We start from the raw sequence: 57,671 nt of genomic DNA, 5'->3' as shown, positions 1-57,671 counted from the left end.
AATCGTTTCCCATAATATCCAAGCAAATTTACGGTTCTCTCCCCTCCCCGGACCACTATGGATTCCCGATGTGATGGAGATATCAGAAAAATTCTGTTCGGTGGCAAAGACTGGAATTAATATCTCTGGAATCCAGCTGGCAAAACCCAACTTGGACAATCCCTTTAATATCCCCGTACCATCTCAACCAACCTCCCCTGGTGTTCCAAAACTCACAACCAATCTCGTCCTCTCCATTATAGTGCATTGACAAACGTTATGGAATAATCGATTTTGGAAAAAGATTATTCCATAACGTGCACGCAAATCGCACTTCATTGTATTAAGCAAACTTTCTGAATTATTTCAGAAAGTTTCGCATTATACTATAATCTGAAAAAATACAAATTCCGATATGATGAAAAACTCAGACCGAATAATATCCAGTAGTTAATATCGAAATCTTATTCCTCCGAATTCTGTTGGTTTTATTTCCAATGCCACAGAAGAGGAAGACAAAATCACTTTATATTGTTAAATAACCTTATTTTCCGGTATAAGAGAAAATATATTTTTATTTTAAATTTTTAAAAATCAAAACAAAACATTTAATATCCTAAAAAATTAAGAAGCAAAAATGGGAAAAACATTAACTAATTTTTTATGTTGTTTAAAAAAAAATCAAATAGAGGCAAAATTATATTTTGGTGTCATCATTTTATCTTTCCTAGGAATTTATTTTATATTTATCTCTTTTTATTTTCAAAATGACAATGATTTATTATTTTTTGTTATCAATCATATCGGTATAGCTTTAATTGTGGGTGCCATTGTTGCACTCTTAATAGAAAAAGTAATTCACGCTAGGTATATGGAAATTTATGAGAAAAATACTGACTCTCTTTTTTCCCATGTTGATGTATTACAAGGAGCTATCAATAATGGTGTTGTGGATATTTTTTCAAGACGAGGAGAGAAGGGAACTCGAGGAAAGCAAAAAATATTCAATATTGTTGCAAAACAACTTTCGAAGAATGAAATTGGAGAAATTAAAATCATGGGAATATCAGGTTCAGACTTTTTTAAATCTAAACAAGATTATAGTGAAAGAAATTATTTAGAATTATTCGATGATTATCTAAATAATTCTAATCCTCAAGTAACAATTAAAGTTTTATTATTAAATCCTGATAGTAAAGCTGGAAAATTATGGACTAGTTTAGAACATTTGAGTCCATCACGAGAAAATATCGAAAAAGCTACAGGTATAATTCAAAAATTAACTGAAGGGTGTACTGATTCTCAAAATATTATTCAATATAGATATTATAATGAAATTCCTAGACATTTATTAATAATTACTTCAAACTACATTTTTATTGAACCTTATCCGCTATTTAGTGTAAGTATATCTGATGGTTCATTAGGAGGGAAATCTCCAATGATGGTCATTAGAAAGGGAAATGAGAGTGATAAAATTAATGAAGGATATTCTCGATGGAATAAGACATTTGATTATTATTGGGAAAACAATGGAGGATTAATTGAAAACTAAATCCAAACCGATAAAAAATGAGTCGAAACTTGATCGGCTGTAAGAAAAGATAAATAGGAATTCAATGGACAGATTAGATTCTGCTAACCTTACTTAATAATTCTCAATCTTTTATGTTGGGACTACTTTATCGGATACAATTATCTAACTAACCCAACGTTGCTACCACCAAAAAAAAAAAATGTGTTCTTTGTGATGTTTGAATCGGTAAAAATGCAAACAAAACTAAGAACCAAAGAAGCTAAGCCGAATGAAAATATCTCCTTTCCCATAAATACCATTTTCATTGGTGATAAGTAATACTCCTGAGTTTTCGCGATATTTCCAGAAAACACAAGACAAGGGGTATTCCTATCAACAATCAGTTTCGATCACTCATCAGCTACGAATTCCCGGATACCTTCAGCATGAAGTGGTCTCACGACCGGATCAACCAGCCTGAAGTACTTGCTGTTCCCTCCCTCCCTTCAGCGAAAGAACGCTTTACCATATCCTTGAAATCCTTGGTAATTATTTCAATGAAATCATCTCTGACATCCGGGATGTTCTTTTTTTGATGTATGATTTAGAGCATACCAGCATCAATATAGACCGGACCAGCCTGGTCCTTCATGGCAATGAGGCCCGGATTGGAAAGTATGGATACAGCCGGGATCACCAACCCGATAAAACAGATTACCGTTGGCGTTACAGAACTTTCCGGCCCGATACATATCCCAATTGGGATGAAATCGAACCTGGCAATCTCAATAATCAGACCCATTTCAAGAAGAGATATTAGCTGATACAACCGGCTATGAATGGATCTCTGGTGATATTCGATAAAGGAGCGAACAGGATCGCTGATACAATGTTGATCCGGGCAGATAATCTCCAATATCTTACCGGATAGAAGCTCAATAAGAGCGATGACAAGATAACCGCTGAAATTGAAGCATATACTATTCAGGTTATTGATGAGGAATAAGGTATTCTCGGAATTATTATCGAGAAGCCGAATAGTAGTAACTAATTTTTGTTCTCAAAAAGCTGGAATTCAGAGTCAGAAAGGTTGTTCATGAGAAAAGGGAACAAAGGTTATTCCGGAGAGTATTGACAAGAAATTGGCATATAAAGGATTCAGGATAAACAGTTTTCTTGTGGATGTGGACTACTTTATCCGGACGAAACTGATGGAAACCTCCGAAGATGGTGCCATCAGGCTTCTTGAAGAAAAGTTCATTATTGGGAGAGAGGGATTTTTCTGCATGAAATCGAGTAAGAATTAGAGATGTACTAAAACCCTTCTGACTTATCGGAAGAAGAGGACTCGAATGACGATAACTCTATGAGGAACGAGATTGAGATAAAATCATTGTGGGTATGGACAGATAACAGCATTTAACGAGCACTATTCATTGGGTTTATCACACAGGATTTTGTCTCACTCATCCAGTTTGAGATTCCGGAACAGAAATACATGTCACCAAAATTTATCAAAACGACGTTATTGAATTTGACATGAATTATTGATTCGTGGATGGGGAAGAAAAAGAAGTACATTTACTTTAATTTTGATACTGTCAACACGATGATTTGGGACCTTAATTGGGTGTTTCCATGATGTTTTGATACGAAAATTTTCAACAGTCAAATACAATTTCTCGATGAAATTTAGGAAAAATTTTATCTCGATAGTGGATGATCTCAATGTGTTTCTGAAGTCAAAGTGGCTATATTAGGTAAAAAAATTTATGAATAGGGGATAATTAATTTGAGATGTAATAAATCGATTTAACTCGTTAACTTACCATTAATTGCATAAATTAGGGTCAATTAATTGGTAAATTGATGGATAATTTCTAATGTTTAAATGTGTGAAATAATTGTCATTTTTAGAATAATTACAATTAAGGTCATATATGATTGTGATTCCATCAATTGTTTCTATCTCTAATGTTCCTGGTTTTCTGTTACTTTCCAAATTTTGTGGGTTTAAACGTATAGATTTTATTTCACTATTATATGGTACTTTATATTTGTCTGATGTCACTACATTTATACCTTTTTTGACGAGATGGGTGAGAAAATCATTTTTTTCTTGATTTGTACTGAGTAAATTATAATCATCATATATCGTTGAGGTAGTCCATTCTTCAAGGAAAAAATAATGAATAAGGCTTGGTGATAATTGCAGCAATAGAATTATCGGGAAAATGATTCGCCAATATTCCCATCCTTTATCGCCATAATGTGTATCAATGAAAGAAGTATTCTTTTTCATAGAATTAAGGAAATCTTTAGAACTTTCAGAAAATTTACAGTGATTTTTTTGATAGGTTAGCGATATAATTCGTTCAAGAATTTTATATTTATTTTTTATTTTGTTATCAATAACCTCATTTTCAATTTTTTCCTTTTCAATTACTAGAATTGGAAATGTAAAAAATTTACATGGTCCTGGAAATCTGTTTTCTGAATTAAATTCTATCCATTTTTTAAATTCAATTGAGTATTCTGAAAAATTTTTAAATGCTAAATTAAATTGACTAATGGCGTCTTCTGCATATTCTAGTTCTCTTAATAATCCATTAGTTTCATGAAATAGTGCTGAATATTTATCGATAACATAATCTTCATCAGAATGAAACATTTTTTTCTTATATTGTAAACATTTATTCTGTAAAGTTTCTTTAGATTCATTTTCTGAAATAAAGGAGATACCCCACTCCTTTTCTTTTTTTAATTTTTGAAAATCTCTTTGAATTAGGATTTCTCCCTCTTTCGCTCCCCAATCATGATATGGAACGAGGCGGTGAATATTCCCACCTTTATCTTGGAGAACCCGTCTAATTGAATTAGCGTTAATCCATTCCTTCATATAATCAGAATTGAGATAGTAGGAGTGTTCCCAAGGTGAAACATGTATGAACATTAAGCGTAATATTTCGATGAATCCTTCGAATGAATTATTAAAATAATAATGTGGCGTTTCTTTTCCTTGGCGTCTTGCTTTTATTAAAATAAATTTGAGAATTCCTTTTCTCTCTAATTCTTCACATTTTTCTATTGCTGTATTCTTACAGATTTTATTTTTAACTCTTAATTCTGTCTCAAAGTCTTCTATATATTCTTGAAAGTGATTTAAGTTTTCAAGCAAATCCGATTGTAATGTATATAATTCCTCATGAATTCGGATATTATAGGATATATTGAAATAGCAATGTTTTCCTTTAAGGAAATTATTAAGTAAATTGAAGAAGTTTGGGAGAAATTCTCCCTCTAAATCCAATGGATATTCTTTTGCATTGAGAATGATATTTAAATATTTTTTATATTGATTTAATCTATTTTTGATTCGCTTATCAATATCTAACTTTTTAAAATCTCTCACCATTTGAGAAGGATATGAATAAAATGACTGTTCTGGATTTTCAGCTCCAATATTCACTCCTAACCCATTAATATCAAAACCCTTTTCTGAATAATATGTGCAACAGGCATAGTACCAAGCAACTTGCCATTCAAGATCATAATCTTGATTTTTTACGAAGAAATATGGATCCTTTGTATCTCCTACTCCATGGATGTACATTTTTGTTACGCGTTCAGTAGATATAGAATAATTAGACGCGATATTAGTATTTATTATCCTGAGAACTGAATAATATTTTGGATTGAATCTTAGGGTCTGATTCGTCCATGAGGGATATATTTGACAAAAAAAATAGATGCATCTGCGGCAAAGAGAATTCAATCTCATGCAGATAAAACTGGAACAAATCAGAAATTTAAAGCAAGAGTGATGAAGACGGTTTCAAAAAAGTGAGGTATAATATGGGTAAATTTGGAGGCAATTTAGCTAGGAGTTCAAGTGAATATAAAGCAGCAGCAGATAATCATGCAAATCAACTTAATCATGAACATCCTGAATATGAACATTCTAGAGAAGCTGGATCAGGAAACAAAGAATAAGACTTGAATATTAGATGAATGGATTATTTTTTTTCTACCCTATATAATATTATCTTTTCTCCATTCATCGAAGGCACCCCCCGATTCATCCCATTCAAACTCCCTAGCAGATCAAAAGTCTTCGTACAATTTTGGAAATCGCCTCCCCACCTTTCTAGGTAAAATCTCGGTTCTCTCCCTTACCCGTGCTTATAAGGATCTCGATGTGATGTACAAACAAACCGAATTCCTTCCGGTGGCAAAAAAAGAACCAACAATCCCGTATTTCGGCTGCCAAAAACCCGTACAACCATCCTATAGTCCAACCCCCTCTCCAACACCTCTCGTTCTCCTCCCTTCAACCCCCCGATCATCTCAATAAATCTACCACGTAATTCCCAAACTCAGTTAAACACCCGTCATTTCCCCCCCTTCCCGCATTCCTCTCCCTACAATTTCACGAACTTCCCGGTCCTCTCCCTTCACCTAGTTCTTACGATTTCCGATGTAATGTAAAAACAAACCGAACAACGTCCGGTGGTAAAAATACTGCATCTTATCCTCCATTTCTAATGGTTTCGAGGGTAGATCAACTATTTAAAGCTAAATATAAGTGATATTCAATTTTTAATGAATAAAATATGAATAGAAAAAGTGAATTCGAAATTTACCATTTATTAATTTAAATGGCGAAATATTCAAGAAGATTATCTATTTTTTGTCGAATGTTATTTTTCATAGTCTTAATTAACAATGGTGATTAAATTTAATTAAGCGATTAAAATGAATTACAAAATAAAAGATGAAATAACATGTCCAAACTGTGGAAAATCAAAAACCTTTTATGATGAAGATTGTTTAAACAATTATTATATCTGCCCCAATTGTGATAACGAAATCGAAAATTCCAAACAGCGTTCGAACACAAAAACCTTTGCTGAAAATGTTGGTGTGTTAAGAGGAACAAACTATATTATTGATGATGGTAAGATTTGGATTGATTCAAATCAATTGGAAAGTAAAATTAACTATTCACCGATACAATTAGAATTTTTAATAAAGTCTGATGTTATCGCATTTAAACATATTAAATATAGTATAGATTGGATTGAATTCAATAAATATCGGCAAATCAGCGTGAAAAAGATGTCATCTATCATTCATAAATCTGAAGATACTATTCGAAAATATATCCGAGATGGAAGAATTAAAGCTGAAAAAGTGAAAGGAAAGTGGATAATAAATCCGTAAAAGTTTAAAATACGAAAACATTTCCCTCCTTATCCTTTAATTCACCTTTCCAATCAGACGGTTCCCAACCAATTTCTTTTACGAATATTTTACACTGCTGATAAACTGCTTTTTGACCGGATAATGGTGCATAATAAATTGAGGTTTCCCCTACTTGCTCTTCTTTTTTCAGTTTATGTGACTCAAATGACAAAAAATCAGGATATTGGGTTACCAACTCTCTAAATTTATCTCCAGATTCTTTATACATGATATACAAAGTAGCTGCGTACAAACCTTTCCAAGATTTGAAATTATATTCTCTAGAATTTATTGCATATTTCCTCTTTTTAATCGTAATTGAGACTAATTGGTCTCCCTCTTGAGGAATTCTTAGCGGCGCAATTATCGGAGTTCCGCCTGGCCAAATAAGGATACAGTAATCTGATAACTGACAAGACCGTTTTTTAATGTCAGAATCTACCCAAGTTTTTACTTGATTAAAATAGGAATTTAAATTATACCCATCACACTTTGTTAAATCTACCATTTTTTGAGAAAAAATCTTTTGACCTAATTTTGAGTTAAAAGAATTGCTAGTTAATGTGAGATTCCCTAGTGTGTTGCAAGAATGAAAATGAGATTCTTTATAATATTCGCCAATATTCGATTTAAGATATGGTTCCCAATCAGTATTTTCGATTTTTTGAGGCATAATATGTTCAACTGAAATTTTACTTTCATCTGGATTAAAAGTAAACCACGAAGCCTTTTGCGAAATATGTTCTTCTATTGAACATAACATTAATTTTGCAAGATTCTTACTTCCTCGAGAATATATTGGAACAATTGGTATCTTTACTCGGAGAGCTTCATCACCCGGTAAAACATTCATGAACTTTTTCTCAATTTTGTCAAAATTTTCTGTGGATATCGGAGTATCAATTAATTTACATAATTCAGAAAAAAATGATGTGTAATTTGGCATATTCTCATCACAAAAATATCCTCGAATATAAAATGATTCTATCAGATGAAGAACATGTTCAAATTTATTATCAATTGATTTTGGTTGGTTTTTTGAATACTGACTTAATAGATTTAATAAAAATGGAAGATATTGATCCCCAGATAAGTATCTGAACTTTTTAAGCCTTAATGCAACTTTGTTTGTAAATCTTGAAGCATCATATATGTTTAAAATATCATCATAAATTTCTGCAGACTTTTTCAATTCAGATAAAAATGAACGAATATAATCCTCTCTCTCATTAATAGGAATAGGATTTATTTTTTCTGTAATGTATGAAAAAATATTCTGAATATCTTTTTCACCATTCTTCATCAGGAAATATCTTGCAAAATCTGGAAATTTTTTAAGATCGTTGCTAAATAGATATTCAATAGGTTTCCAAAATTGATGATACATCGGAATCATATTATTCTCATCGATAAAGGTCAAAATATGGATTCTAAAATGATCGATATCTTCGAGAGAAGTCCCGGTAGAATTCATTGTCCTAAAAATAGTAGGAGCATCATCTGAATTTTCAATGGTGAGCCATACTACCTGAAACCGTGTAAGTATTGAATTTATGAATTTATAAGGATCAAGAGAATCGTCTAATTTATTAGAAAATTTATTATAACAATCGATTACGTTGCTATTGGTTTCGGTTGGAATTGGTAATTCTGATATAATATCTGATAAATATTTTTCATCTTGAAGAGCCAATTCCAGTCGTTTTTTGTGTTGTACACAATCAATGCCCTCACAATTAATCTTTAACAGTTGATTTACTTTTGAAAAAATATTCTCATCATTATGAAAAAAATCTCTAATCGCTGCTAATAACAAAATTATAGTCGTTATTCGTTGTTGACCATCAATAATATCATGTTTATGAGAACCTTCTGAACTTTTAATTAGTTTTAATGCGATAGTCCCAAAAAAGCATTTTGGATATTTATTTGATGTTCCACTAATTTCATATTCATATTGTTGAATTATTGAATACCACAATGCCTCCCATTCTTTACTTTTCCATTCATATCTTCGTTGAAATATTGGTAATGAGAAATAGTTATCTGAAGCGAATAATTTTTCGAGTGGTACGACCCCGGCATGCATGCAATTCTACATTTATCTATTGCATAAATAAACTATTTGAATTGTTTTTGATTACCGCCCCTCGTATCTTTAATTGTTGGAGAGTTTTTCACATATATCAATTACAATTTAAGTTACTAATAGAATTAGTACCACTCTTCACTTAAAATTGAGGGTAATTTCTCTTGGAAATGATATTGAAAAATTAGAGACGACAGACACTAGAGTTTAAGCTTTAAAACTTTAATATAAAAATTAAAAAAATTTCTCCATCTTTATCTGATATTTAGCAATTTAAATAATTATGATTATTATTAATAAAAACATTCAATGAATTTATAAAATGCTGACAACTCGTTATCATCTTCAATGTTTTTAGTAAAATGTTCTGGAATGTGATTAGGAAGATTATACTCTTTTAGTAACTGTTTGAGGTATTCAAAAATCTCAATCCAAATTTGTTTTATTTCATTTTCATCCTCGATTATATCTGGTATAAATTCATGCAATTGAAAAGTTATTGAGGTAAAATATGGAAAATTAATACTTAAATCATTGAATAATGTTTCAAATGTTATTTTTTTTGCAATTTCTTTATCAATTTTTGCTATTAATAAAATTGCTTCTATTTTCAACCCATCATCAATTGGAAATCCATATCCTCCCCATTCACAGTAATGGATAGCGTTTAATGCGGTATCTCTTGCTCCTTCATAATCTTCAAGATCAAATAATCTTTTTGCAATAAGAATGCTCAAATCTGAATTATTATTTATTAAATTTAACAAATTATAAATTTCCTCTCTTGAATATGAATAAATTATTTTTTCTGCTATGGGTTTCCATATTGATTTATATTTTAATTCACCAATTTTTTCGATAAATAATACTGGTTCAATCGGGGTCTGTAATAATTCTAATGGGATTTTCTCATCAAGAAAAGAAGATGATTTATTTTCTAATTTTACCAATTCTTGCAATTTATTCTCATTCAATTTGAAAATTTTAGGATCTATCGATAATTTGTTTAACATTTCTGCAATCGCAAGTTTCCAATGGATTTTTCTAGAAAAGTCAGAATAATCATCAACAAATTCTAAAATATACCTAATGTACTTTTGATATGACGTTGGATTTTCTTTGATGCATCTAACTATAAAATTTTTGTAACTATTCAGTCGGCTTAGGCTAATGCAAGATTTTGAGAGAGTAACGACTCTCCACTAATATCTTTGGTTCTATTTGGTGACCATGGAAAATTATGAAATGCTGAAACAATTCCTTCAATAACATTAATTCCATTTTTTCTTATAGTTGAGATGTAACTTCTGATCAGAGCAATCGCACTGGCTGTATCGAAGCTTCTAAATCCACCTGATATTTTCATTTTTACCTTCATCATACGAATATCTCTCTCGGCCTGATTATTGTCGAATGGAACGAGAGGATCATTTATAAATCTCAACACACTCTCTCTCCACTCTTTTAGCCTTTCGAGTAAGTTTCGTACAAATCCCTTTTTCTTCCTGCCCCTTTTTACTTCATCTACAACCGGTGGAGGATTTTCATCCAGTCCTATCTGTATCAATTCATCGTATGACTCCATCAGACTGGTACGAATGATTGGAGGAATAGGAACCCCAACTCCATGAAATATCTCTTTGTTTTCTTTTGCCCCTAATAATAACTCAATAAGATCATAAGGCCATTTTTGAGAGGTTTCTTCTTCAACCCGGATGAGTTCTCGGATAATATGAGCACAACAAAAACTGTGTTCGCAGGAATAGGAAAGATAAGGACCCCAGAAATCATGAACACTAATCCCATGAAATTCAGGAAGGATTCCAATATTATCCATTCCTTCTTTACCTCTTTTTCTCTGAAGGGAATAATGAGTTAGGTTAGGAGTACAGGTCACATGAAGCCAATGAAGTTTTCCTTCTACTCTGACTCCAGTTTCATCATTATGGATTACGGGCTCATTTTGAAGAACGTTTACAATATCATCCTTAAATGATTGTAATTTCTTCGCTAGATTGTGAGTTAAATTTACGATTGTTCCAGGACTAACAGAAAAACCGAAAAGAACTGAGCAGATTTCAGTTACTCGTTCATAAGGGATTAATTGATGATGAGAAAAATAGGTCAGATAAGATTTGACTCTGGATCCATATTGAACTGGATGTGTAACATCTTCGGGAAAATCCCCTGATGTTTTTAAACCACAATGAGGACAGCAGATAGTGAAAGACTGATGTTCTGTTATCTCGATTGTGGGAGGAGGGGGAAGATCAAAAACCTGTCTTTTTTCAATGCCGAGTATTTTTCCAGAAACAAGGCTATGTCCACATTTGGAGCATTCATGAGGTTTATGATATTCGATATGATCTGGATGAGGACTCTGCCTTAAGGTTGTCCCTTTATGGCCGGGTTGACCTCCCGGATATTTCTTTCGAGAATCTGATTTATTTCGATTCTTTTTAGCATACCCATCAGAAGATGGTGGTTTTCCGCTATTTCGACTATTGAGGTTTAGCCTGGATTCGAGTTCTTTGACTCTGGATTCTAATTGATCAATTCTTTCATGTAGGTGAACAATATATGCAATTACTTCAGGAGGACATTCAAGTATTTTGGCTTTGAGTTCTTCTGGAAAGTCCATTTGATAATTTAACGTTAATAGTCATTATAAAAAGATCTTTCGGTAAAAATGAATTTTTAGAAGAAGAGGACTAATATTAGAGTAGGTTTTCAGATGGACGGGATAAGGGCGCTGAGACCGGCTGAATAGTTACAAAAAAATCTAATTTTTTCCGAAAAGTATATATGTATTTCAAATTATATTGAATCTAAGGCAGATGAGAATAAATCTGAAAATTAATGCTCTTTCATTTAAACATACTCTCTCATCGTTACATTCATTTCAAAATTCTCATCTGACGATATCTTTTTCTGGTTTTAATTTAGGAGGAATTTCATGAGTTTATCAATAAAAAACCAAGGTCTTATTCTGAAAACAGTTATTGCAGCCACAATCATTCTCATAACAGCATGTGGAATCTGCTATGCTGAGGAATCAAACGGAACAGAGTCCTCAACCGTAGAGAAAATTGAAGTCTATCATTTCCACCCTACAAATGGATGTTATACCTGTACAAATATGGGAAATAACGCTGAAGACGCTGTAAAGACATACTTCCCGGATGAACTGGAAAGCAAAAAAATCGTCTTTGGTCATATAAATTTTCAGGACCCGGCAAATGCTGAACTGGTAAAGCAGTACGAGGTAACGGGATCTTCATTGATGATTGGTGTCTATGATAAAGACGGTTTTCATAAAGAAGAGAATATTAAGGTCTGGTACCTGGCTGGCAAAAAAGATGAATCCATGACATATTTAAAAGAACTTATCGAAAAGCGCTTTGCCGGTGACTTTTCTGAATAAATAATTTTCCAGAATTGTGTTCTGTTATGTTTTCACACAACTACTCCCGGATCACACTGATATCTGTCCTTATCTTTTCCCTTCTTTCACTCATTGTTGTTTCCCCCTCTCTTGGAGCAATGTATGCAGTGAATGGAAGTGAAATCAGTCCTGACAGTTTATCTGACCTGATCCGATCAGATCCCACGTTACTATCCGGCAACCTTCCCCCAGGCCAGGTAATATTTTTCTTTAACACTCATTGCGGAGCATGTCATGATGCTATGGCATTTCTTGATGGATTTGCCCCAAATCATACTGAAATGACACTCCTCAGGTATGATCTTTTTAATAGTACTGAAAACCGGACCATTTTTGAAAGTTACAAGAAGAAATACAACCGGAATTTTCTTTCGGTCCCTTCTCTCATTATCGGAAATATTTCTGTTGAGGGAGTTCAGGACATCAGTAATCACCTGGAAGAACTGTTAGTTCTTCAGAAACAGCAGAGTGGATCCTCTAATCTCTTTTCCAATATCTTTACATCCCCGTCTCTGACTCCGGATTCACCATCCGATGAGATCCCATTGTTGCTTATCATCGGAGCCGGGCTTCTTGACGGGATTAATCCCTGTGCATTTGCGGTCCTGGTATTCCTGCTCGTTTACCTGATGGCACAAAAAAGCAGGAAAATGATGCTGACTGCCGGCCTTGTCTACACTGGAGCAGTCTTTATTTTCTATTACCTTTCAGGACTTGGTATCTTTACGATTATCCAGACTACAGGCGCTACAACCATCTTTTCATTCGTTGCCGGATGTATTGCCCTCATTGCCGGTCTGATAATGGTTAAGGACGCTCTCTTTCCAAAAGAGAAGCCGACACTCGGGATTCCTGCATCCCAGTCAGGTCTTATTAACCGGGTGATGAAACAGGCAACCATTCCGGCAGCATTTATTCTAGGTATTCTTGTCGGGATGTTTGAACTTCCCTGTACCGGAGGGATTTACCTCTCTATCATATCGATGATCTCAATGAAATCGAATATGACCCAGGCACTTGGGTACCTGTTTGTCTACAATATTGCATTCGTCCTTCCCCTGCTCATAATTCTGATACTTGTCACCTTTGGACTTCCACCAGAACGGGTGAATGAGTGGCGACTCGAACAGAGGAGATTACTCCGGGGAATTATCGGTCTGGTCCTCATTGGCTTTGCGGTCTTCATCCTGTATGAAGTCCTTGGATAATTTTTTTGATGTTATCTGAAGGAATATCCGGTTTCTTCTCTCCACTTTTTTGCCATCATCTTAAGAACGGTATGATCCATCGTTTCACTAAGCCGGTAAATCTTATGGTTTGACCGGTAATACGTCTCGATAATCCCACTGTCCCGGAGTATTTTTAGATGGTTTGAGATAGGGCTGTGAGTTTTTTCCAGGTTCCAGATCAACTCGCAGACACAATGATCACGGAGACAAAGCATAAGAAGGATCTTTAACCGTATTGGGTGACTCATGAGATGACAGAGCTTCATGAGGGTATCGGTAGCCGGATGGATAAGTGCCTCTGATTCATGGCGCAGCTCTTCTTCCCAGTCCTCACGTAAGGCACAATCAGATGGACAACACCGAGTAGATGACATATTCCTCTTCTCAATATTCTTGTGTTCAGTATGAAATAATATCGATACGATCTCAGTAAAACCTGAAATACTCCTTTTCCTTTTTCATACTACTTAAAACAACTTTAATCTGGTTCAGATGACTGAATATGAATTGGTAAAAATTTCAAAGGTTACGGGAGTCTGTGGTCTTTGTGAAGAGTATGCAGAAAAGAATTCCACCAGTCCAGCAAAGGTCGCCGTCATGTCATGCGAAGGAGCATGTGCACGGGGCGAGGTTGCCAGACGAGCGGCAAATATCCTGGCTCAGATCATTGCTCCGGAACAGACCGTCCGTATCTGTCTTGGTGGAGCCTTCACAAAGGATACCGGCCAGAGAAATCTCGTTCGGAGAGCAGGGAAAGTGATTGCTATAGAGGGATGTTTTATCGCATGTGCTTCACGGATGATGGAGGGAGTCCTTGATGATCTCAATCCAACCGTGGTTCTTGCAGATACGATATATCCTGAATCACTGCCTTTTGGGATGAATGAAGTATCAGATGAACTATTTACAACATATGCAAAGCAGGTAGCCGAAGATGTTCAAAAGAATCATCTCCGGGCCTGAAATTTTTTTGAGAAACTGAAAAATTAGTGTTTTACTCCCGTCACCAGGTAAAAGACAAGAGAGGAAAAGAACGAATGAGAATTTTCTGCATCATATAAATCAGATAACAGGGCTTCGCTCTCCTCCGGGGTTATTATTTCAGATTTCGTCACCAGTGAGATGGTATTCTCAAGATCAAATACTTTATTTGCAATATTGAGATCAGTGATGGTAAGGACGATCGGTTTCATCTCTATATGATGAAGATCTGCATTCACACATGCAGAGTATAATGATTTACCTACCCACCCCGAGGGTATGTGTCCACACCAGAAATCTATGATTTTTCGGGTTACTTTCCGGTCACCAGGCCAGATACCATAGGTATCCCAGTCTGGTTCAAACATTACTACCGTACCTGATTTTCGAAGGACCCGGGTCATCTCCCTGATTGCATCAGATGGGTTTTTGGTATGTTGTAATACCCGATCAGTCCTGACTCCATCGAACATGCCATCTGAAAACGGAAGATGCATGGCATCACTCATCACAAAGTGAGGAGATGCAGAACCTGAATATTGACCTGATTTCGCGGAAATGAGCATGGTTTTACTTACATCGATACCAACTACCCGGCCTTCAGGTCCGGAAAGTCCTGCCATTACCCATGCATCAACACCGTTTCCACATCCGACTTCAAGAATTGAGGCTCCAGGGCACACGTTTAATTCCTGATAACTCTGTTTTTTGCATTCCTGGAAAAAGGGTAGCGAATGAATGAGATTAAGGTACTGAACAAAGGATTTGCTATCTGTTGTAGTATCTACGCGAGCAAATCCTGACGAAAATGACTCCATAATATATCACGACAATGAATGAGGTTTTACATTGGATAGGAGAAAAGATGATAGTATGCATTCCCCGTATTCAGAAAATACAATGATGAACAATCAGGAAGTTATCTTCTCTGCAAACCGGGATATCTGATCAAAGGAAACTTCCCCATGAGGATCACGATTGATACCCAGATCTGTTGCAATTACCGTCTTTGAGTAGCAAACTCCGGATTTTTCAAGCACTTCACAGGCACAACAATCTTCGCTACCAACAATTGCCCAGACCGGTCGGTTAGTACCAGGGTTATGAACTGACTTTCCTTTCTCTGCTTTCATCCAGGTGTACATACCAGGAAACCGACGAATTAGGTGCATGGCTGCCTGAGTAGTCAATTGCCCGACATTACAAAACCCGGAGCAGGTTGCCAGAACAACCGGGCCGGATGAGGAGGAATGATGATGGGATGACATCATCGCTCCTGGTCCTTCATCCACCGGCAGTACCGGGAATTTCCGTTAGATTCCTTCCTCTTCCAGTCCCGACACATCGTCCGGAAACAAGTCTCTTTCTCCTGATTCTCCATTGTTTTTCTCCACTGTTGCATGTTGCAAAATCCCATCCGGGGCATACAACACATCATGATGATGCATAGGATTCCAACAATCAGAAATACTCCAATAGGGAGAAAAAACCATAGTAATGCTACCATACAATGATATCAACAGATAACTGGTTATAAGGCAAAGTCGGATCTCAGTTTTTTGTGAAATGGTTAGATCCAGGTTCCCCAGAGTTTGTTATAAAAGACCGTACCCGGAGAGAAGAAAGGATGGATGTCCTTTCAGAAAATAAATTGTTGACTTTTATCGATCAGGTGATAATCCCAACATTCGCAAGGAACTGAAATAAGAAACCGGCAAGGATTGCGACCCCGAGCACGGTAAAAACAAACGCTGCAACCAGCCTCTTTTCAAAGATAGAAGCAAGAAGCGTTACTTCGGGTATACTTGCCCCGGCGCCACCGATAATGAGAGCCATGACCGCACCGATTCCCATCCCTTTATCAAGGAGAACTGCGCTTATCGGAATTATTGTTTCCGCTCTGATATACATCGGTACTCCGATGACCGCCGCAACTGGAATTGCGAGTGGATTGTCAGGTCCGGCAACAGCTACAATCAGATCTTCCGGAATAAAACCGTAGATGAATGCTCCTATTGCTACACCAAGGATTAAGTAGGGTATGACCTGTCTGAATAGTGAAAAGGCAAAAGTGAGTGCCCGGGAAAACCTGGTTTTGTGAATTGAATTATTGGTATCTTCGCATTCACAACAACATCCCTTCTCCAATGTTACCGCTTTCACATATCTGCCATATCCGGCACGTTCAAGCAAAATACCCGATAATACGGCGATAGAAAATGTGATTGCTGCATAAATCAATGTCGGGACAACTCCAAACAGTGCCAGAAGTAGGAAAAAGATAACCGGGTTTAAGAGCGGTGATGCTATCAGAAACGAGTACGCAATGCCAAACGGGACACCTACATCAAGCAGTCCGACCAGGATCGGGATGGTTGAACAGGAACAAAAGGGAGTAAGAGCACCAAAAAAGGCTCCGAAAATATTTCCCATTCCCCGGTGTTTACTTGTGAGAACCGTTCTGATTTTTTCTTCCGGAACATACTCACGGATGAGACCTACGAGAAAACTGATTCCGATGAACAGAATGACCAGTTCTACGGTAATGATAACAAAAAACTGACCGGCAGTGACGAGATCATTAATGGCAGTCATATTCATCACCACTTGTCAAACGCGTATTCAATTTTCGATTCAATACGTTATCGGTCATTTGGGCACAGCACAGGAGCCCAATGTGGAGTTTGTAAAATGTCATGATATCTGGGGATACAGATGTGAAGATCTACTATGCAGTGCTACCGGCTAATTCCGGAATTTATGAGTGAAAAAAGGAAGGTGGATCAGCACCCCAGCCCATACACCATTGACAGAGAGCCACGATAATTACCACATGTAATTCAAATAAGAATGAAATTACTATTGACATGCTCGTTATTTATACATGCCTGTTTCATATTTGTTTGAACCACTCAGGAATTCAGCATGAACTAAAAAGGTACACAACCAGAGGTATCAACGGGTTCAGAATCTCAATCACCTAAGGTTGAGGCAATTCTTACTATTGATGCCAGGGGTCAGGTCCTCATCCCGAAAGATGTCAGAGAGCAGGCACAAATGAATGTTGGTGATAAACTCGCCCTTATCTCCAACAATCATTAAGGGAAGATCTGTTGTCTTTACCTGATTCCGGTGAATGATCTCTCCTCCAAGACAACTAAACTGATGCATCACATCCTATCTGAATAGAGAATTATCTGAACATCCATAATTCCTATCGAGGATCAGAAGGTTCAATAAAATTTTAGGTGCTCGGGGAGCAATACTATTCATGGCAGAAAAGAAAGGTTTCATGGAACGAATATTCGGTAAAAAAGATTCACCATGCTGTTGCTGTGGTCCGAAGATTGTTCCAAAAGAAGGTTCATGCTGTTCTTCCGAAGAGAAGAAAGAAGAGAAAGAATGATTCCTTTTTTTCATATTGGTTCATTCCATTTCTTATAATAGGGAAACAGGAAAGAGCAATTGAATTATCACCACCAAGATACACGTGGTAATCCCTATTACGATTTGGGGAAGCGTATAATAGGTGAATATCTTTTTTACCTCGTCACCTGTTTCCCGATGGAGCAGCCAGAAATACGGGTCGGTGACAAAACACATCACTCCGGCTCCTGCAATGATGAATAAAATAAGGATATCGGATTCATCAACGCGGGAATACTTGTTTCGGCGAGGAGTATAGCAATAGAAAAGATATGAGATATCTATATATCAGGTAGTTCTTTCAAAATGGAATTAAAAAATCCGCGCAGGCATTCCAAATTTATTTGAGATAGGTATTGTTATATAGTTCTAAGATCCACTTCAATAAATGTTGAAACACTCTGATGAGCAATCAGAGTACATTTGAGATGAACAAATCATGCCATTTATGATGCCATTCTTTGGATTTCCCATTTATTACATTATTGGGATAATGGTTGTTTTTGCAATCATTATGCTCCTGATGATGCTTATCATGCGAAGAGTGATCATGCGAGGAGGATGCTGCCCCTGTTGTTGTGGTCCTCGAAAAGATCAGAATGAACAAAAAAGAATGGAGAATCAGTGATATCGATGATCGATATTCTTACCGGAGCACTTTTTGTCGGGTGGACAATACTCCTAGCATATCTCACTGAACACGTAGTTACCTGTCTTATCCCTGCCTTTTTTATTGCCGGAGCCATTGCCGCTTTTGTAAAGAAAGATGCAATTCTAAAATACTTCAGTCCGGATGCAAAAAAGTCAGTCAGTTTTGGCATAGCCTCAGTATCCGGGACTGTCCTTGCGGTATGCAGTTGCACTATTCTCCCGATGTTTGCCGGAATTCTAAAAAAAGGGAGTGGTATTGGTCCCGCAATCACCTTCCTGTATGCCGGTCCGGCGATTAACATCCTTGCTATTGTCTACTCGGCAAAAGTCCTGGGTATTGATATCGGGATTGCCCGTGCTGTTTCTGCTATTCTTCTGTCAATTGTCATCGGTCTTATCATGACAATAATATTCAAAGAGCATGATAATGAAGTCCGTGCAAATGCCAAAAAGAATATTAGGATCTCTTCCAGCAGCGAAGAACGCCCAAAATGGATTATTCCAGCATTCTTCATCTTCCTGATTGCTATCCTGCTTGTTGGTACCTCACAACTAGACATCTTCATCCGGCTCCTTATTGTCTATTTCCTCTCCATGGCGGTTGCATTCCTGCTTATTTACTACTTTAGTCGGGATGAGGTGACGGAATGGGGGTATGAGATATGGGATCTGACAAAGAAGATCTTCCCGATCCTCGTTATCGGAACCTTCGCTCTCGGAGTACTCTCCTACTTTATCCCCCCAGAGACCTTTCAGCCATATATCGGGGACAATTCTCTCCTGGCAAACTTTACCGCTGCAGTTATCGGTGCAATTCTCTACATGCCAACCCTGCTTGAAGTGCCAGTTATCGGGACAACCCTTGGATATCTTTCCGGGAACATGGCGAAGGGACCAGCCCTTGCTCTTCTCCTGACCGGCCCATCCATCAGTCTGCCCAGTCTCATGGTTCTCACCCGGGTTATGGGAGCAAAAAAGACCGGAGTGTATGCCGTGCTTGTTGTTATCTTCTCTACATTAGCCGGATTTGTATTCGGAAACAGCGGGCTCTGATTTAAATGACTTTGTATAAACCCTGTTGTCCGGCGGATGCATTACGAAGGATAAAGATGATCCCGATTAACGGGATACCAACTGGTATCACTATGCTGAATGAGATAATCGCTGAAGTTAAGGAAATGAATCTCAATTCCGAGCAACAAATCAAAGAAACTCTGTTGAAAAGAGTAAAAGTGTACAATTACATCTCCAAAGGAGCAGAGGAGTTGTATATGAAAGCAATTATGGCAGAATATTACAAATCCTGAAGATAACTGCTGGAGTTCAACATCGTCAATCCCATGCAGGGACAAGATGTGTATCCCTCAAAACAAAAGATGATTATCTCATATAACAAAAGTATTTCAAATAAAGGTGAAATATGAAACTTGAAGTATTCGGAACCGGCTGCACAAAATGCAAACGAATGTATGACAATGTGACTGAAGCAGTGAAGAAATCCGGAATTGAGGCAGATATTGTAAAAGTTGAGGCACTTGAGGAGATTGTGAACAGAGGCGTGATGATGACTCCGTCTCTCTTCCTGGACGGCGAGGAGGTTGTTGCCGGCCGGGTTCCCACCGTCAACGAGATCATGGAAATTATTCAGGAGAGTGCATAATGGCAGAGCAGGCTCCATGCACCTGTGGAAGTAATGAGAAGAACCGACTTATATTCCCCTGCTCCGGACAGGCAAACACCGGACAGATATCAAATCAGGCTGCGATTCAGTTATCTGACGAGGGATATGGCAGTTTTGTCTGCACGGCTTTGCTTGCATCAGGATCAGAGTCTCTGGCTGAACGTGCCAAAGGGGTGCAGGAAGTCGTCGCAATCGATGGGTGCGGGATGGATTGTGCACGAAAGATCCTGGAGCAGGCAGGAGTTCCGGTTCATCAGCACCTCGTAATAACCGATCTTGGTATTGAAAAGAAGAGCGGTAACCGGTCATTTACTTCAGATGAAGTTGAGTCAATCGTCTCTGCTGCGTGGAAAGGGGAAGGAAAGCTGCAGGAGTCCAATTCCGGGGAGAAGAAATCCGATGGTTCAGGAGGCTGTGGCTGTGATTGTGGCGGAAAATGCGGTTAACCGTCCTCTTTTTTCATGATGCTCAATGATTCAGAAATTACCCTCATCACCTGTTCCGGGATCTCAAACACCGGAAAACTTACGGCAAAGGTTGGAGAGATACTCATCAGGCGATGTCCGGGTCAGATAGAAATGTGCCTTCCTGCAAGGGCACAGCCAGAGAAGATGCTGGATGCTCTTGCCCATGCTGAAAAGATCCTGGTGGTTGATGGGTGTTCTGACTGTTGCGGTAGGAAAAAACTCAAAGAACAGGGATATGATCCGGATATTCATATTATCGCAACCGAATGCGGTATTGTGAAGAACGGTATGGAAGAACCCCGATTTGATGAGATTGAACTACTAACATCCGTTGTCCGGGAAAAAATCAGGTAATATTCTCCTTGTTGTATCAATATTCATGCAAGCTCCAAGAAAGGATATCCTGATACCGCTCCTCCTTCTCGCAGTAATTACATTCATTATGATCTTTTCAGGTGGATGCGGGTGCAACCAGATTTTTACCGTAGAAAATCTCTCCCTTCAAAATTATAGCACAATTACATCAATTCCTTCTTCTGGGGTTCTTGAAGTATATCATTTTCATGAAACCAAGCAATGTTATTCCTGCCGGGTGCTTGGTGAACTGGCGAAAGAGACCATGAATACATCATTCATGCAGGAGATGGATGAAGGGAAGATCTTCTTCAGATCCGTGAATATTCAACTCCCGGAGAATGCGGAGATTGTATCCAGATTCGTGCCAACTTCATCCTCGCTCATGATTGGATACACGGATGAGGCAGGGTTTCATGCAGAGAACCAGATACAACTCTGGTATAAACTTGGAGATAAAATTGCATTTGGAGAGGAATTATCCGGTGTGATCAGAAAGAGACTGTCAACGGTTCATGCATGATATACAACTTGAAATCTTATTATCATCGCATTTTTCCCATTACCTGACCTCATAGATTTTTCCGGTTCATCGCTCATCCTCTATGGTCATCATATCATCTCTGGCCGATAGTACCATCAGGGGTTCCTCCGGCTGTTTTCCCAATCTCCGTTATCTGGCCTATGGTCGGAGCAGTGATAGTAGTACTACAGTATTCCAGATTTCCCCGGAGTAATCCGATATATTTCAGTTTTTACAATCTCGAAGGCATCAGTCTCTTATGTAGATACATCGACAGACCGGTCCCTGCAATAGTAAACAGAATAAGAACTACGAAATCAATGATGATTGGCAAGAAGTTCGAATTTGTAAATGAATATCGGACAATATCTACAATATAGGTCAGCGGAGAGAACCAGGCTAACATCTGTCCCCAGGGAGGCATCTGTTCAAGAGGAATGAATATTCCAGATATAAAAACCAGCGGGAATTTCACCAGGTTTGAAATCATCATTATGTTTGAAGGCGTATTGGTTGGCATTGCAGCAAACAACATACCAATCGCTGCAAAACACCAGGCTCCAATGATAATCACACTGAGGAGAATGAATCCATGCAGAAGTGATAGCCCAAGCACTATACCAATGATTACCGTAATAAAAGTGATGCCAATGGAAAATAGTGCTGATGCCACCATATCACCGAATATCATCGCTTCTACGGTTATCGGGGTTGATGCAAGTCGCTCAAGAGTTTTTGCCGATCCTTCCCAGGGAAATATCGCCGGAGATACTGCTGTTGCTGTAAAGAAGAGTGTCATTCCGACAAGTCCTGCAATAAGAAAAGACAAAGGGATCTGCCTGCTACCCATGAAAAAAGCAAGGAATAAAAATAATGGCATAATAATCCCAAAGATGAGGACCGGACCTTTCAAATAATAAATCCGGATATCCTTTTTTGTAATAGCCCATGCCCGTCGTATCTGTGAAGCAATCCCATAGGGATGTATCGGACTCATTTTTCTTCCTCTCTGGTAAGCCTTATGAATGCTTCATCCAGGGTTGGTGCCAGTGTATTGAGAGTGACGATTGCAGTGTTCTGCTCTATAGAATATGCTACAATCGACCGAATCGCTGCATCTTTATCTGAAACAATTATCTGCCATTTATCTCCGGTTTTTTCTGCCCTGATAATCCCGGGAAGATCTCCAGGTTCTATACTGGGAACGTCTTTTGCAAAACTCACTTCAATCCTGTGCTCTCGGTCTATTGCTGATTTAAGTTTTTCAGGTGCATCAAGCGCTATCATCTTCCCGGCCCTGATTATACCAACACGGTTACAGAGCTGGTTCGCTTCTTCCATATTATGGGTTGTTAAAAAGATGGTCATTCCGTTCCGGTTCAAATCCCGAAGCAGTGAGAGTATCATATGAGTGCTTTGCACATCCAGACCACTCGTAGGCTCATCAAGAAAGAGGAGTTCAGGCTCATGTATGAGTGACATTGCAAGGATAAGGCGCTGTTTCATCCCTTTTGAATACGCCTGTACCTTCTGGTCCTTTCGTTCAATTAATCCTACTAATGTTAATAATTCTTCTGTACGCCGTAATATTTTTGATTTTGGAAGATCATAGAGTTCTCCCATAAGGAACATATTCTGCTGTGCTGAGAGATCGATATACGCATTTGAAGTCTCCGGAACCACACCAAACCTCTGTTTTGCATAAACCGGACTTTTCATGACATCATATCCAAGAATCGTCGCAGTCCCGCTGTTAGAAGGAAGCACTCCGGTAAGCATTCGTGTGGTAGTGGTTTTTCCTGCACCGTTTTGTCCCAGAAATCCGAATATTTCTCCCTCGCTCACTTCGAAGGACACATGGTCCACTACAGTATTCTTCCCGAATTTTTTTGTAAGACAATCTGCCCGGATTACTACTGTCATAATGTCACATCATACATCTTTCCAGATCCCAAGAAGTATCATCCATCTTTATCTCTATTTCGGATCTTTCATGGAGATATTTATTTTAATTATTATGTGCTGCAGCCCAACATGCTGCACATCCTATGAACGAATCATCATCAGGTGTTGATAGAGAAATTTTTCCTCCGCTGGAATATGCATCTCCCTTTCCGGTGAGAAGATTTGGATCTAGTACCATGGTGAGATCATATGTGCCATAATCCAGATCTGAAGGAATACTATATGACAGAGTAAACGTTTTCTTTTCTCCATTCATCAATGGTGAAATCTGTGCCTCATTTGGGGTAAGCAATCTTTCTCCCAGATATGCATCTACCTGTACCGGTATAGGTGAAGTGTCATCTTCTCCCTGATTTTTTACAACAACTTCAGGTTTTATTAGCGAACCAGGAGACACCCACATATAATCTGATGAAACAATGATATCTTCTATAATATACTGGGGTTTACTTTTCGTCTCTATTGTATGGGAATTATACCATGAATCTATTTCAGCAGGCTCTTTTGAAGAAACAGCATACTCTAGAGGTTTAGGAGGAGAAATATATGGAGAACACAATGTCGGAAATTTATCATTCATATTTGTTGCTGCCTGCACGGTAATATTTTCAGAGGTTAAACCAAGGGGAATGTGTCCGTACAATGATATTCCTACATGAGAATCAGGATCAGGGATCATCTGTCCCCAACCGATCAAGGGAGCATCGGAACATGATACATCATGAACGAATAATCCGACGGTTATTGGTCTGATACTTGTCTGAACACTTTCCGGGAGAGTGATATGTGCAATTATCATGCCATCATCAAGTTTTAACCCATCAATATTCAGAACTTCTGATTGTTCTGTTTCAAACGCCAAAACAGAATGCGAACTACCAATAAGAAATATCAGAATAACTATAGTAATCCGGGAATAAGAGATAGAAATCATATATATTGAACTCCATGTCTGGTGCATGAAGCACCTCAGACTATTTTGAACATCTCACCCATAAGAAGTTGCTTCTTTCGACTAAAAAAATCAGGATGTAAGTTTCTCATATAATCCGGATAGAGTTTGATTATACATCATTCTGATGGTCTCTTCATGATCGGCAAGGGGTTTTACTGGAACAAGATCCATGACTGCTTCCGGAGATTTGTTACTCCTGATTCAATATTTTACCCAGGATTATGAGATCCACATAGATACCGTCAATAAAAAATGCTTCTTTCTTTTTCCCTTCCGGTTCAAATCCAAGATGTTCATACAACCGGATAGCACGGGGATTGGTATCAGCCACCATACATTCCATTCGTCGATATGCCTTCCTCCTGACTTCTTCCTCCAAAAATTGTATGGTTTTTGTACCGATTCCTTTCCCCCAGTATCCAGGTTCAATATAGAGGAAAAAAGTCGCCGAATGAGAAAGTCTGGTCCCTGGAGGCTGTACATAATACCCAGCTCCACCGATTATCCGGTCACCGGTATGAATCCCCCAGAGGGAGACAATCCCATTCTGGATATACTGCCACAGGGCTATTGTCGTTTCCATCGGTACCGGCGGGATCGTCTCAAAATGTTCGGCAATCTCCGGGATATTGGACAATTCATTAATTCTGCCAAGTTCTGACTCCTGAATCGGTAAGAATTGAATAGAAAGAGAAGAGGTATTGAACATGATAATTTATACGTTTTATTTGTAAAAAAACGGTTCCTATTCAAGATCCTAATACGATGAAATAATTTTTTGCTAATTGTGTCGCATTTAAACAACTGAAAGGATATATCCGAAAAAGAAAATTATTCAGAATAATTTGAATTTTCTGATAACATTAAATATTCTGAAAACCTACATTGTAGGCAGATTATATGGGAAAACTAAAAAAATCCGAAATAATTACTGCAGACGAGATGAGATGCAGTTGTGGCCCAAAGAGCAGTTGCACGGTGGAATCCATTCTTACCATCGATGATAGGGGTCAGATGGTCCTGCCAAAAGATGTCAGAGAACGAGCAGGCATCAAACCTGGTGACAAACTGGCTCTTATCAGCTGGGAAAAAGAAGGGAGCATCTGCTGTCTGGCCCTCATGAAGACAGAGAACCTGAGTGGTATGGTGAAAGAAGTTCTCAGTCCAATTCTAAACGATACCGGAGCAGAATAATGGAATCGTCTTGTTGTTGTTCCTGTTCTGTACCAATACCGCCTGTCACGAGTGAAATCACCACTGCTAACCGGATTGATCATCTCCTTGCACGATGGGGATATAATCGGTCAGGACACCGGGTAACACCCGGGCTGTACCACCTTGGCAATCCCAATGCTGACTCACCGGTCTTTGCATCTGCCAACTATACGCTCAGTTTTGATGCACTCCGCTCAAACCTCAGAGGGTTGGATGCATACATCCTTGTTCTGGATACCAAGGGAATTAATGTTTGGTGTGCAGCAGGAAAAGGGACGTTTGGTACGGATGAACTGGTCAAGAGAATTGAATTAACCGGCCTTGGACAGGTTGTATCACACCGCACGATCATCGTTCCCGAGCTCGGAGCACCTGGGATTGCTGCTCATGAAGTGAAACGAAGGAGTGGATTTTTAGTTCAATATGGTCCGGTTCGAGCTGCTGATCTCCCTGAATATCTGAAGATGGGAAAATTAACTCCTGAAATGCGTAGGGTTACCTTTCCGATGAAGGACCGTCTTGTTCTGGCACCAATGGAGCTTGTCCATATTGCTCTGCCGGCGGTAATTGTAACGTTTATTCTCTGGTTTTTAGCTGGATATATTGCTGCTCTAGCCGCAATTACTGCAGTCCTTGCCGGTACAGTCCTGTTCCCTCTTCTATTACCTTTCCTTCCGACCAGAGATTTCTCAACGAAAGGGCTGATTTTAGGAGGAATTGTTGCTATTCCTTTCTCAATCACATATGCAGGTACTTCTGGTCTTCCTGAATGGGCATTATATGCCGGTGCTACTGTCCCTCTCCTGATTATGCCCCCGGTTGTTGGATATCTGGGCCTGAATTTCACCGGATCAACTCCCTTTACGTCACGAACCGGAGTAAAAAAGGAGATATTCCAATATATCCCAATTCTAGCCACAATGACTGCTTGTGGAATAATTATTGGGATTGCTCTCGGGATATCCCGTTTGATGGAGGTGATCTGATGTTTAATTCGTATATTGAAAATACGCTAGAATTTCATGAAGAGAAATGTATCAACTGTAAACGCTGCACAGAGGTCTGTCCACACGGTGTTTTTGCTGAAGCAGGCGGCCGGGTAAAACTTTCAGAACCGAAAAGGTGTATGGAATGTGGTGCCTGTGCCCTGAACTGTCCGGTCCAGGCAATTGATGTTGAAAGCGGTGTTGGGTGTGCCTGGGCGATGATTAGTGCCGCTTTACGGGGAAAGGATATGGATAGCGGAGAGTGCAGTTGTGGTGGTGGGGCTGGATCTTGCTGTGGCGGTGAGACAGAAGGGTCCTCATGTGGATGTGGAGAGGGATGAACCTTACCCAGAACTGTGGGATGAGACCTATGCATATTTCGTGAAGAATTGAAATGCAATTACTGGAATGAAGACGTAACGGTTGATGATTTCACTTCTGTCGCATTTGAGAAATATGGAGTCTCGTTTCTTTTCAGCATATTCCTGCAATGATTTGTCCGGTGTGTAATGAAGAGTATATATTAGAGATTCAGATCAAAATAGAAATACATCAATTTTCCTTCTTTTCCGGTTACTATTCAGGTGGTCTGAGCGCTCTCCTCGAAAATTTTTATTTTATCTTTGGTGAGATCGGAAAAATGTTAGACGAAAATCCCTTTATTTTTTAATATTTTTCCGGTTTATATTTTGACTTCGAAGATCTCTTTTCCTTCACCCAGGTTGGCACTCTGGATTTTTTTTGCGGTTTTAAGGGTTTTGCCTCAGATATTTGTTGTTTTTCAGGTTTTCCTGATTCCTTTTTAGTGGATCTACCCTCCGGAGTTGTAAAAACTGGTTTTTTTTGAGAATTTTTTTTGTCAGATGCTGGAGTGGATTGAGAACGGTTCTGATCAGATGGGATTTTTTTTCTGATATCTCCTTCAGGCCTGGAACGTTCCGGGCGAATAGGACTTCGTGATTCCCCGGGACCATTACGATTTTTCCACTCCGGTTTTGGAGATCTTCTTTCTTCTCCGGGAGGTGATGAATATGTTCTCCTTCCAGAGTCAGGTGCAGGTCTGTTTTCTCGGAAATCCTGTGCTTTATCTGATTTATTATCTGACCGGCGTGTTCCTGGAACCCCATCAATGAGAAGTTTTCTCCCCTCAAATACCGATTCGCTCAAGGTTGTTTGAATTTTTTTCGCCTGCTCCTCAGATCCCATCTCAACAAATGCGTAACCCTTGCCTTCCATCACTTTAACATCAATAACAGTACCATAGGTTGCTAAAAAGGAACGTAATTTATCGGCTGTTACTGAATAGTTAAGATTTCCAATGAATAATTTTCTTTTTTTCATAATTCATCCAATTGTTTTCATGATCCGAAAAAGGAAAACCAGATCTCTCATTCCCTGCATGAGGTTGATATTCGCTATATTATCAAGAGTCGGTCTGTCGTCCTCATCGATGAGAATAACTACCTGTTTTCCGGGTTTTTTTATATTTTTTGGTATAAGCGAGAGCAGTCGATCTCCAGGATCTCCAAAGCTTTTCTCTATCGCATAGTATTCTTCCCACTTGTCAATAATGCTGGTCAATCTAATGATAAGATCAGAGATATGACTCAGTGCCCCTCCTGCAAAATCAATCCGAAGGACTGGATATGTTATTGTAAAGTCCCATTCTGCTTCAGGGGAATCGAGGTATAGCCCGGAGAAGAATTCTTTTCTTCCGGAAAATGTACAATCAAGCGAATCGATAAAGAGACTTTTTCCAAACGGTTTTGGGCGGGAAAGAAAATAATATTTCCCTTTTGCGACCATATATGAGATAAACCAGGTTTTATCGACATATGCATATCCTCCGGTTCTCATCTCTGAAAATGACTGGATTCGAATTGGAAGCTTTGGAGGGGGCATAGTAAATTTTGTTAATAGTATAAGAGGTGGGAGATTACATCTTTCTTCCGAATGTATGATTTTTCACACAATAAGATCACGATTGAAATTTTACTCCATTTCTTCCATTTCCCGCCACAATGCTGCCTTCTTCTTCGGCCAGTCACGGATCATACCTCTTACCTGTTTTGCTAACACAACCAATCTCAAACCCTGAACTACAAACCGTACTGATTTACCAGAACTGGAGAGTTTTAACCGTTCCACTGGTCCCATCCCGGCCAGAGTGAGGAGAATATCTGATTGGTGGATTCTTCCAATCTCCCCTGATCCGTCTTTCATAATACGTATCCATCCTTCTTCACCAGCAAGAAGTCTTCCAACTTTAACGTATTGACTCATACAAGCACCTCTTGTTTCTCCTGAATAACACACATAATCAACGGACCAGATATTCTCCATCCGATTCCTGTGCATCTATTGTCAAGAAAAATTCTTCTCCATCGGATCGATTAAAAAACTCATGATATTATTCTTGATTTATCTTGTTCACGTGTGTAACAAACCTGGCATATCTTTTGTTTTGTATCAGGATCAATCCATATTGCAGCACCAGTATTACACACATCACACCGGCCAAGGTCTTTGTTTGCCATTATCATATGATTGATGTTTAAGAGACCGGGAAGGGCCGTGTAGGTTCCACTTTTTCTCAACCTCGCCCGATCATAACATTTCTGACAGATTTTATGTGAAAACCGTCCTTCAGCTTTCATGTGTGGGGAGAATTTCTCGGTATAATGAACCCACTTTCCGCCACATACTGCACAGGGTCCACTCCACACTCCATTGATACGACCATAGTCATCAGGGTCGATAAACAGATGGGTGACTGCTGTGACTGGAGTGACTGGAGAAAAAACCGGCTGATCGGAGAAGACCGGAGAAATTTTTTCACCAGGACTTTTTTCTTCCAATTCACGAACGGAGTCCAGAATGGTTTTAGTATCCACCTTTTCATCTGACTGGAGAAAACTTCCAGGGGAAGAGAGAGGTCCATACAGTGGGTTATGAGGTTTCTCTGCACCCGGATTTTTTCTCCGGTCATAATAAAATCTATTATTATTCTTATTATTCTGAGAATACTCTTCATTCTGCTCTTCTTTTGGTGGAGAAAATTTTTCTCCAGTGGCCCGCTGACGTTCTCCGGTCTCTCCGGTAATCAGATCTGGTTTACCTGATTCAGTGTCAGGTTGAGCATCAACCGTATCGGTATTCTGCGAGATATTTTCAGTAAGATCTCCATCTTCATCATTATCTTCATTGTCGTTTCTATTGTCGTTTCCATTTCCATCCCTGGATAACCAGCATCCCCCACCGGCTGACCAGATCTGATAGAGTACTTCGTTCCAGATATACACGAGTTGGGACCTGTTTCCGGTATCGGTCATATCTGTCCGGTACAGGTAGGTAATGGCCGGACATTTTTCAAGTAAACCGTTATGTGAACTTTTTTCACCACTCCCTCTGATGAGTTTCCGGATAGATTCATATGACTTATTGGTCAGGTCCTGGAGTTCCTTCATGGTATACTCACCTCTTCCTGCTTTCCGAATGCTCTCAATCAGTAAGGACTCGCTCTTAGTCAGTTTTGTACTCTGACCCCCGGACACACTGTTTAATGCCTGGTAGATCTGATTTGCAAAGTAGAAATCCTCTTCAGTTGCAATTACAACATCAACATTGCTCCGTTGGACCTTCTGACGTTGATACTGATGAAGAGCTGTATGTGACTTTATCAGGTCGAGGAGCATCCCAGGATTTCTCCGATTTGTCGAAGAGGTAAATCGTATTCGTTTTGCGAATGGAATGACGACATGCACTGGTTTTACTTGTTTCCAGATCTCATGACAGACCAGGACTTCTTCGCGTGTTTCGGTAAAAATTTCCGGAAATTCTTCAGCAGCGGCGAGTTCCCGTGCAAGGACTTTCTCATCCTGTTCTGATGAATCATCTATCCAGCAGGTGAGCATCCTATTCCATACTTGATCATCACCGGTACCATTTACTTTTGCAACCCACCAGACACACCGTTCAGGAATTATACAGACTTGTCCTTTCCGATCTTTATTCACTGTCCGGTACACAAACGGTTTCTTAAATGAGGTGGTGACTCCCTTGAGTGTCTCCTGCATTGCTTCGGAGAGGGTCACATCATCAAGACAGATAGCTGTCCCGGGTTTCAGTCCTTCGGTATAATAGAGGGCTTTATCAGAGAGTCGTCCGTCAAGGCGTTCTTCAGGTGGAACATGCTGAATCATCGTGTCAAAGATGTGGCTTTTTCCTTTTCCTGATTCTCCGGTAACAAGAACATGCAGACCGTTTGAGTTGAGGACAGATCTTGATGCAAAGGACATGATAAGACAGGATGCAACCACATCATCGCCTTCATGATCTACTGCGATTGATTTTTTGAGGTACGCAACTGGATCGCCGTTTTGAATTATCTCTGTTGCTTTTTCTGGTATGTCACATGGAGAGGTATTGAATGTGGTGTTTGAGTTATGAGATTCTGGATCAGGTGCCGGTATGGATGTGGATTTTCTCTCTGAAGGGCATCGTTCTGGAATGTTTCCATAGTATTCTGCTTTTGCTTTTGCTCTCTCTCGTGCCTGTTGTTTGAGCCGGCTTTCATAGTCTTGTTTTGGCTGTGGTCCGTCAAACCGTTCCCGAAGTTCAGACCATCGCTGCTCTCCACCGCCACAGGAATTATGATGACATCCAGCAAATATGGCTCCATTATCAAATTGAATAGCGTATGCTCCGTCAGCATGGGCGGATGAGAACGGACACTGGTCAAAGAGAAAGAGTCTGCCGTTTCCGTATGGTTTTTCCCGGTAGAAGAGACCATGAATGGATAGCCAGATCCCAAGGTCCAGGATGTCACTTTGTTTTCGAGAGGGAGTCCTGACAGGTTCAGGTGGAGATGGGAGGAGAGATGCGAGCTGAACGAGTAATTCCCGCCCCACGATATCCACATTCTCTGGTGATGAGAGAATCCGGGATCGCCTATGAGGGCGGTCCAAAACTGAATCCCCCTTCTTTGCCATCGTTCCGTAGAGTTTCCAGAGTTGGGCTGCTTTTGAGACTGAGATATCTACTCCGGATTTTTCATCAGAAAAGAATGCAGAAAGGACGGTGAGAGCCTGCTTGATGAGATTGGCTGAATCAGGATCATTTGGGAGGTCTATGTGGTAGAGAAGATGAGCTCCATTGCCTGAGTCTGCAGAGATCGGATCAGGCCATCCCATTTCGCTGAGAAAGCCCCTGATCTTTTCTGCTTTCCGTAGGGCCTCATTATGTTCCTCATCAGATGAAGAAATTCCAGACGGCCGGACGGGATCGATATCGATAGGAAACCACCATCGATGCATGATATCCTCGTCACTTGTGGCTTTTTCATCCTTTGAAAGCCTCATCTCGATTCGGTTTGCTCTCCGGGAGAAGAGGACCGGGTTTATCTTGTTCAGGATGATGTACATCCCGACTAAATCTTTTGTAGAATCGAGGATTTCTGCATCATGTGCAAGTTTTGAATAATCGGTATAATATCCGGATGCCATCCCTCCGGCTTTTCGAAGAGCCCGAAGTTCTACAACCGATCCAGGCGGAAAGAGAAGAGAGAGGGTTTGGGCTATCTCCTCCCGACTCATGATGACTCCTTTTTGCTATGGAGATTCCAGACAAAGTTTCTTTTTTTGAACCGGCTGCAATTATTCCAGAGTTCATACCGGTCATTCATGATCCGGGAGATCATATTCCTTCGTGATTTTTGTGACCGTCTGGAAAGAATTGGAAAGAGGGAAGGATCTGAAAGGATGTGATCTTCGATATGTCTCTGAGAAACAAGACCTGTTTTCTCACCGATTATCTCGGTCACAACATAGATGATCTCATCCATAGCGTGGATACTCATGCAAATCTCCCGGTTATGGAAATGGCTCCTCCAGGCAGGACTGAATACCGGTGCCATTCATGAGACTGGGCAATCCATACCTGAATCTCTCCGGGAAACAGCCGTCTTCTGACTATTTCAGAGAGTTTTTGAACAAGTGACGGAAAGTGGTTTATTCCTTCGCTTCGTGTTGTCCTGACGACGATGCCAAGGATTTTTTCCTGTTTCCATGCGATGATGTCAAACCATCGGGTTTTCCCTGATATTCGTTCTGGAGTATACCCAAAAGAAGTAAGCATGGCACAGGCTGCATGGATTGAAACCCGGCAGGCCCGTGAGAGTTCAGCCACAAAACCACCTTCCGGAGAAGAAGTGAATAATCTGGGTTTTGGTGTTTTGGTATGAGAAAGTAGATGAAAGAACAGGATCTAATAACCTGTTTAACCCCGCTGCGATCCACAGTTTTCCAGACAGGTAGATTCTGCGGGGGTTTCTTTCTTTTTCGGTTAATCTTTCGTATAACTCATAGATGGTTCCTAAGACTGTTATGGTTTCACCTGCCCGGCGTACTCATGCCGAGCCTTCAAATGTCTGAAAATATCAGTAATAATTCCCACCTTTCCTATGTAGTCTGATGACCGAAATCCTTTAAACTGAGTAAGGAGATCCGGACTTGTCAGACGTTAAAGATGCGCAATTTCCGGATTCATAGGGCTGATTTAAGGTTTTATGCGTGATATATGGATTTATATGGGGAGGAAACGGTATGCATGGATCACCTCATTAGGATGATTCGAACTTGTGGATTTCTCCTTAAATACCTGGAAAGTTATATGAGAATTTTTTGCGCTGTGAGTTATATTACGAGATTTCGGATTTTCCTGCGCCATACGTGCCGCAAGGGTGGATTATATGTTCGGGAGGATTGTGAGGGGGAGAATGTGGGGACGCATACGAAGAGGGTTGATGGAGAGTGAGGGGAGATGAGGGTGATTGTGATGAACCGGGGAGGGAAGGAAAAGTGTTAGAGGAGTAATTGACGTTGAACAAGTCATCTTTTAGGTCATGACACTTGAGATTCGCAGTGAGTGAGTCATATGAACTGTTATAAGATGTAGCCTTGATTAAAACGGGTTCAAGAGCCACATCTGAAAAAGTGTTGGAAATTGTGATATTCATTCATTGGTAACTTAATAAGGACCAGTAAAAATTCGTTTTATCGCATGACAGTATCATTATTTTCTTTCAGTCCCCCGGAAAAAATCTCGATACCCACATTAAACGATCATCATCCGGACTTTGATTACCTATTCTCTCTCTCAAAAAAATATCGGGATTTTTCAGGTCACATACTTTTCACATTTGATCGTTGTTTATTTATCCGTCATAATGCTGTAGCGGTTTTGGGAGGATTGGTTACTCATATTAAAAGAAATGGTGGTCGGGTTGAGCTTAACATTCCATCAATGAAGAGAAATGTTCATACAAACCTGGCCCAAAATGGATTTTTATCGTTCTGTGGATATGATGAACCGAAATGGCAAGGAAATGCTGTTTCCATTCAAAATTTTGAAAAAACTGATCAGGATGCAATTATCTATTATTTACACGAAGAGTGGCTTTTGCGATCCTGGCTCTCCATTAGTCCCCGCTTACTGGACGAGATTGTTGGGGCAGTATGGGAAATATTCACGAATGCTTTTGAGCATAGTGAAACCCAGCATGGGATATTTACCTGTGGCCAAAAGTATCCAATTCTGAATGAACTCAATCTTACCCTGGTTGATTTTGGTGTTGGTATTCCGGTCAATGTTCGAAGATACGCTATCCAAAAGGGACGTGATATTGATAGTATCACTTCCGATAAGGCATTACAATGGGCATTTACGAAAGGGAGTTCTACGAAGAAAGGGAAGAGAAATGCCGGAGTCGGTCTTGATCTCCTGAAAGAGTTCATCCGGTTAAACAAAGGAACTCTTGAGTTTTACAGTAATGATGGCTATGTCTTTATAGGAAATGACAAAGAGATCTATGAATCAGGATTACCGGAGTTTGAAGGTACAGTTATCAACCTGATGCTCCGGTGTGATGAGAAATACTATCATTTTTCAGATGAAACAATTGATGATATCTGGGCATGAGGTGAGAATTATGAATATTAAAGTTATTACCCTTACCGGTGAACACTGTATTTCGGTGGATGATGGGCAAAAAATATTTGATCTAGTCCATCCGGTCCTTGAAAAGGGAGAAGACGTTACGCTTGACTTCACAGATATTCATATCTGTGCATCACCTTTCTTTAATACCGCAATAGGACAGTTGCTCAAAGATATTCCAATTGAGCAGTTACAGGGCCATTTGAAATTTGTCAATCTTTCACCGTATGGGAACCAGGTGGCAAAGAAAGTTATTTCGAATGCTAAGGAGTATTATTCGAATCCAAGTCTGCAAAAGGCAATTGATGACACTCTTCTAGGGATTGCGGAGAGTGCGTGAGTTCTCGAAAATATATTGTTGTGTCACAGATTGTTGACATCAACCGGTATGATCCTCACCCGGAGGACTCTTTTTTTGTCGATACGAATGTCTGGTTCTGGGTAGCATCCCAGATTGCCGGTCAGGGGCTTCCCAGGTACAGGGGAAAACAGATCAAAAACTATCCCGATTTTATTAAGAAGGTTCTGAATGTGAAGGGGACACTCTATCGTTCTGAATTATCGTTTTCTGAACTGAGCAACCTGATTGAACGAACTGAGTATGATATCTTTAAGAGGGAAACGGGAATTGATATCTCTCCGAAAGCCTATCGTCATGAGTATGCTCATCGACGTCCGGGTGTTATTGAAGAGATTGAACTAGCCTGGAGTCAGGTTGAGGCTATGTCGGTTTCGATTCCGGTTCATTTAACTTCAGATTTTACCCATAAAGTCATTGAACGAATGGGGAGTCATAAACTGGATGCATATGATGCTTGTATGGTAGAGTCGCTACATGCTGAAGGGATTCCTCTCCAGATCATTAGTGATGATGCTGATTTCTCTTCAGTCGGGGATGTTACTTTGTTTACGGCGAATAGTGGAGTTTTGGATAGTGTTAATGGTTAAATAATAAAAATATCACTCACAAACTAAATTTGTCACCCTGAAATCCTGTTTACTCCGAACTCTTCGGTTAGAGGTATCATTAGAAAGTTCGGTCTGAATCACTCTGTCCTGAGTAATTCATTTACCCCGGCCGGACTGACTGATGGTACATTAGTCCGGGGGAGATTTCCATCGTTGCCAACTTCCAATCTTTTTTAGATAACGGCCATATTCATTGAGAACAAATCGGCTACGTAGGTATGCTCCTAGCCTAATACCGTAGAGGATATTTAGGAAGTTCGGTTATATGTTCTCTATATCACATATTGCTCACGTTCCGCTCCCTTGGGTAAATCTCAATGAATTTTTGAGTTCGTCCTTTTTGTGTGACCTCACTGTATCTTTAAAATTCCTATTGAAGAAATAATTTAGGCTTTTTTAGCCAAGGGCGCGTAATGTGAATTATAATCTGAATATCCTCAATCCCAGTCCTCTATAAGTATTGAGAATTGTTCGGATATGAGTTAACTCTCCGGCTCGCTGTAGTCGCCCGGTAGGTCAACTGATGCCCGGGTACTAATTAAAATATTTAGAATGCCATGTTCCTCAATAATAGGGAATAAAATTTATGAAAATCGTTTTATCAATTCTTGGAAACTTCTGGGGATCTTTTGCCGGAACTCATCGTCTTTCACGAATAACCAATGATACGTGACATCTGTATTTTTTGAATTGACATCTTTACACCATTGATCAAGACGTTCGGTTTTCAATGGGACATCCAGATCTTCTAGGCCTTTAGTTTCAATGATATAGATCTCTGATTCATTCCTTTTCACAATGAAATCCGGATAATAATTAGAGATCTCTCCTTTGTGATTTTGGTAATCGATCTTAAAATTGACAGCGAAATAGTTCTTAACATAGGAAATGATATCATCGCAACTTTCGAGAAAGTTTGCAAACTCAAGTTCCAATTCACTATCCCCTATGATTTTATTGAAAATACTTTTCTTCGGAATTAAATATCCCTGTTCTTTTGCAACAAAAGGCCGACACTTGCTGATTTTGATACTATCCCTAATCTCCGCTTCTCCTTTATTAAGGACGGTCAATTCATTAATGGCCTTCTTAAATGTCTCGACCAGTGTTTTTGAAACATCAACTTCTGAAAGATTTCTTAAAATGTTGAGGGAATTGATGTCGATTTTCTCTTCAAATAGTCCATTAATTACAAATTCTTTTACTTTTCCATACAAGATATCATAACCACTCACCAATCGGAGGTCTTTCATAATTACCTGGGTAAAAAATCCTATGACACTCTGATAATTTGGGGCGATACTGGTGTCGAGTTTTGTAATATGGTCTACGACTTCTGTTGCAATATCACGAAAGATTATTTCCCGTTGTTCCTCTTCTGAAAATTGAATGACAGGATATTTTCTGTTGGTGAAAGTGGATACATTAAGGAGTGAGAGGTTTTTATACTCACGATATATTCTCGGTGATAGGACTGGTATTTCAATGTCCAATGCTTCGATATCCTTCTTATTGTTCTCATTATCAACTTCGATAACCAGGGGGGCTTTTGGTTCTGTACCTTGACCCATCTTTCTCCGGTCAATTTCAACACCTTCATTTCGGATAGTTTCAACAAAATCCATGAATGCGTCGGTTCCGATAACACTCACCGTTTCAATGATATCATCATCCCCCCGGTACATTCTCCGAAGGCCCCTCCCAAGAGTCTGTTCTGGAAGGATATTGCTCTTTGAACTGTATGCCCGGAGCCCTACGATAGTGGTGACATTTTTTACATCCCATCCTTCTTTTAGCATCAGAACCGAAACAATCGCCTTGTAATTATTTTCTGTCAAGTCAACTTCATTGGCGGCTTTTCGTAACCGTTCCAACTCTTCTAATGACTTTCCAGTGCTGGATTCAGAGATTTCTCCGTTATTTTTTGTGTGGATAACAAGAACTCCATCTTTTAATTTGGGGTATTTTGACTGCAAATATTCTGATACTTCATCACAGTTTTTTGTATCATCAGTCATTACGAAAAGGACGGCTTTTTTTCCTAGTTTTTCATGGACGTCAAAGACTTTCTCCCATTCCAGATATCCGAGATGTATATAATCCTCGTATTTTTCTGAGTATTTGGAACTCTTCTTCTCGATGAGTTTTGCCCTACTTGCTGAATCCGGAAGGACTGGATGCTTCACGATATTCTGATGAATCGCCTCAACGAGGGGGTAGTCTGATATCGTTTGTACAAAAATGGCTCCATTATTGTGCCGAGGGGTAGCGGTCACATCTATCTGCATGGAGAGTTTCCCATCTTTTTGTAACAACCGGTTATGGATATCCTGAATTGATTTAAACCAGGCGAGTTTTTCATCGTGGACGTGATGGGCCTCATCGTTGAGTATCATGAGTTCATCGATGTCACGAACAATATCTCCCAGGTCTAATTTTGAGTCGGTTGTTGCTCCGACTGGCTTTTTTCCAAGGAAGTAATCCATCATATCTTCATCTTCGAATGATGGTTCCCGGTTATTACTGTCATAGACCCGGTGAATGTTAGTCAGGAAGATGTTCCCGGTTTTTCTGGTGATATGGACATTGTCCTGGATATGCAGGGTAAGCTGGAAATCATCACGCCAGTTCTGGCCTTCATACCCGTTATCCGGAATGATAGGATCAGAGAAGAATATTTTAAGTCCATCAAAATCTGCCCGTATTCTATCAAGGACAATGATGTTCGGAGCAATGACAAGAAAGTTCCGTGAGAGCGTAGAGTCTTCTTCGTAGATTTTATGGTAATAACTCCAGGCTAGGAGGAGACTCAATACTTTTGTCTTCCCGCTCCCGGTTGCCATTTTAATGACATACCTGTTCCATGTTTCAGGGAACATTCCGGCAGAAATGGCTTGTGAACTATCATACCGGAGTAGATCGTATTTGTCTTTTATCTGGGCAATTTCGTATAGGTAGATGATGGTTTCGACGGCTTCCCGTTGTGCAAAATAGTATCTAAAATTAAAAAGGGTTCCATCTGATTTTGGGATCGGATGCGGTTCTTCAAACCACCACCTGATTAGTGCCCGGCTGGTTGCACTTGCTCCTTCATATCCGCTTTCCCGCCAGGCATTAACCTTTTTTCGTAATGTGGCAACCAGCGGGGGGAGGAGTTTTTCATATCCTTGTGTTCTCAGGAGTTCATCAGCTGGGAACCACCGGATGTCCGGGTTTAATATTGCGTAGGGATCACTGGGAAAGTCCGGATGAAGTGCCATTTATTTACCTCCGATTTGTTTCACGCCAGATTCTTCGGTGAGGAGTTTCATCTGATGTATGGCAATTTTGTTGAGTTTTAAGAGTCGTTCGCTCTGGGGGAGGTTATCGCTAATAAAATGAGCATTGAGGTTTTCTAGGTTTGAGAGACAGACGAGTTGAGAGATGTCAGCATAATCCCGTATGTTTCCCTTCTTATCCGGGTTCGCCTCCCGCCAGTCCTTTGCGGTTATCCCGAAGAGTGCCATGTTGAGGAGGTCTTCTTCTGAAGCATATACTTGGTTTATCTGCTTTTTCGAGAGTTCAATCGGGATAAGATTTTCCTTGATTGCATCGGTATGAATCCGGTAATTAATCTTGGCAAGGTTTCTCCGGATATCCCATCCAAGTTGTTTTTGTTCCTCTTCTTTGAGCCGTTGGAACTCTTTGATGAGATAGAGTTTGAATTCTACTGATATCCAGGAGGCAAATTCAAAGGCGATATCTTTGTGAGCATAGGTTCCCCCATATCTTCCCGCTTTGGAAATGAGTCCTATTGCTCCCGTTCTTTCAATCCATTGTTTCGATGTTAATGTGAAACTGTTGAGTCCTGCCTGTTTTCTAAACCCGTCGAATTCGACGGGATTAAAATTTGGGTTGTTCAGTTGTTCCCATATTCCAAGAAATTCTATTGTATTCCGGTTTCGAATCCAATTACGGATGATGTCATCGCTTCGTTCTGGATCCTTGTACTTGGCAATATCAGTGATGCAGATGTAATCCTCTTCATTCTGGATATAGAGAGTGATCTCTTTATCAAGGACGGTGATTTTTGCCATGTTACTTGTCTCCGATATATACGTCGATAATTTTCATGGTGTCATTCCCGAAAATATCGACCACTTTCACGGCTATTTTCCGTCTGCCTGGGAGGACTTCTTTATAGATGCTCTTTAGTTCAAGGCTCCGATCTTTTCTTGTCCTGAATGATTGCCATTCATTCTCAAAGATGTAGTCTCCGGACCAGATCTCTTCTATCTCCCCATCGGTGTTCTAGACGGTGATGATCTCTTTCTTGCTTTCAAAGTCAAAATCAACCGACCAGTAATCTATCCAGTCAGTCCAGGCCTGTGTGAGCGGCTCCCGGGTGGTGATGCCTTTCTTATCCTTGGAGATCTTGACTATCTGGCCGTTATCGACAACAATTTTATTTCCACCGGGTTTGAGGTTTTCTTCCACATTCGCTATGGTATCCTGATTATAGTGAACCGAAAAGTCCGAGAGCTCCACAGAGATTGAGTTGCCTTTGATATGGGGAGTGACTTCGATGTACGAGACATCGTGGAATACGACCTGGTTCTTTTCTATTGCCCGTTTATCAAAGACTTCACGGGGGATGTATTTCAGAGCAAGGTCTATTCCTTTTCCTTTGGCCTCCTCCTGGACACTGGGGAAGAGTCCCATTTCAAACTCGAATCCGAGGATATCGACTTTGGTGATCCTTTTCTGTCTACATTCAGAGATGATTTCTTCGACAAAGAGCCGGGTAACGGGGAGGTTGACCGGACCGACAGTGACAAGTCGGTTTTGTTTCTTTCCGTGGAAGGTAGAGAAGTTGGCGACTGGTTCTGCTTTGTAGGCGTGGAGGATGAGATCGACGAAGTCTTTCTCTTTCTGTTCGAGTTGTTTTCGTTTTTCTTCGTCCCGGAGGTTTTCGTTAATTCCGATATAATGCTGGCGTTCATATTTTCCTAGGTTGAGGATTTCGAATGCCCGGAAGTCTTTTCCGGAGTTTTTGATCTCCCGCTGGACTCCGATCATTCGTTTCCGGGTAGTATGAATGGCGAACTTTCCGAGGTCTGACCCGATCCATTTTCGACCGAGTTTTTCGGCGACTGCAAGAGTAGTACCAGAACCACAGAAGAAGTCTGCAACGAGATCGCCTTCGTTTGATGAGGCTTTGATGATTCGTTCAAGGAGGGCTTCTGGTTTTTGGGTAGGGTAATCAATTCTTTCGGCAGCCATAGGATTAACTGGGGGAATGTCAGTCCATAGACAATGTATCGCACTTCCCTCTTTTTCATCTAAATACAACTTCACAGCTGGGCGGCCTGTTTTGCTAAATGTTATTTTCCCTACAGCTATTAATTCATCAATTTTCTCTTGACTAAATCTCCAGTGAGTACCTGCAGGAGGTTCTAGGATTCTATCTCCGAATTTCCTAGCTGGGCCCTGCCCTTTTGCTAAAATGTCAGCCATTTTATATTTTCGCCCATCGGGATCTTGGTTTCTAAAATGACTTGAAATGTAAGATTCTTTAATTGGTGCAGATAATGGGTTCCAAATGAATTTATCAGAAAAAGAATAAAATAAAATTTCATCAACAACAATACCATATCGTTTAGAATCTGCATGAAAATTGAATCGTTGCCATACAATCTGATTTTTAAAATTATTTTTCCCGAATACCTCGTCTAAAACCAATCTGATAAGACTATTTACTCTCCAATCGCAATGAACATAGATACTTCCATCTTCTGCAAGCAAGTCCCTCATTAGCACTAACCGCTCATAGATCATTGAAATGAAACTATCCGCTCCCCGACCCCATGTATCCCGGTAGGCAATTTCTTCAAGGATTCCCGGTTGTTTTATGAAACTCTCATCCCCTATCTCGATACTCATTGAGAAGTCGGCCCCGACATCGAAGGGTGGATCGATATAGATGAGTTTGATTCCACCCTGTTTCTCTATCTCTTCCCGAAGAGGTCCATTCTTCAGGCTGGATAGGATGAGTTTGTTGTCTCCCCAGATCAGTTTGTTAGTCCATCCTTTGATCTGTCTGCCCCGGTCGTCCAGGTCAAAGAGGGTTTGTTGAATTTTGGTGTCTTTTTCTTTTCTGGGTTCGTCAATTTGTTCGATGATTTGGAAGGGAAGGACTGCGGTTGAGACTTCGTTGGTTTTTCCATTCCAGACGAGTTCTACTTCTCGTTTCTCATCAAAAAGGATGAACCGGTAGGAATCGGGGAGGGGTTTACCAGATTCGAGGTAGCGGTTGATGTCTCGAATTTCGTTGTCGGTGAGTTTCATAGGGGTATCTTATGAAGTTTTGGAAGGGGGATAGGAAAAAGATGTTGAAATGAGATTGATAGATACAATGTATAGATGAATATTGGCACTATTATCTAAACCCACATCATCAAATAGCAATAATTTCCAATTTCATCAGTACATGACATCAGATGACTATTCACTCTTAATTGGAATAATAACATTAGTAATTTCTGCCCTTTCATTAGTCGTTCTCATTGTTTATACAATAATAACAAATCGACTTGTAGATGAAACTGCAAAAATGAGGGAGTTGCAAACAGACCCTTCTGTCTCTATGTATCTTGCTCCCGATGATATTCACTATTCTTTAAAAAACCTCGTGATAATTAATTATGGTCTGGGTGCAGCGTATGATATTAAATTCGCATTTAATCCTGATTTTGTGTATCATAGTGAGAAAAAAATTTCAGAATTGCCTCTATTTAATAAGGGAATTTCATATCTTGGTCCGAACCAGAAAATAGTTTTTCGGTTAGTATGGCGTCCTGTAAAAAATGATACTCCTTCGATCCCACTCTTTAATGTAGATGTAAAATATTATAATTCATCTCAAAAGGAGAAATTTGAGTCTTTTATTATAGATACTGCTGCGGAATTTGATTTACTTCATCCTTCGGAAAACCCGTTAGTAAAAATAAATAAAAATCTAGAGGAAATTGTCAAGGCAATAGAAAGGAAAAAATAGAAATCGATATAAAAAATTCAACTTTTGAAAAAAATCACAACTATTTCAGTCCAATCAAACAATTATCATATTACTATGCCCATTTCATTGTTGGTATGTACTCATTAGTACCCTCTATTTTCGTATTCTCTTTGTACTGAATATAAAATGAAAGAGAGAATATAATATTTCGAATACTTCTCATGGCTTTTATTGTTAAATTAAAAAATTCATCGACATTCATGTGATATTCTGGATTTTGGATTGGAGTATTATTAGGATCATAGGGATATGCCATATCATCTAATTTAATAATATCATGCAGTATAAAATTTCTGTGTGCGATATAATTCCTAATATCAACCATTTTTTTTAATTCATTATTACTCGAGCATTTTCTCTCTAGTTCTCTTCGAATACTTTCTATAGCAACTAGATGTTTGTTCAATTGTTATTTTCTAATAAATTTTGTAACTATTCAGTCGGCTTAGGCTAATGCAAGATTTTGAGAGAGTAACGACTCTCCACTAATATCTTTGGTTCTATTTGGTGACCATGGAAAATTATGAAATGCTGAAACAATTCCTTCAATAACATTAATTCCATTTTTTCTTATAGTTGAGATGTAACTTCTGATCAGAGCAATCGCACTGGCTGTATCGAAGCTTCTAAATCCACCTGATATTTTCATTTTTACCTTCATCATACGAATATCTCTCTCGGCCTGATTATTGTCGAATGGAACGAGAGGATCATTTATAAATCTCAACACACTCTCTCTCCACTCTTTTAGCCTTTCGAGTAAGTTTCGTACAAATCCCTTTTTCTTCCTGCCCCTTTTTACTTCATCTACAACCGGTGGAGGATTTTCATCCAGTCCTATCTGTATCAATTCATCGTATGACTCCATCAGACTGGTACGAATGATTGGAGGAATAGGAACCCCAACTCCATGAAATATCTCTTTGTTTTCTTTTGCCCCTAATAATAACTCAATAAGATCATAAGGCCATTTTTGAGAGGTTTCTTCTTCAACCCGGATGAGTTCTCGGATAATATGAGCACAACAAAAACTGTGTTCGCAGGAATAGGAAAGATAAGGACCCCAGAAATCATGAACACTAATCCCATGAAATTCAGGAAGGATTCCAATATTATCCATTCCTTCTTTACCTCTTTTTCTCTGAAGGGAATAATGAGTTAGGTTAGGAGTACAGGTCACATGAAGCCAATGAAGTTTTCCTTCTACTCTGACTCCAGTTTCATCATTATGGATTACGGGCTCATTTTGAAGAACGTTTACAATATCATCCTTAAATGATTGTAATTTCTTCGCTAGATTGTGAGTTAAATTTACGATTGTTCCAGGACTAACAGAAAAACCGAAAAGAACTGAGCAGATTTCAGTTACTCGTTCATAAGGGATTAATTGATGATGAGAAAAATAGGTCAGATAAGATTTGACTCTGGATCCATATTGAACTGGATGTGTAACATCTTCGGGAAAATCCCCTGATGTTTTTAAACCACAATGAGGACAGCAGATAGTGAAAGACTGATGTTCTGTTATCTCGATTGTGGGAGGAGGGGGAAGATCAAAAACCTGTCTTTTTTCAATGCCGAGTATTTTTCCAGAAACAAGGCTATGTCCACATTTGGAGCATTCATGAGGTTTATGATATTCGATATGATCTGGATGAGGACTCTGCCTTAAGGTTGTCCCTTTATGGCCGGGTTGACCTCCCGGATATTTCTTTCGAGAATCTGATTTATTTCGATTCTTTTTAGCATACCCATCAGAAGATGGTGGTTTTCCGCTATTTCGACTATTGAGGTTTAGCCTGGATTCGAGTTCTTTGACTCTGGATTCTAATTGATCAATTCTTTCATGTAGGTGAACAATATATGCAATTACTTCAGGAGGACATTCAAGTATTTTGGCTTTGAGTTCTTCTGGAAAGTCCATTTGATAATTTAACGTTAATAGTCATTATAAAAAGATCTTTCGGTAAAAATGAATTTTTAGAAGAAGAGGACTAATATTAGAGTAGGTTTTCAGATGGACGGGATAAGGGCGCTGAGACCGGCTGAATAGTTACAAAAAAATATATTAAAATAACTTAGAAAAATTATCCGTTTTTTATTATTGTTAACCAAATATTTGATTCTTTCATTTTTCTGACATTTCAAATATAAAAGCAAATGATTCATAAATCCATAATATGAATGAAAATTATTCCTAAAATGTCAGACACTGATAATAATCGCTTATATCTATTGAAATTACACAAAAAGGACATATGGTGATTACAATATAATGTGAGATTTATATGAGTTTTGGGTCAATGGATATAATCTTTCTCTATATTATCACCAATATAAACAATAATTTTCCATGATATTTCCCTTCATGTCTGTATGGATATTTCCCATCAAATAATTCAAATAATAGAATGCATCAGACAATGAATTTCTCTATATTTAAAAAATTATACTCGAGAGAACGATTTTCTAAAATTTCAACGATATGAATTTCATAAAATAGCGTAGATATAATAATCCATTAACCAATATGATTAAATACAAAATTTACAAAAAAGATTTATTCCACTTAATTATGAAAGGCTTTAAATAAAAATAATAAAGTATAAGATTTTTTTAAATAAGATCTTCTTCTCTGCGAAATTTATAGAATAAGATAAATTCATACGTAATCCTTTTTAAAGCATTTTGTATTTCACCTAGTTTCATGATCTTTCTCATATATTATTCAGGATATATTATGTAAGACATTTATGGTAATAACAGAATCCATTCAGCAGTTAACAAATGACGATGAAATATTAGCAAAATTATTTTGGGATATTGGACTCAAAAAGAATTGTGCTCGTGTTCTCGTATTTATGCTCATGAATGCAGAACTAACTTCTCGAGATATTGAAAAGTTTACTAGCCTGCGTCAACCAGAAGTGAGTCTTGCTCTTACTGACCTTATGAAGAAAGGATGGATTGATGTTGTCCGTCATCTCATGGAGAAGAAAGGAAGACCAGTAAAAATATTTCAAATATGTAAAGACCCTGAAGAGATTTTTCAAGAAATAATACAGGAAGTTTCAGATGACTATAACAGAAAAATGAAAGAAATCGAACGAGTAAAAAAAATTATTAAAGAAAATAAACCCTATTGATTTCATGTTAAATTTTCAGTAGAAATTTCTCCTCCTTCAATTGTAAATGGAAGTATTGCTCTTCCATTTGATATAAATGATAGTTGGTGAATAAAACTTGTTTTGGGAAAGGGTTTTTCTAAAGAAAATGACAATGAAATTTCTGTTTCATCTTTATCATTAGCAAGTAATATGTGATCACCTATTTCTTTTTCAGAAAAAGAATGATATAACTCATTATTATCTTCATTTTTAACGTTTATTTTTACAAGTATAAGATCATCATACTGAAATGGAGAGGTAATAAGAGAATACGTAATAATAGACAAACCAGTACTATCTTTTGATTGTGATATATTTCTGATGCCAATTGAAATATTTCTCACATCTTTTTCTGTTGGAGGTGTTTCATGTTTCGCCGAATTTAATAGGAGTAATCCGGCGATAATCATAGCTCCGAAGATAAGTCCGATACCGAAAATCGTGAACCATTTTTTATTCATGACAAAATCCGTTCCTCCCAAATACTATATTTTCTATCCAGAAATAGGTACAACGTAACAGAAGTCTTTCATCCCTAGCTGATTTAATGCAATGAATCTCTGTAATTTAGAATATAATAAAAAAATGATAAAGGATATCAAATATTCTTTGATATCATAAAAGAAAAACCTCTGAGAAGAATTTTATTAGATTATACAATTGATTCTATGCGGTAACCGGGGATCGAACCCGGGCTAAGGGCTTGGGAAGCCCCTGTCCTGCCGCTAGACTATTACCGCAGCTGCATTATAAATATTATTTATTATATTAGATAAAGGTTACAATATATATTATCTATTTATCGTTCTTTGCGAAGTTTTCTCACTTCATGAAGAAATTCACGCTGATTTGCAAGTTGAATGTCTGATTGAATACCAAACATTATAATTTGAACTCCAACAATAATGAGCGTAACAGCCAATATTGTCAAAGGTATATGATCTATGTTTTTGAGCCAGTCAATGATTATATATATTCCAATAACTCCACCAGCGATGAGAAATGACAATCCAATAATTCCAAAATAAAAGAGAGGGTTGTTTAGTTTTGCTAACCGGTAAATTGTTCGTCCAATTTTCAAACCATCATGAATGGGATCAAGTTTAGTATCGCTTCCTACCCGCTCTCCGTATGTCACCGGAATTATGGCAACGCGATCATCGTTCCGAACCGCTTCAGCAGAAATTTCAGTTTCAATACCAAAACCTTCTTCATAAAGGCGCATTCTCTGTAACGACTCAAGAGTAAAAGCACGATATCCAGTTAATATATCGTACAAGTACCGCCCATGACTTACCTTAAATAGCCAGTTTAATATTCGGTTTCCTAATAGGTTTAACCGATGAAAAGCGGAAGTATTGGTACCACATAGACGGTTCCCAATTGTCTGATCATATCCGGATAATAGAGGACTGATTAATGCATCTGCCTGTTCAGGATCATAGGTATTGTCTCCGTCTATTAAGATAATATACGGTTTTTTGATATGCTTTATTGCTTGAATAAAAGCAGATCCTTTCCCTTTTCCTTCTTGCACGATTACTGTGGCACCAGATGCAGAGGCTATCTCTCTGGTTTTATCTATACTATTCCCATCAATTACCAGAATATCTGAATATCCGATTTCAAGAAATTTAAGGATGATTATGCCAATAGTAGGTTCTTCATTAAGAGTAGGAATCAGAACGCATACCTGTTCTCTTGGAATTTTCATCATATATTCATTAAATCAGAAACTATAAGGAGTTATCAATATATTTGGAAAAAAGAGGGAAAATTAGAAATTATTGATGTACCGTTCAACTTCCCAGGGATGAACGGTCAGACGGAACTCATCATTTTCAGCAATGGCAATCTTTGTTAAATTCTCAACAATATGTGGACCTAACGCATCACAAATTACCTTATCTTTCAAGAGTTCATCATTTGCTTCAATAAGGGAGCCTGGAAGCATCTCAATACCACGTTTCTTTCTCTCTTCATCGCTTAAATGGTAAATATTTACATCAGTTGCTGGTGGAGGGAGGATCTTATTTTTAATACCGTCAAGTCCTGCCGCGATCATTCCAGCAAAGAGAAGATACGGATTACAGGTTGGATCAGGACTTCTCAGTTCTGCACGAGTACTATTTCCACGAGCAGCAGGAACACGAATCATGGCAGATCGGTTTGCAGCACTCCAGGTAATATATACCGGAGCTTCATAGCCGGGAACTAAACGTTTGTATGAATTGATGGTTGGATTTCCAAGACGAGCAAGTGCTTTTGCATGCTTCATCAGACCGCCAATATAATAGAGCATGACATCGGATAGCTGATTCTCTGCATTCGGATCAAAGAACACGTTCTTACCGTCTTTACTCAATGATCCGTGGGTATGCATACCAGTACCATTGATTCTTCCGATTGGTTTTGCCATAAAGGTTGCATGCATCCCGTTCATGAGAGCAAGAGTTTTTGCTGCAAATTTAAAAGTAATTACTTTATCTGCAACAGAAAGTGCTTCTCCATATTTAAAGTCTATCTCATGTTGAGAATCTGCAACTTCATGGTGAGAAGCCTCAATTTCAAAGCCCATTTCGGTAAGAGCAAGAACAATTTCTCTTCTGAGGTCCTCTGCAGCATCACTTGGTGCAAGGTCAAAATACCCACCATGGTCGACAAATTCCGTAGTGGCCTGACCATTAGCATCTCTCTTAAATACAAAAAATTCGAGTTCTGGACCACAATTAAAGGTATATCCTAATTTTGCTGCCTCATCAAGATTTTTCTTTAATACTGATCGCGGATCACCTTCAAATGGTTTGTTACCATACGTGTATACATCACATATAAACCGGGCTACACGTTTATCTGCCGGTCTCCATGGAAGAATCTGGTATGTATCCATATCCGGTTTCAGAATCATATCAGATTCATCAATTCGAGCAAAACCTTCGATTGAGGAACCATCAATCCAGATGCCTTCAGTAAGGGCCTTCTCAACCTGGATGACCGGGATTGCCACATTCTTGGGGATGCCGAGGATATCATTGAACTGCAGGCGAACAAATTTTACATTATCCGCCTTTATCCGTGCGAGCATTTCGCTGACCTTTGCATCAGACATTGAAACATACTTCTACCTATTTGAATTTAAATATAGCTCTTTCAGAGAAAGCTAATAAAAAATTTTTTCTTTTGCTATTCATTGATGATCATCATAAATTATTTCTCAATATTGTAAATAAAAAGATATTTTTTGATTTTTTTAATAATTTAGAATTATTAGTCAGAAGGCGCTTCTCCTATTGCGGTCAGGTTAATAAAGATGAAAAGCTTATATGAATCGTACAAGCAGTAAGCTTCCATGCCGGATTTATCCGGATCATGTTCGTTGCCTGATAATACCTGCCAATATGGCTTATGTGATGATATGTGTGGAATTATTGGTGTAATAGATAAACAGCGTGAGCTCATGGATGGTTCTTCCATAAGAGACGCACTCTCGATAATGGACGAGCGCGGAAGTGGTGAAGGCGCCGGATATGCAGCATACGGAGTATACCCGGATTATGCAGATCTATATGCTATCCATGTTTTTTATGACAACCTGGTTGAGCCAAAAACCCAGGTAGAAGATCTCCTGGAAACATGGGGAATGATTGAACATGACGAAGAAATCCCAACATGGGAACAGAATGGTATCACTAAAATCCATACTCCCTGGAGATACTTTTTCCGTCCTAAAACGCGGCTCATGCAACGTAGTAAAACTCCGGATGATGAGATTGTAAAACATATCGTGATGGAAGTGAACAAATCTATCAAAGGTGCGCTTGTTTTCTCATCAGGAAAAAATATTGGAGTTTTTAAGGCATCAGGTTGGCCTGAAGAGGTTGCTGATTTTTATCGTGTTGAAAAATATGAAGGCTATCTTTGGCTTGCACATAATCGATATCCGACAAATACTCCCGGGTGGTGGGGAGGAGCACATCCATTTAACCTTCTGAACTGGAGTGTGGTCCATAATGGTGAAATAACTTCATACGGAACTAACAGGCGTTATATTGAAAGTTTCGGTTATGACTGTACGATGTACACCGATACTGAAGTTGTTGCATATTTGATGGACCTCCTTGTACGAAGACATGGCCTTACCCAGGAGCTTGCTGTTCGGGCTCTTGCTCCTCCTTTCTGGGAAGAAATAGAAAGAATGCCTGAAAATGAGCAAAAATTTACAACAGCACTTAGACTGACTTATGGGTCAGCAATGATGAATGGACCATTTGCAATCGCTGTGGCTTCTCCAGATTCAATTGTTGGATTTTCTGACCGGATCAAACTCAGACCTTTAGTTATTGGCGAACATGATAACCGGATATTCATATCCAGTGAAGAAGCGGCTATCAGAACAATTGATTCAGCAATCAGCCGAATATACATGCCGAAAGCGGGTCATCCAATTGTTGGGAGGACTGTAACATGATAATTGGTTCACGCCCGACAAAGTTCCAGGTTGTTGTGGATAAAAATCAGTGTATGCTCTGTGGACGGTGCGTGGAAAATTGTTCATACAATGTCTTCAGGATGGAACCTGAAGGGATTATTACCAATACCCGGAATTGTGTTGCATGTCATCGATGTATTTCGCAATGTCCCCGTGATGCAATATCCATAAAGGAACGTCCCTGTGATTACCGGTCTCATCCAGTCTGGACTGCACAAATAAAAGAAAATATCTTTAAACAAGCTGAAAGTGGCAAAATTCTCCTGGGAGGTATGGGGAATGCAGGACAATATCCCATTCTTTTCGATCACCTGGTTCTTGATGCCTGTCAGGTTACAAATCCTTCCATTGATCCCCTCCGAGAGCCGATGGAACTTCGTACATACATCGGAAAAAAGCCAAAACAATTAGAATTCATTCAGACTCCGGAGGAAGATACAAGCCTTGTTACAGAACTTGTTCCAAATCTCAAACTTGAAACTCCCATAATGATTGGTCATATGAGTTATGGTGCGATATCCCTGAATGCCCATAAAGCAATGGCAAAAGCTGTTTCAGAGATTGGAACATTTATGGGAACTGGTGAGGGTGGACTTCACGAAGCTCTGTATCCGTACCAAAATAATATGATCGTTCAGGTAGCATCAGGACGATTCGGAGTTGATGTAAATTACCTTGAACGTGGAGCGGCTATTGAAATTAAAATAGGTCAAGGAGCAAAACCAGGAATAGGCGGACATCTTCCAGGTGAAAAAGTTTGTGCCGATGTCTCTTGTACCCGAATGATTCCAGAAGGAAGTGATGCTATTAGTCCGGCTCCTCATCATGATATATATTCAATAGAGGATCTCAAGCAGTTAGTTCTTAGTTTAAAAGAAGCAACTGAATGGAAAAAACCAGTTTTTGTAAAAATCGCTGCCGTTCATAATGTTGCTGCAATTGCTGCTGGTATTGCCCGGTCTGGAGCAGATGCTGTAGTCATTGATGGATTCAGGGGAGGCACTGGAGCAGCACCATCCGTTTTCAGAGACCATGTAGGTATTCCAATCGAAGCTGCAGTAGCCGCTGTAGATGCGAAATTACGAAAACAAGGGATCAGAAATGAGGTGTCAATCATCGCTTCCGGAGGAATAAGGCAAAGTGCCGATGTTGCGAAGGCCATTTGTCTGGGTGCTGATGCTGTATATATCGGTACTGCAGCTCTTGTTGCAATGGGATGCAGAGTATGTGGAACCTGTTATCGTGGACTATGTTCATGGGGTATCGCAACCCAGCGGCCAGATCTGGTTACCCGATTGAATCCTGATGAGGCAGCAAACAATGTGAAAAATCTCATTGATGCCTGGACATTAGAACTAGCAGAACTCATGGGAGCAGCTGGTATTAACAGTATAGAATCTCTTCGAGGGAACCGGGATCGGTTACGTGGGTATATGCTTGATCAATCGATGCTCGATGTTTTAGATGTGAATGCGATAGGAGCCTGACATGACACAGATAACCATTGATGCAGCAGGGATCCATTACACACCCCTTAATAAGCAGATCAGGCAGGCAGTCCGTGACGGTGCATCAGAAATTATCCTGAATAATATTATGGGCCAGAGATTTATCGGAGACGGGTTGACTGGAAATGTAAAAATCACCGTCAACGGTGTACCAGGTGGAGATCTGGGAATGTTCATGAAGGGCCCGACCATTGAAGTATTTGGGAATGCTGATCACGCTCCAGGAAATACTATGGATGAGGGTACAATTATTATTCACGGTGCAAGCGGTGATGCCACCGGACATAGTATGAGAGGTGGAAAAGTCTTTATTCGTGATGATATCGGTTATCGTGGAGGAATCCATATGAAACAATATATGGATAAACGTCCGGTTCTTGTCATAGGTGGATCTGCGAAAGCATTCCTTGGAGAATACATGGCAGGAGGTCTGGTTATAATGTTCAGACTTTCAGATGATGAACCATATGCGGAAATGGGACTTGCATCAGGCATTCACGGTGGTGAAATATTTATCAGAGGTACGGTTGAAGACTGGACCTTAGGTATCGGAAGCAATGCGCAACCTGCAACATCAGAAGATCTAGAGAGAATCAAACCGTATATTTTAGAATTTTCGTCCTATTACAACATTGATCCAACTTCCCTATTGAATAATTCATTCACACGAATTGCTCCTGTCAGCGCCAGACCATTTGCCGGAAAATATACCTGGGAGTGAAAAAATGACAAAAAAGAAAACATACACTGCTTTACAGGAAGAAGTATGGGACAATGGTATATGTTCCGGATGTGGGGCATGCGTTGCAGTATGTCCAGCAGATGCACTGTTTTTCCCAGATGATCCTGGAATTATGAGACCCGTTTCATCAGGGTATTGCAAACAAGAAACAGATCAGGTACCTTGTGGGGCATGCTATGAGGTATGCCCAAGAACAAAACCAGACCTCGCAAATCCCCTTGGATCTTACAAAACAATTACTGGGGCACGGGCAGTTTCTGAAATTTCTCACAAACAGAGTGGTGGTGCTGTAACCGCTATTCTTGTCAATGCATTTCAATCCGGACTCATTGATGGTGTCATTACTGTTACAGAGGATCGGTGGACACATAAACCAATCTCTATTCTGATTACCAGTTCTGGAGAAATGTTGGAACATGCTGGGAGCAGATATAATTGGAGCGTACCTGTTTTAAAGGCATTAAAAACTGCAGTAATAACAAAAAAATTAAAACGTCTCGCTATTGTTGGAACTCCATGTGTTGTTCAAGCTGCACGATTAATGAAAGAATCATCTCATGATCTTGTCCATCCTTTTGGGACTGCCATTCGATTGATATTTGGACTATTCTGCACAGAGAGTTTTAATTACTATCCTTTAATGGAAGATATCATCAGACAAAAGCATTCCATTCCTGCATACCGAATAGTGAAAATGGATGTGAAAGGGAAACTTGAATTGACCCTTGATGATGGAACAGTCACTACAATTCCTTTAAAAGAAATAGAATCAGCAATCAGAAAAGGGTGCTCGAGCTGTAATGATTTCTCTGCATTACAGGCAGATATTTCAGCAGGAAGTGTTGGGACACCTGAAGGATGGACAACCCTTCTTATCAGGTCTGATGAAGGAGAACGGTTTGTCCAAAATGCTGTGAAATCAAATGCATTAGAGTTATCAGCAGAAACTGATCTTCAGGCGATGACTAATCTGGCACAGAAAAAAATTTCTAAATAACTTACTTTTTTCCGGATACTATTTATCTCTCTATAGAGAATATAGATGGAAATTATCTGATTTGCAATGGATGATAATACTTCTGAAGACCTTCCTCCTCATAGTAGGCTGTCTGCCGGGTGCAAACTCTGTTATGAAGGAGCTAAATTAGTTCTTTTCCTTACCGGGCAATGTCATCGTGATTGTTGGTATTGTCCGCTTTCGCAGGAACGTAAAAATAAAGATGTCATTTATGCGAATGAGCATAAGATATCCTCTCCTGAAGAAATGATCCAGGTAGCTAAGCGAATGTCAGCTCTTGGGACAGGTATTACCGGAGGAGAACCTTTTTACAACTTTGATCGGCTTATTGAATATACCAGTGCACTTAAAAAGGAATTTGGATCTACTCATCAAATTCATCTTTATACTGCAATGGCTCCGAATGAAAAAACAATACATTCTATTAAAAACTTGGTTGATGAAATACGATTTCATCCTCCATCAGATCAATGGAGCCATCTTGAAGACACTGCATTTCACCAAAGTATTCTAATTGCTAAAAAAGCAGGACTGGATGTAGGCATTGAAGTTCCCTCACTACCTAACCTGAATGATCTTGAGCATTATCTACCGAATATTGATTTTCTAAATATCAATGAACTAGAATGGGGTGACTATAATGCAGATGAAATGAGAAACAGGGGATATCTCCTCAGGGGTGATGTATCAAATGCCGTTCAGGGCGGTTGGGAAAATGCCAGTCATATTGTATCTCTTCCAAAGGTTCACTGGTGTTCATCTGACTTTAAAGACAGAGTTCAGCTTCGAATGCGACTACGACGTATCGCTGTAAATACTGCTCGAGAATTTGATGAAATAACAGATGACGGGACGATAATTTACGGAGTCTGGGAATGTGACGGTAAAAATGAAACCATTCCAGGAGATTCTGATGAATCCTTGTTCGAACGATTTGATGACCGGATTGAAACCGGATGGTGGATTCTTGATGAGATCTCTGATTTTATCTCCGGGCCAGCTTACTTTATCGAACGATATCCTGATGGTGGAATCATACTTGAGGTGACCCCACTATGATACGGGGATTAATAGAACATGTTTACGAATATCTGATATCAAAACAAGTTACGCATATTCCACAACATATTGCGATTATTCAGGATGGAAATCGCCGGTACGCAAAAAAGAAAGGTCTTGCCACTGCCTCAGGACATCGCGCAGGGGCTGATCGGACCGAAGAAGTATTAGAGTGGGCACAGGAACTAGGCATCAGACATATAACACTCTACACATTTTCAACTGAAAATTTTAGCCGATCAGATGAGGAAGTCCAGAACCTCTTTACATTATTTAAAGAAAAACTCAGTCGCATCAGTATTGATGAACGTGTTCATAAATATGGAATTCGTATCCAGATGATCGGTGATCGGGATATGCTTCCTGAAGATCTACGAGGTGCAGTGGAACAGGCCGAAGCAGCAACTGCCCATTACGATAATTTTTATCTCAATATGGCTTTGGCTTATGGAGGGAGAAATGAAATGCTTCGGGCAACTTCAAAAATTCTCAACGATATCAAGAATAACAAAATAAAAAAGGAAGATATCACCCCGGATCTTTTTGAAGAAAACCTGTATGGAAAAAATGTCACTCTTCCGCCTGTTGATCTGATCATAAGGACGGGTAATGAATGCCGGACATCAAATTTCTTACCCTGGCTTGCAAACGGACATGAATCAGCGGTCTATTTCTGTGCACCTTATTGGCCGATGTTTCGAAAACTGGATATGCTTCGTGCCATTAGAGTTTATTCTGAACGTCAGGACATGAAAAAGAAACGAAATTGTAGGACTTAAGCTCCAAATCTTCTGTTTCTCGCCTGAAAATCTCTAAAGGCACGTAAAAGATCTATTTTCCGAATTTTTTCCCAGTTTAAATCAAGGAAAAATAATTCTGAATATACTGATTGCCATATAAGAAAATCAACAAGATGCGCTCCCCCTGTCTTAATCACACAATCAGGTGTATGAGAAAAGGTAAGATATTTTTCCAAAACTTCATTCGTAACATGTTCAGGAAGAATATTGTCCGAAGCCATTGCTTGTATTGCATCTGCTATTTCTTCCCGCCCGGATTTTCCGATTGCAATTATTACTGGAACACCATTTCCAAATACTTCCGAATGATCTCCATAATGAAGATGAACGGTAGCAATTGTTGAAAGGTTCCTAATTTCTGACATATATGGAGGATTTTTTTCAGGTGAACCTGTATTAATGTGAATAATTATCTCTTTGATTCCGGGGCATTCCTGATTCTTCTTCTGAATATTATCAGATATCTCAAGACACCATTCGATAACCCGTCTCATCTTACTAGGATTATTCTCCATTTCTATTCCGGATATCATGAAACATATAACCTGAGGAATACTATCAATATCGCGAAGAAGGTGCCATTCATATATCTGGTAAATCATAGTATCCTCAAGAGTAACGCAGGAGTCTTTGTGAATGTACAGTAAAAATATCCTGAAAAGTGCATATCTCTTTCTGAAGATATACGTTACCCTTACCAAGGATACCCAGTTTCAGAATAACTGACCTTATAACTTCTTTATGATAAGTATAAAAGGATTCGATATAGGAGAAAGTTATAGGCAGTTGTTCTCAGACTAATATCATTGGGTTAATATGATAGCAAATCAATTTTTTAAACACGTATGTACAAATACCTGACTGGCATTGATGTGATAGATCAGAAAGGGGGTGTAAATCCCGGTACTAATATGTTAGTACTAGCTCCGGCTTTTAGCGATGGGGAACTGGTTGCATCATTTCTTGCTAAACCCAGGATTAAAGAGTACATGATTGTGCTGGCTACAGAAAACCAGTCACAGGAACTTCTGGATTTTTTTAGTGGAAATGGATTTGATACGAATTATATCGGAATTATTGATGCAATATCCAGAACATCATTTACCTCAATTGAAGATACCCAGAAGATAAAATATGTCGGTAGCCCGAGTGATCTTACTGGAATGGATATAAAATTCTCACAATTAACTGAAGAAATTATGAAAGGGGATTTTACGGATGATCCTGATCAATTATTTCCAACCCCAATACGATATTGTATTTTCTCGTTAACCTCAATGCTCATGTTTCGGAAAATTGATATCATTTATCAGTTTTTACATGTTGTTACATCCAAGCTTCGAAAAATGGGCTCTATTGGCGTCTTTCTTTTAAATAGTGAATCATTTGATCAAAAAACAATGGCTATTGTCAAACAACTTATGAATATCGTTGTCGAAATACAAATTACGGATGAAGGTAAGAGGATGAGACTACAAGGATCGATGGGTCTGTCTATGAACTGGAGACAATTCTCTTTTGATAACGGAACATTGGAATTTTCTTCCTGATTTTTCATGTTAATCTTCGTAGGGCTGGGTCTTTATGACCTGGATGATATTTCGATTAAAGGATTGCGGGCAATAGAGCAGGCAGACACGATTTTTCTTGAATCATATACTTCAATTTTAATGGGTGCAAATCCGGATCTTATGCGCGAATTATACAAAAAACCAATAACTATCCTCAAACGTCAGGATGTAGAACAATACCCTGAACCAATCCTTACCGCAGCAAAAAGCGGTAATGCTGTCTTTCTTACGGGAGGAGATCCTATGGTCTCAACAACCCATGCTGACCTTCGGATAAGAGCAAAAGAGCAGGATATTCAAACAAAAATTATCCATGGTTCATCTATTGTAAGTGCTGTTTGTGGATTGTCAGGTCTGCAGAATTACCGGTTTGGGAAATCCTGTTCCATTCCTTATCCTGCAAAAAATTGGTTTCCAAAAACTCCTCTTGATACAATTCTTTCAAACATCCAACAAAACCTTCACACGACTGTATATCTAGATATTCAAGAAAACCGATTTATGACCGTACATGAAGGAATTGATCTACTTGAAAAACTGATGGAGGGATCATCAGACACAATTCCTCTCTATGTTGGAATAGCACGGGC

The 57,671-nt window shown here is 39.1% G+C and carries 61 protein-coding genes, 1 tRNA gene and 1 pseudogene (1 of these 63 only partly in view); 32 read left to right on the top strand and 31 right to left on the bottom strand.

The features are described from left to right. The first annotated feature begins 616 nt into the window (after positions 1-616). Positions 617-1,534, top strand: coding sequence for a hypothetical protein (locus tag KSK55_RS01695; protein WP_218607929.1), 918 nt, complete (start codon positions 617-619; stop codon positions 1,532-1,534). A 407-nt stretch (positions 1,535-1,941) separates the two neighbouring features. Then, complete coding sequence (locus KSK55_RS01690) at positions 1,942-2,091, top strand: hypothetical protein (protein WP_218607928.1); 150 nt, start codon at positions 1,942-1,944, stop codon at positions 2,089-2,091. Positions 2,092-2,099: 8 nt separating this feature from the next. On the opposite strand, the gene KSK55_RS01685 is transcribed toward KSK55_RS01690, so the two are convergent. Further along, the gene (locus KSK55_RS01685; RefSeq protein WP_218607927.1) at positions 2,100-2,411 is read right to left on the bottom strand and encodes a hypothetical protein; all 312 of its coding nucleotides are present in this window, start codon (positions 2,409-2,411) and stop codon (positions 2,100-2,102) included. Between the two features lie 915 nt (positions 2,412-3,326). After that, positions 3,327-5,108: a hypothetical protein gene (locus KSK55_RS01680; RefSeq protein WP_218607926.1), complete on the bottom strand. Its 1,782-nt coding sequence runs from the start codon at positions 5,106-5,108 to the stop codon at positions 3,327-3,329. Positions 5,109-5,350: 242 nt separating this feature from the next. On the opposite strand from KSK55_RS01680, the gene KSK55_RS01675 reads away from it, so the two are divergent. Further along, complete coding sequence (locus KSK55_RS01675; protein WP_218607925.1) at positions 5,351-5,488, top strand: hypothetical protein; 138 nt, start codon at positions 5,351-5,353, stop codon at positions 5,486-5,488. A gap of 762 nt (positions 5,489-6,250) precedes the next feature. Continuing rightward, the gene (locus KSK55_RS01670) at positions 6,251-6,718 is read left to right on the top strand and encodes a hypothetical protein (protein WP_218607924.1); all 468 of its coding nucleotides are present in this window, start codon (positions 6,251-6,253) and stop codon (positions 6,716-6,718) included. Positions 6,719-6,722: 4 nt separating this feature from the next. On the opposite strand, the gene KSK55_RS01665 is transcribed toward KSK55_RS01670, so the two are convergent. From KSK55_RS01665 to tnpC (KSK55_RS01655), 3 genes are all read right to left on the bottom strand, one after another. After that, complete coding sequence (locus KSK55_RS01665) at positions 6,723-8,828, bottom strand: DUF262 domain-containing protein (RefSeq protein WP_218607923.1); 2,106 nt, start codon at positions 8,826-8,828, stop codon at positions 6,723-6,725. A gap of 293 nt (positions 8,829-9,121) precedes the next feature. Next, positions 9,122-9,802: a hypothetical protein gene (locus KSK55_RS01660; RefSeq protein WP_218607922.1), complete on the bottom strand. Its 681-nt coding sequence runs from the start codon at positions 9,800-9,802 to the stop codon at positions 9,122-9,124. Between the two features lie 188 nt (positions 9,803-9,990). Further along, positions 9,991-11,469, bottom strand: coding sequence for an IS66 family transposase (gene tnpC / locus KSK55_RS01655; protein ID WP_218607127.1), 1,479 nt, complete (start codon positions 11,467-11,469; stop codon positions 9,991-9,993). A gap of 315 nt (positions 11,470-11,784) precedes the next feature. Between tnpC (KSK55_RS01655) and KSK55_RS01650 the strand changes: the two genes are divergently transcribed. Then, positions 11,785-12,252 carry a nitrophenyl compound nitroreductase subunit ArsF family protein gene (locus KSK55_RS01650; RefSeq protein ID WP_214418631.1) on the top strand — a complete coding sequence of 156 codons (468 nt, stop codon included), beginning with the start codon at positions 11,785-11,787 and terminating at the stop codon, positions 12,250-12,252. A gap of 26 nt (positions 12,253-12,278) precedes the next feature. Further along, positions 12,279-13,481 (top strand): cytochrome c biogenesis CcdA family protein, encoded by a 1,203-nt coding sequence (locus KSK55_RS01645; protein ID WP_218607921.1) that lies wholly within the window; start codon positions 12,279-12,281, stop codon positions 13,479-13,481. 11 nt (positions 13,482-13,492) lie between these two features. Here the strand turns inward: KSK55_RS01645 and KSK55_RS01640 are convergent, their stop codons facing one another. After that, on the bottom strand, positions 13,493-13,876 hold the full coding sequence (locus KSK55_RS01640; protein WP_218607920.1) for an ArsR/SmtB family transcription factor: 384 nt from the start codon (positions 13,874-13,876) through the stop codon (positions 13,493-13,495). 118 nt (positions 13,877-13,994) lie between these two features. Here KSK55_RS01640 and KSK55_RS01635 point away from each other — a divergent pair, with 118 nt between their 5' ends. Continuing rightward, on the top strand, positions 13,995-14,465 hold the full coding sequence (locus KSK55_RS01635) for a putative zinc-binding protein (protein ID WP_218607919.1): 471 nt from the start codon (positions 13,995-13,997) through the stop codon (positions 14,463-14,465). Between the two features lie 23 nt (positions 14,466-14,488). Here the strand turns inward: KSK55_RS01635 and KSK55_RS01630 are convergent, their stop codons facing one another. The 4 genes from KSK55_RS01630 to KSK55_RS01615 form a co-directional block, all read right to left on the bottom strand. Then, the gene (locus KSK55_RS01630) at positions 14,489-15,301 is read right to left on the bottom strand and encodes a methyltransferase domain-containing protein (RefSeq protein ID WP_218607918.1); all 813 of its coding nucleotides are present in this window, start codon (positions 15,299-15,301) and stop codon (positions 14,489-14,491) included. Between the two features lie 93 nt (positions 15,302-15,394). Beyond that, positions 15,395-15,775 carry a putative zinc-binding protein gene (locus KSK55_RS01625; protein ID WP_218607917.1) on the bottom strand — a complete coding sequence of 127 codons (381 nt, stop codon included), beginning with the start codon at positions 15,773-15,775 and terminating at the stop codon, positions 15,395-15,397. Between the two features lie 21 nt (positions 15,776-15,796). Further along, entirely contained in the window at positions 15,797-15,976 is a 180-nt protein-coding gene (locus tag KSK55_RS01620) for a hypothetical protein (RefSeq protein ID WP_218607916.1), read from the bottom strand. Positions 15,977-16,151: 175 nt separating this feature from the next. Further along, positions 16,152-17,078, bottom strand: coding sequence for a permease (locus KSK55_RS01615; RefSeq protein WP_218607915.1), 927 nt, complete (start codon positions 17,076-17,078; stop codon positions 16,152-16,154). Positions 17,079-17,417: 339 nt separating this feature from the next. Between KSK55_RS01615 and hgcC (KSK55_RS16790) the strand changes: the two are divergent. Both hgcC (KSK55_RS16790) and KSK55_RS16335 read left to right on the top strand, forming a co-directional pair. Next, a pseudogene (gene hgcC / locus KSK55_RS16790) lies at positions 17,418-17,672 on the top strand (HgcAB-associated protein HgcC); the annotation flags it as partial. A gap of 82 nt (positions 17,673-17,754) precedes the next feature. Next, the gene (locus KSK55_RS16335; RefSeq protein ID WP_256440610.1) at positions 17,755-17,889 is read left to right on the top strand and encodes a hypothetical protein; all 135 of its coding nucleotides are present in this window, start codon (positions 17,755-17,757) and stop codon (positions 17,887-17,889) included. A gap of 32 nt (positions 17,890-17,921) precedes the next feature. Here the strand turns inward: KSK55_RS16335 and KSK55_RS16625 are convergent, their stop codons facing one another. Further along, entirely contained in the window at positions 17,922-18,086 is a 165-nt protein-coding gene (locus KSK55_RS16625) for a GntT/GntP/DsdX family permease (protein WP_372238731.1), read from the bottom strand. A gap of 262 nt (positions 18,087-18,348) precedes the next feature. Here KSK55_RS16625 and KSK55_RS01600 point away from each other — a divergent pair, with 262 nt between their 5' ends. The 7 genes from KSK55_RS01600 to KSK55_RS01570 all read left to right on the top strand — a co-directional run bounded on the left by KSK55_RS01600 (position 18,349) and on the right by KSK55_RS01570 (position 21,585). Next, entirely contained in the window at positions 18,349-18,537 is a 189-nt protein-coding gene (locus KSK55_RS01600) for a hypothetical protein (RefSeq protein ID WP_218607912.1), read from the top strand. 5 nt (positions 18,538-18,542) lie between these two features. Then, the gene (locus tag KSK55_RS01595) at positions 18,543-19,613 is read left to right on the top strand and encodes a permease (protein WP_218607911.1); all 1,071 of its coding nucleotides are present in this window, start codon (positions 18,543-18,545) and stop codon (positions 19,611-19,613) included. 5 nt (positions 19,614-19,618) lie between these two features. Then, positions 19,619-19,867, top strand: a complete 249-nt coding sequence (locus KSK55_RS01590; RefSeq protein WP_218607910.1) for a hypothetical protein — start codon at positions 19,619-19,621, stop codon at positions 19,865-19,867. A gap of 113 nt (positions 19,868-19,980) precedes the next feature. Continuing rightward, the gene (locus KSK55_RS01585) at positions 19,981-20,220 is read left to right on the top strand and encodes a thioredoxin family protein (RefSeq protein ID WP_214418644.1); all 240 of its coding nucleotides are present in this window, start codon (positions 19,981-19,983) and stop codon (positions 20,218-20,220) included. Continuing rightward, the gene (locus KSK55_RS01580) at positions 20,220-20,687 is read left to right on the top strand and encodes a putative zinc-binding protein (protein ID WP_218607909.1); all 468 of its coding nucleotides are present in this window, start codon (positions 20,220-20,222) and stop codon (positions 20,685-20,687) included. Before KSK55_RS01585 ends, KSK55_RS01580 begins: the two co-directional genes overlap by 1 nt. A gap of 15 nt (positions 20,688-20,702) precedes the next feature. Continuing rightward, complete coding sequence (locus tag KSK55_RS01575; RefSeq protein WP_256664146.1) at positions 20,703-21,062, top strand: putative zinc-binding protein; 360 nt, start codon at positions 20,703-20,705, stop codon at positions 21,060-21,062. 25 nt (positions 21,063-21,087) lie between these two features. Then, a complete protein-coding gene (locus tag KSK55_RS01570) occupies positions 21,088-21,585 on the top strand; it encodes a nitrophenyl compound nitroreductase subunit ArsF family protein (RefSeq protein ID WP_218607908.1) in 498 nt (165 codons plus the stop codon). A gap of 232 nt (positions 21,586-21,817) precedes the next feature. On the opposite strand, the gene KSK55_RS01565 is transcribed toward KSK55_RS01570, so the two are convergent. The 4 genes from KSK55_RS01565 to KSK55_RS01550 form a co-directional block, all read right to left on the bottom strand. After that, positions 21,818-22,582: an ABC transporter permease gene (locus tag KSK55_RS01565; protein ID WP_218607907.1), complete on the bottom strand. Its 765-nt coding sequence runs from the start codon at positions 22,580-22,582 to the stop codon at positions 21,818-21,820. After that, the gene (locus KSK55_RS01560) at positions 22,579-23,508 is read right to left on the bottom strand and encodes an ATP-binding cassette domain-containing protein (RefSeq protein WP_218607906.1); all 930 of its coding nucleotides are present in this window, start codon (positions 23,506-23,508) and stop codon (positions 22,579-22,581) included. The genes KSK55_RS01565 and KSK55_RS01560 overlap by 4 nt, the downstream gene beginning before the upstream one ends. Before the next feature lie 85 nt (positions 23,509-23,593). Beyond that, positions 23,594-24,484 carry a CARDB domain-containing protein gene (locus KSK55_RS01555; protein WP_218607905.1) on the bottom strand — a complete coding sequence of 297 codons (891 nt, stop codon included), beginning with the start codon at positions 24,482-24,484 and terminating at the stop codon, positions 23,594-23,596. Positions 24,485-24,695: 211 nt separating this feature from the next. After that, on the bottom strand, positions 24,696-25,214 hold the full coding sequence (locus KSK55_RS01550) for a GNAT family N-acetyltransferase (protein ID WP_218607904.1): 519 nt from the start codon (positions 25,212-25,214) through the stop codon (positions 24,696-24,698). A gap of 191 nt (positions 25,215-25,405) precedes the next feature. Between KSK55_RS01550 and hgcC (KSK55_RS01545) the strand changes: the two genes are divergently transcribed. Genes hgcC (KSK55_RS01545) through hgcB form a run of 3 tightly spaced genes read left to right on the top strand, consistent with a single transcriptional unit; the run spans position 25,406 to position 27,047 of the window. After that, positions 25,406-25,699 (top strand): HgcAB-associated protein HgcC, encoded by a 294-nt coding sequence (gene hgcC / locus KSK55_RS01545; RefSeq protein WP_218607903.1) that lies wholly within the window; start codon positions 25,406-25,408, stop codon positions 25,697-25,699. Next, on the top strand, positions 25,699-26,706 hold the full coding sequence (hgcA, locus tag KSK55_RS01540; RefSeq protein WP_218607902.1) for a mercury methylation corrinoid protein HgcA: 1,008 nt from the start codon (positions 25,699-25,701) through the stop codon (positions 26,704-26,706). The genes hgcC (KSK55_RS01545) and hgcA overlap by 1 nt, the downstream gene beginning before the upstream one ends. Next, entirely contained in the window at positions 26,706-27,047 is a 342-nt protein-coding gene (gene hgcB, locus KSK55_RS01535) for a mercury methylation ferredoxin HgcB (RefSeq protein ID WP_218607901.1), read from the top strand. Before hgcA ends, hgcB begins: the two co-directional genes overlap by 1 nt. Positions 27,048-27,372: 325 nt before the next feature. On the opposite strand, the gene KSK55_RS01530 is transcribed toward hgcB, so the two are convergent. From KSK55_RS01530 to KSK55_RS01505, 6 genes are all read right to left on the bottom strand, one after another. Continuing rightward, the gene (locus tag KSK55_RS01530) at positions 27,373-28,047 is read right to left on the bottom strand and encodes an RNA-binding protein (protein WP_218607900.1); all 675 of its coding nucleotides are present in this window, start codon (positions 28,045-28,047) and stop codon (positions 27,373-27,375) included. A gap of 3 nt (positions 28,048-28,050) precedes the next feature. Further along, the gene (locus KSK55_RS01525; protein ID WP_218607899.1) at positions 28,051-28,608 is read right to left on the bottom strand and encodes an AAA family ATPase; all 558 of its coding nucleotides are present in this window, start codon (positions 28,606-28,608) and stop codon (positions 28,051-28,053) included. A 90-nt stretch (positions 28,609-28,698) separates the two neighbouring features. Beyond that, positions 28,699-28,989 carry a hypothetical protein gene (locus tag KSK55_RS01520; RefSeq protein WP_218607898.1) on the bottom strand — a complete coding sequence of 97 codons (291 nt, stop codon included), beginning with the start codon at positions 28,987-28,989 and terminating at the stop codon, positions 28,699-28,701. 119 nt (positions 28,990-29,108) lie between these two features. Further along, a complete protein-coding gene (locus KSK55_RS01515; RefSeq protein ID WP_218607897.1) occupies positions 29,109-32,300 on the bottom strand; it encodes an LIM domain-containing protein in 3,192 nt (1,063 codons plus the stop codon). Further along, complete coding sequence (locus tag KSK55_RS01510) at positions 32,297-32,563, bottom strand: hypothetical protein (protein ID WP_218607896.1); 267 nt, start codon at positions 32,561-32,563, stop codon at positions 32,297-32,299. Before KSK55_RS01510 ends, KSK55_RS01515 begins: the two co-directional genes overlap by 4 nt. Next, positions 32,560-32,892 carry a hypothetical protein gene (locus KSK55_RS01505; RefSeq protein ID WP_218607895.1) on the bottom strand — a complete coding sequence of 111 codons (333 nt, stop codon included), beginning with the start codon at positions 32,890-32,892 and terminating at the stop codon, positions 32,560-32,562. The genes KSK55_RS01510 and KSK55_RS01505 overlap by 4 nt, the downstream gene beginning before the upstream one ends. An 873-nt stretch (positions 32,893-33,765) precedes the next feature. Between KSK55_RS01505 and KSK55_RS01500 the strand changes: the two genes are divergently transcribed. The 3 genes from KSK55_RS01500 to KSK55_RS01490 are packed head-to-tail and all read left to right on the top strand — an operon-like array spanning position 33,766 to position 35,649. After that, positions 33,766-34,683 (top strand): ATP-binding protein, encoded by a 918-nt coding sequence (locus KSK55_RS01500; RefSeq protein WP_218607894.1) that lies wholly within the window; start codon positions 33,766-33,768, stop codon positions 34,681-34,683. Positions 34,684-34,693: 10 nt separating this feature from the next. Beyond that, entirely contained in the window at positions 34,694-35,041 is a 348-nt protein-coding gene (locus tag KSK55_RS01495; RefSeq protein ID WP_218607893.1) for an STAS-like domain-containing protein, read from the top strand. Next, a complete protein-coding gene (locus KSK55_RS01490; protein WP_218607892.1) occupies positions 35,038-35,649 on the top strand; it encodes a PIN domain-containing protein in 612 nt (203 codons plus the stop codon). Before KSK55_RS01495 ends, KSK55_RS01490 begins: the two co-directional genes overlap by 4 nt. Positions 35,650-36,254: 605 nt before the next feature. On the opposite strand, the gene KSK55_RS01485 is transcribed toward KSK55_RS01490, so the two are convergent. From KSK55_RS01485 to KSK55_RS01475, 3 genes are all read right to left on the bottom strand, one after another. Then, entirely contained in the window at positions 36,255-38,930 is a 2,676-nt protein-coding gene (locus KSK55_RS01485; protein ID WP_218607891.1) for a DEAD/DEAH box helicase family protein, read from the bottom strand. Beyond that, entirely contained in the window at positions 38,931-39,746 is an 816-nt protein-coding gene (locus tag KSK55_RS01480) for a KilA-N domain-containing protein (protein WP_218607890.1), read from the bottom strand. 214 nt (positions 39,747-39,960) lie between these two features. Then, positions 39,961-41,997: a site-specific DNA-methyltransferase gene (locus KSK55_RS01475; RefSeq protein ID WP_218607889.1), complete on the bottom strand. Its 2,037-nt coding sequence runs from the start codon at positions 41,995-41,997 to the stop codon at positions 39,961-39,963. 142 nt (positions 41,998-42,139) lie between these two features. Between KSK55_RS01475 and KSK55_RS01470 the strand changes: the two genes are divergently transcribed. Beyond that, positions 42,140-42,706 carry a hypothetical protein gene (locus KSK55_RS01470; protein ID WP_218607888.1) on the top strand — a complete coding sequence of 189 codons (567 nt, stop codon included), beginning with the start codon at positions 42,140-42,142 and terminating at the stop codon, positions 42,704-42,706. Positions 42,707-42,779: 73 nt separating this feature from the next. On the opposite strand, the gene KSK55_RS01465 is transcribed toward KSK55_RS01470, so the two are convergent. After that, entirely contained in the window at positions 42,780-43,133 is a 354-nt protein-coding gene (locus KSK55_RS01465; protein WP_218607887.1) for an LA2681 family HEPN domain-containing protein, read from the bottom strand. Positions 43,134-43,172: 39 nt separating this feature from the next. Next, complete coding sequence (gene tnpC, locus KSK55_RS01460; RefSeq protein ID WP_218607127.1) at positions 43,173-44,651, bottom strand: IS66 family transposase; 1,479 nt, start codon at positions 44,649-44,651, stop codon at positions 43,173-43,175. Positions 44,652-45,480: 829 nt separating this feature from the next. Here tnpC (KSK55_RS01460) and KSK55_RS01455 point away from each other — a divergent pair. Beyond that, a complete protein-coding gene (locus KSK55_RS01455; protein WP_218607886.1) occupies positions 45,481-45,873 on the top strand; it encodes a MarR family transcriptional regulator in 393 nt (130 codons plus the stop codon). A gap of 2 nt (positions 45,874-45,875) precedes the next feature. Here the strand turns inward: KSK55_RS01455 and KSK55_RS01450 are convergent, their stop codons facing one another. From KSK55_RS01450 to glnA, 4 genes are all read right to left on the bottom strand, one after another. Beyond that, positions 45,876-46,355, bottom strand: a complete 480-nt coding sequence (locus KSK55_RS01450; RefSeq protein ID WP_218607885.1) for a hypothetical protein — start codon at positions 46,353-46,355, stop codon at positions 45,876-45,878. 208 nt (positions 46,356-46,563) lie between these two features. Beyond that, positions 46,564-46,634, bottom strand: a tRNA-Gly gene (locus KSK55_RS01445). A gap of 59 nt (positions 46,635-46,693) precedes the next feature. Next, positions 46,694-47,611: an S-layer glycoprotein N-glycosyltransferase AglJ gene (gene aglJ, locus KSK55_RS01440; protein WP_306127972.1), complete on the bottom strand. Its 918-nt coding sequence runs from the start codon at positions 47,609-47,611 to the stop codon at positions 46,694-46,696. A 60-nt stretch (positions 47,612-47,671) separates the two neighbouring features. Further along, complete coding sequence (glnA, locus tag KSK55_RS01435; protein ID WP_218607884.1) at positions 47,672-49,003, bottom strand: type I glutamate--ammonia ligase; 1,332 nt, start codon at positions 49,001-49,003, stop codon at positions 47,672-47,674. 306 nt (positions 49,004-49,309) lie between these two features. Between glnA and KSK55_RS01430 the strand changes: the two genes are divergently transcribed. From KSK55_RS01430 to uppS, 6 genes are all read left to right on the top strand, one after another. Beyond that, positions 49,310-50,362: a class II glutamine amidotransferase gene (locus KSK55_RS01430; protein WP_214421369.1), complete on the top strand. Its 1,053-nt coding sequence runs from the start codon at positions 49,310-49,312 to the stop codon at positions 50,360-50,362. Further along, positions 50,359-51,870: a glutamate synthase-related protein gene (locus tag KSK55_RS01425; protein WP_218607883.1), complete on the top strand. Its 1,512-nt coding sequence runs from the start codon at positions 50,359-50,361 to the stop codon at positions 51,868-51,870. The genes KSK55_RS01430 and KSK55_RS01425 overlap by 4 nt, the downstream gene beginning before the upstream one ends. A 1-nt stretch (position 51,871) precedes the next feature. After that, a complete protein-coding gene (locus KSK55_RS01420) occupies positions 51,872-52,612 on the top strand; it encodes a GltB/FmdC/FwdC-like GXGXG domain-containing protein (protein WP_218607882.1) in 741 nt (246 codons plus the stop codon). A gap of 4 nt (positions 52,613-52,616) precedes the next feature. Then, positions 52,617-53,630, top strand: a complete 1,014-nt coding sequence (locus KSK55_RS01415; protein WP_218607881.1) for a Coenzyme F420 hydrogenase/dehydrogenase, beta subunit C-terminal domain — start codon at positions 52,617-52,619, stop codon at positions 53,628-53,630. A gap of 66 nt (positions 53,631-53,696) precedes the next feature. Further along, the gene (locus KSK55_RS01410; RefSeq protein ID WP_218607880.1) at positions 53,697-54,710 is read left to right on the top strand and encodes a radical SAM protein; all 1,014 of its coding nucleotides are present in this window, start codon (positions 53,697-53,699) and stop codon (positions 54,708-54,710) included. After that, positions 54,707-55,489: a polyprenyl diphosphate synthase gene (uppS, locus tag KSK55_RS01405; RefSeq protein ID WP_218607879.1), complete on the top strand. Its 783-nt coding sequence runs from the start codon at positions 54,707-54,709 to the stop codon at positions 55,487-55,489. The genes KSK55_RS01410 and uppS overlap by 4 nt, the downstream gene beginning before the upstream one ends. On the opposite strand, the gene KSK55_RS01400 is transcribed toward uppS, so the two are convergent. Next, complete coding sequence (locus tag KSK55_RS01400; RefSeq protein ID WP_214418456.1) at positions 55,486-56,112, bottom strand: undecaprenyl diphosphate synthase family protein; 627 nt, start codon at positions 56,110-56,112, stop codon at positions 55,486-55,488. The two genes, uppS and KSK55_RS01400, sit on opposite strands and share 4 nt — an antisense overlap. A 243-nt stretch (positions 56,113-56,355) precedes the next feature. Here KSK55_RS01400 and KSK55_RS01395 point away from each other — a divergent pair, with 243 nt between their 5' ends. Next, positions 56,356-57,060, top strand: a complete 705-nt coding sequence (locus tag KSK55_RS01395) for a DUF7504 family protein (RefSeq protein ID WP_218607878.1) — start codon at positions 56,356-56,358, stop codon at positions 57,058-57,060. Between the two features lie 6 nt (positions 57,061-57,066). Continuing rightward, positions 57,067-57,671, top strand: the 5' portion of a protein-coding gene (gene dph5, locus KSK55_RS01390) for a diphthine synthase (RefSeq protein WP_218607877.1). 151 nt of this gene lie beyond the right edge of the window; the window shows 605 of its 756 coding nt (coding positions 1-605); the start codon lies at positions 57,067-57,069; the stop codon falls past the right edge of the window.

Source organism: Methanospirillum hungatei (assembly GCF_019263745.1).
Taxonomy (GTDB): Archaea; Halobacteriota; Methanomicrobia; order Methanomicrobiales; family Methanospirillaceae; genus Methanospirillum; species Methanospirillum purgamenti.
Note: the sequence above shows the minus strand (reverse complement) of the source record. Positions and strands in the feature narration are given on the sequence as shown.

Bases quoted from the DNA above. Each gene is read 5' to 3' on its own strand.
- KSK55_RS01640 (WP_218607920.1), bottom strand. From the start codon at position 13,876: ATGTCATCTACTCGGTGTTGTCCATCTGATTGTGCCTTACGTGAGGAC.
- hgcC (WP_218607903.1), top strand. From the start codon at position 25,406: ATGGGAAAACTAAAAAAATCCGAAATAATTACTGCAGACGAGATGAGA.
- KSK55_RS01595 (WP_218607911.1), top strand. From the start codon at position 18,543: ATGATCGATATTCTTACCGGAGCACTTTTTGTCGGGTGGACAATACTC.
- KSK55_RS01480 (WP_218607890.1), bottom strand. From the start codon at position 39,746: ATGGCAAAAATCACCGTCCTTGATAAAGAGATCACTCTCTATATCCAG.
- hgcA (WP_218607902.1), top strand. From the start codon at position 25,699: ATGGAATCGTCTTGTTGTTGTTCCTGTTCTGTACCAATACCGCCTGTC.
- tnpC (WP_218607127.1), bottom strand. From the start codon at position 44,651: ATGGACTTTCCAGAAGAACTCAAAGCCAAAATACTTGAATGTCCTCCT.
- KSK55_RS01680 (WP_218607926.1), bottom strand. From the start codon at position 5,108: ATGTACATCCATGGAGTAGGAGATACAAAGGATCCATATTTCTTCGTA.
- KSK55_RS01450 (WP_218607885.1), bottom strand. From the start codon at position 46,355: ATGAATAAAAAATGGTTCACGATTTTCGGTATCGGACTTATCTTCGGA.
- KSK55_RS01695 (WP_218607929.1), top strand. From the start codon at position 617: ATGGGAAAAACATTAACTAATTTTTTATGTTGTTTAAAAAAAAATCAA.
- KSK55_RS01560 (WP_218607906.1), bottom strand. From the start codon at position 23,508: ATGACAGTAGTAATCCGGGCAGATTGTCTTACAAAAAAATTCGGGAAG.
- KSK55_RS01575 (WP_256664146.1), top strand. From the start codon at position 20,703: ATGATGCTCAATGATTCAGAAATTACCCTCATCACCTGTTCCGGGATC.
- KSK55_RS01645 (WP_218607921.1), top strand. From the start codon at position 12,279: ATGTTTTCACACAACTACTCCCGGATCACACTGATATCTGTCCTTATC.
- KSK55_RS01455 (WP_218607886.1), top strand. From the start codon at position 45,481: ATGGTAATAACAGAATCCATTCAGCAGTTAACAAATGACGATGAAATA.
- KSK55_RS01620 (WP_218607916.1), bottom strand. From the start codon at position 15,976: ATGGTTTTTTCTCCCTATTGGAGTATTTCTGATTGTTGGAATCCTATG.
- tnpC (WP_218607127.1), bottom strand. From the start codon at position 11,469: ATGGACTTTCCAGAAGAACTCAAAGCCAAAATACTTGAATGTCCTCCT.
- KSK55_RS01470 (WP_218607888.1), top strand. From the start codon at position 42,140: ATGACATCAGATGACTATTCACTCTTAATTGGAATAATAACATTAGTA.
- KSK55_RS01430 (WP_214421369.1), top strand. From the start codon at position 49,310: ATGTGTGGAATTATTGGTGTAATAGATAAACAGCGTGAGCTCATGGAT.
- KSK55_RS01515 (WP_218607897.1), bottom strand. From the start codon at position 32,300: ATGAGTCGGGAGGAGATAGCCCAAACCCTCTCTCTTCTCTTTCCGCCT.
- KSK55_RS01550 (WP_218607904.1), bottom strand. From the start codon at position 25,214: ATGTTCAATACCTCTTCTCTTTCTATTCAATTCTTACCGATTCAGGAG.
- hgcB (WP_218607901.1), top strand. From the start codon at position 26,706: ATGTTTAATTCGTATATTGAAAATACGCTAGAATTTCATGAAGAGAAA.
- KSK55_RS01555 (WP_218607905.1), bottom strand. From the start codon at position 24,484: ATGATTTCTATCTCTTATTCCCGGATTACTATAGTTATTCTGATATTT.
- KSK55_RS01525 (WP_218607899.1), bottom strand. From the start codon at position 28,608: ATGCCCCCTCCAAAGCTTCCAATTCGAATCCAGTCATTTTCAGAGATG.
- KSK55_RS01580 (WP_218607909.1), top strand. From the start codon at position 20,220: ATGGCAGAGCAGGCTCCATGCACCTGTGGAAGTAATGAGAAGAACCGA.
- KSK55_RS16625 (WP_372238731.1), bottom strand. From the start codon at position 18,086: ATGTGTTTTGTCACCGACCCGTATTTCTGGCTGCTCCATCGGGAAACA.
- KSK55_RS01495 (WP_218607893.1), top strand. From the start codon at position 34,694: ATGAATATTAAAGTTATTACCCTTACCGGTGAACACTGTATTTCGGTG.
- KSK55_RS16335 (WP_256440610.1), top strand. From the start codon at position 17,755: ATGGCAGAAAAGAAAGGTTTCATGGAACGAATATTCGGTAAAAAAGAT.
- KSK55_RS01630 (WP_218607918.1), bottom strand. From the start codon at position 15,301: ATGGAGTCATTTTCGTCAGGATTTGCTCGCGTAGATACTACAACAGAT.
- KSK55_RS01665 (WP_218607923.1), bottom strand. From the start codon at position 8,828: ATGCATGCCGGGGTCGTACCACTCGAAAAATTATTCGCTTCAGATAAC.
- glnA (WP_218607884.1), bottom strand. From the start codon at position 49,003: ATGTCTGATGCAAAGGTCAGCGAAATGCTCGCACGGATAAAGGCGGAT.
- KSK55_RS01395 (WP_218607878.1), top strand. From the start codon at position 56,356: ATGTACAAATACCTGACTGGCATTGATGTGATAGATCAGAAAGGGGGT.
- uppS (WP_218607879.1), top strand. From the start codon at position 54,707: ATGATACGGGGATTAATAGAACATGTTTACGAATATCTGATATCAAAA.
- KSK55_RS01675 (WP_218607925.1), top strand. From the start codon at position 5,351: ATGGGTAAATTTGGAGGCAATTTAGCTAGGAGTTCAAGTGAATATAAA.
- aglJ (WP_306127972.1), bottom strand. From the start codon at position 47,611: ATGATGAAAATTCCAAGAGAACAGGTATGCGTTCTGATTCCTACTCTT.
- KSK55_RS01670 (WP_218607924.1), top strand. From the start codon at position 6,251: ATGAATTACAAAATAAAAGATGAAATAACATGTCCAAACTGTGGAAAA.
- KSK55_RS01690 (WP_218607928.1), top strand. From the start codon at position 1,942: ATGAAGTGGTCTCACGACCGGATCAACCAGCCTGAAGTACTTGCTGTT.
- KSK55_RS01635 (WP_218607919.1), top strand. From the start codon at position 13,995: ATGACTGAATATGAATTGGTAAAAATTTCAAAGGTTACGGGAGTCTGT.
- KSK55_RS01410 (WP_218607880.1), top strand. From the start codon at position 53,697: ATGGATGATAATACTTCTGAAGACCTTCCTCCTCATAGTAGGCTGTCT.
- KSK55_RS01600 (WP_218607912.1), top strand. From the start codon at position 18,349: ATGCCATTTATGATGCCATTCTTTGGATTTCCCATTTATTACATTATT.
- KSK55_RS01570 (WP_218607908.1), top strand. From the start codon at position 21,088: ATGCAAGCTCCAAGAAAGGATATCCTGATACCGCTCCTCCTTCTCGCA.
- KSK55_RS01425 (WP_218607883.1), top strand. From the start codon at position 50,359: ATGATAATTGGTTCACGCCCGACAAAGTTCCAGGTTGTTGTGGATAAA.
- KSK55_RS01415 (WP_218607881.1), top strand. From the start codon at position 52,617: ATGACAAAAAAGAAAACATACACTGCTTTACAGGAAGAAGTATGGGAC.
- KSK55_RS01650 (WP_214418631.1), top strand. From the start codon at position 11,785: ATGAGTTTATCAATAAAAAACCAAGGTCTTATTCTGAAAACAGTTATT.
- KSK55_RS01400 (WP_214418456.1), bottom strand. From the start codon at position 56,112: ATGATTTACCAGATATATGAATGGCACCTTCTTCGCGATATTGATAGT.
- KSK55_RS01615 (WP_218607915.1), bottom strand. From the start codon at position 17,078: ATGACTGCCATTAATGATCTCGTCACTGCCGGTCAGTTTTTTGTTATC.
- KSK55_RS01530 (WP_218607900.1), bottom strand. From the start codon at position 28,047: ATGAAAAAAAGAAAATTATTCATTGGAAATCTTAACTATTCAGTAACA.
- KSK55_RS01485 (WP_218607891.1), bottom strand. From the start codon at position 38,930: ATGGCACTTCATCCGGACTTTCCCAGTGATCCCTACGCAATATTAAAC.
- KSK55_RS01500 (WP_218607894.1), top strand. From the start codon at position 33,766: ATGACAGTATCATTATTTTCTTTCAGTCCCCCGGAAAAAATCTCGATA.
- KSK55_RS01510 (WP_218607896.1), bottom strand. From the start codon at position 32,563: ATGAGTATCCACGCTATGGATGAGATCATCTATGTTGTGACCGAGATA.
- KSK55_RS01565 (WP_218607907.1), bottom strand. From the start codon at position 22,582: ATGAGTCCGATACATCCCTATGGGATTGCTTCACAGATACGACGGGCA.
- KSK55_RS01585 (WP_214418644.1), top strand. From the start codon at position 19,981: ATGAAACTTGAAGTATTCGGAACCGGCTGCACAAAATGCAAACGAATG.
- KSK55_RS01520 (WP_218607898.1), bottom strand. From the start codon at position 28,989: ATGAGTCAATACGTTAAAGTTGGAAGACTTCTTGCTGGTGAAGAAGGA.
- KSK55_RS01475 (WP_218607889.1), bottom strand. From the start codon at position 41,997: ATGAAACTCACCGACAACGAAATTCGAGACATCAACCGCTACCTCGAA.
- KSK55_RS01420 (WP_218607882.1), top strand. From the start codon at position 51,872: ATGACACAGATAACCATTGATGCAGCAGGGATCCATTACACACCCCTT.
- KSK55_RS01590 (WP_218607910.1), top strand. From the start codon at position 19,619: ATGACTTTGTATAAACCCTGTTGTCCGGCGGATGCATTACGAAGGATA.